The sequence below is a fragment of the Phyllobacterium sophorae genome (assembly GCF_003010965.1).
GTDB classification, from domain to species: Bacteria; Pseudomonadota; Alphaproteobacteria; order Rhizobiales; family Rhizobiaceae; genus Phyllobacterium; species Phyllobacterium sophorae.
Window position 1 is genome coordinate 286,655 of sequence record NZ_PGGM01000004.1, and the last position, 57,671, is coordinate 344,325.

A 57,671-nucleotide genomic window follows, 5' to 3' on the forward strand; every position below is an offset into this window, starting at 1 on the left:
GACCTTACCCATAAATCTGCTCCCTCGCCTCTCGGAGGACCACCCATTCCCGCACGGGGCTTTGGGCAGCATTGGACCCCATGCCGAGCATCATGACGACGCTCGAAGCATGGAGCGCGTTGACCTTATTCGGCTGCGACTCCCATCCGCATACGCTCCATATCCTCGAGCGCGCGGCGATATTCGACCGGCATGACTTTCACGAATTTGGGGCGGAAACTTTCCCAATTGTCGAGAATTTCCTTGGCCCGGCCCGAACCCGTATAATGCATGTGGTTCGAAATGAGCTGCACAAGACGCTCTTCGTCATGCCGCGTCATATTGGCGGACACGTCGACACGTCCCTTGTGCGCCAGGTCGCCACCGTGATGGTGCAGCTTTTCAAGGATGTCGTCCTCTTCGGGCACTGGTTCGAGCTCGACCATCGCCATGTTGCAACGCTGGGCGAAATCGCCAGCCTCATCAAGCACATAGGCGACACCACCGGACATGCCGGCCGCGAAATTGCGGCCGGTCTGGCCGATGACGACAACAACACCGCCGGTCATGTACTCGCAACCATGGTCACCCGTGCCTTCAACCACCGCGATGGCACCAGAGTTGCGAACGGCAAAACGTTCACCGGCCACACCACGGAAATAGGCTTCGCCCTCGATCGCCCCGTAAAGTACCGTATTGCCGACGATGATCGAATCTTCCGGCACGATCTTCGTCTCTTCCGGCGGGCGAATCACGATGCGACCGCCACAAAGGCCCTTGCCGACATAGTCGTTACCATCCCCGATCAGTTCGAACGAGATACCGCGCGCCAGGAAGGCACCGAAGGACTGCCCGGCCGTTCCATTGAACTTGACCGAGATCGTATCCTCTTTCAGGCCCTTATGCCGATAGCGCTTGGCAACTTCACCCGATAGCATTGCACCGGCGGAGCGGTCGACATTCTTGATATCCATCTCGATCTTGACCGGAATCTTGCTTTCAAGCGCAGTCTTGGCCTGCTCGATCAGCTTGCGGTCGAGAATATCGATGATCGGATGGTTCTGCCTTTCAGTCCAGCGGGTCTTTTCCTCGGGCGCTTCCGGCTTATGGAAGATGCGGGTGAAGTCGAGACCCTTGGCCTTCCAATGGTCGATCATCTCACGCTTCTCGAGCAGTTCCGTCTTGCCGACGATCTGTTCGAGCTTTGTGTAACCCATTTCGGCCAGGAATTGCCGCACCTCTTCCGCCATATAGAAGAAGAAGTTGATGACGTGTTCCGGCGTGCCCTTGAAGCGCTTGCGCAGGACAGGATCCTGTGTTGCGACGCCGACGGGGCAGGTGTTGAGATGACACTTGCGCATCATGATGCAACCGGCGGCAATCAGCGGTGCGGTGGAGAAACCGAACTCGTCGGCCCCAAGCAGCGCGCCGATGATGACATCGCGGCCAGTCCGCAAGCCGCCATCGACCTGTAGCGCGACGCGCGAACGCAGTCCGTTGAGCACAAGCGTTTGCTGCGTTTCCGCAAGGCCCATTTCCCACGGGCTGCCGGCATGCTTGAGCGACGTCAGCGGCGACGCGCCTGTTCCGCCATCATATCCGGAGATAGTGATGTGATCGGCGCGCGCCTTGGCAACGCCGGCGGCAACGGTACCGACACCGACTTCCGAGACAAGCTTCACCGAGACATCGGCCTCAGGATTGACGTTCTTCAGATCGTAGATGAGCTGCGCCAGGTCCTCGATGGAGTAGATATCGTGGTGCGGCGGCGGCGAGATGAGGCCGACGCCGGGCGTCGAGTGACGGGTCTTGGCGACCGTTGCATCCACCTTGTGACCGGGCAGCTGACCGCCTTCGCCGGGCTTGGCACCCTGCGCAACCTTGATCTGCATCATGTCGGAGTTGACAAGATATTCCGTCGTCACGCCGAAACGGCCGGACGCTACCTGCTTGATCGCCGACCGCTCAGGATTCGGCTTGCCATCCGGCAGCGGATAGAAGCGATCCGGCTCCTCGCCACCTTCGCCTGTGTTCGACTTGCCGCCGATCCGGTTCATGGCGACGGCCAGCGTTGTATGCGCCTCGCGGCTGATGGAGCCGAACGACATCGCGCCTGTCGAGAACCGCTTGACGATTTCCTTGGCAGGCTCGACCTCATCGATCGAAACCGGCTTGCGCCCCATATCCGGGGCCAACTTGATGTTGAACAGACCTCGAATGGTCTTGGCGCGGGCCGACTGGCTATTCACCATGTCGGAATATTCCTTGAACGTGCTTGGAGAATCCGTCCGCACCGCATGCTGCAGTTTCGCAACGGCATCCGGCGACCAGAGATGCGCTTCGCCGCGCATGCGGTAAGCATATTCACCGCCAACTTCGAGTGTCGTGGCAAGGACCGGATCATTGCTGAAGGCGTCCCGGTGCCGGCGAACCGTCTCTTCCGCGACTTCCTCAAGACCAACGCCTTCGATCGTCGTCGCAGTACCGAAGAAGAACCGGTCAACGAACGCCGACTTCAAGCCGACTGCATCGAAAATCTGCGCGCCGCAATAGGACTGATAAGTGGAAATGCCCATTTTGGACATGACCTTCAGGATTCCCTTGCCGATCGACTTCATGTAGCGCGACACGACTTCTTTCGAGTCTACTTCCGGTGGAAATTCACCGCGCTTGTGCATGTCGAGCAGGGTATCGAAGGCGAGATAGGGGTTGATCGCTTCGGCGCCATAACCGGCGAGGCAGCAGAAATGATGCACTTCACGCGGCTCACCCGATTCGACCACGAGTCCCACCGACGTACGCAGACCCTTGCGGATCAAATGATGGTGGACCGCAGCCGTCGCGAGAAGAGCCGGGATCGGAATCCGATCCGGACCGACCTGACGATCCGAAAGGATGATAATGTTGTAGCCGCCGTGCACCGCCGCTTCCGCACGGTCGCACAGTCGTTCGACCGCACCGGCCATGCCCGCCGCGCCTTCGTCGACGTTATAGGCCGTATCCAGCGTCTTTGTATCGAACCGGTCTTCCGTGTGGCCAATGGACCTGATCTTTTCCAGATCGCCATTGGTGAGGATCGGCTGGCGCACTTCCAGCCGCTTGCGACGGGACGAGCCCACCAGGTCGAAAATGTTCGGGCGCGGACCGATGAACGACACAAGGCTCATCACCAGTTCCTCGCGGATCGGATCGATCGGCGGGTTGGTGACCTGCGCGAAGTTCTGCTTGAAATAGGTGTAAAGCAGCTTCGACTTGTCCGACATCGCCGAGATCGGCGTATCGGTGCCCATCGAACCAATGGCTTCCTGACCCGTCGTTGCCATCGGCGACATCAGCAGGCGCGTGTCTTCCTGCGTGTAACCAAACGCCTGCTGGCGGTCGAGAAGGCTCACATCCTTACGCAGAGCACGCGGCTCCACCGGATTCAATTCTTCCAGGATCAGCTGCGTGTTCTTCAGCCACTGCTTGTAGGGGTGACGGTTGGCAATCTCGGACTTGATCGTGTCATCAGAAACAATCTCGCCCTTTTCCATGTCGATCAACAGCATTCGGCCGGGCTGGAGCCGCCACTTCTTGACGATCTTCGCTTCGGGTACGGGCAGCACGCCAGCTTCCGATGCCATAATGACGAAATCGTCGTCGGTGACAATGTAACGTGCCGGGCGCAGACCGTTGCGGTCAAGGGTCGCGCCGATCTGGCGGCCGTCAGTAAATGCAACCGCTGCCGGACCATCCCACGGCTCCATGAGCGCGGCGTGATATTCATAGAACGCCTTGCGATCATCGGCCATGAGCTTGTTGCCGGACCATGCTTCCGGGATAAGCATCATCATCGAATGGGCGAGCGAATATCCACCCTGAAACAGGAATTCCAACGCATTGTCGAAACATGCGGTATCCGATTGGCCTTCATAGGAAATCGGCCAGAGCTTCGAGATGTCGTTGCCGAAATATTCGCTATCGACCGAAGCCTGACGCGCGGCCATCCAGTTGACGTTGCCCCGCAGCGTGTTGATTTCACCGTTATGTGCGACCATACGATAAGGATGCGCGAGCTTCCATGACGGGAAGGTGTTGGTCGAGAAGCGCTGATGCACGAGCGCGACTGCGCTCTCGAAACGCGGATCCTTCAGATCTTTGTAATAGGCGCCGACCTGGTAGGCGAGAAACATGCCCTTGTAGACAATTGTCCGCGCAGACATGGAAACGACGTAGAAGTCGCTCTCCTTGCCGCCGTTCTCCTGGTAGATGCGGTTCGAGATCACCTTGCGCAAGACAAAGAGCCTGCCTTCGAAATCCTCGTTTGTTTCAATGTTGGGATTGCGCCCGATGAACACCTGCCGGTGCACCGGTTCCGTTGCCGCGATATGCGGCGCCTTTGACAGTGATGAGTTGTCGACGGGAACATCCCGGAAACCAATCAGCGACTGACCTTCCGAAGCGATCACTTCGGAAATAACCGTTTCGATATGAGCCCGTTCGTCGGCGTCCTGCGGCATGAAAAGGTAGCCAACGGCATAATGGTTGACGGGGGGAAGCTCGACACCCTTTTCAGCCCATTCCGCACGGAAAAAGCTGTCGGGAATCTGCACGAGCATACCCGCACCATCGCCCATCAGCGGATCGGCGCCGACAGCACCGCGATGCGTCAGGTTTTCGAGCATGAACAGCCCGTCTTCGATGATCTTGTGCGACTTGACGCCCTTCATATGCGCGACAAAACCGACACCGCAGGCGTCATGCTCGTTGCGCGGGTCATACAGGCCTTGTCGAACTGGAATGCCAGACGATTTATTGGTTTTGACCGCACGAGTCTGCACGGCCTGAGCGAGTTCAGTCGTTACAGATGGCGTCAAATCCGACATCGTCAATTCCTCCAGTAGAGCCCGTCGCGGGCGGTCAGTTTCATGGGACGGAATAGCATAATTCCAGTCCGGCTTTGGTGCGGCATATCTTCCGATTGCAGATTGCGGTCACCATTATAAGGACGGAAGCAGCTTTGCTCACCATCCTTGTTTTAAGTTCGCGCAAATTAGGACAGCATTGCTGTCTTATTGTCGTATGCCAGAATAATTCCAAACAAACAAGATGGAAAAGCAAAAAATATCCGCATCAGGCGAAATATCATTGCGCAAAACGTACCAAAAGTATCCCTTAAGTTTCGAAACAGGAGGTTTCCGCTAAAAATACAAAGAAAAACAGACGGTTCCACATGAGAAGGTTTTCGAGTTCCCTTTTCACCTCCAGGCTAAAGGCGTATGGCTTTCGACGTCAATTCGAACCTCGAGGTCATTCCGTGCATTTTGCGTCCGATAATTGGGCCGGAGCCCACCCGAAGATTGCAGAGAATCTGAGCAGACACGCGAGTGGCTTTGCTAGCGCCTATGGCACGAGCACTCTCGATAAAGCTTTGGAGCAGACGTTTAACGAGATTTTCGAACGGGAAGTCGCGGTTTTCTTCGTGGGGACCGGCACTGCCGCCAATTCACTGGCGCAAGCAAGCATCGCCAGGCCCGGTGGTGTAACGCTCGCCCATCGCGGCGCCCATATCATTGAAGACGAGGGCGGTGCACCCGAATTCCTCACCGGCGCGCGTCTCCAAGCGGTCGACGGCCCGATCGGCCGCATGAACATCGACAATCTCGAGGCCGCCGTCAAAGGCTTCAGGTCTGGCGATGTGCATGCAGGACGGCCGATGGGGGTTTCGATAACCCAATCGACTGAAATAGGCACGCTCTACGAACTCGGCGAAATCGCCGCTGTTGCAGCGCTGTGCCGAAAAAACGGACTGCCGCTTCACATGGATGGCGCACGTTTTGCCAATGCTCTCGTGTCTCTTGGATGCTCACCAGCGGACATGACATGGCGCCAGGGTGTCGACATTCTCTCTTTTGGCGGAACCAAGAATGGCTGCTGGTGTGCTGAGGCTCTGGTGTTCATGGATCCGGCCAAGGCACAAGATATGCCGTTCATTCGCAAACGCTCTGCTCAGCTCTTTTCGAAATCCAGATTCATCGCCGCCCAGTTCGAAGCTTACTTTGCCGGTGGATTGTGGCTTGATCTGGCCAGGCATGCCAATGCAATGGCGGCGCGCCTTGCCAACCATATCACCGCATCAAGCTCGTTACGGCTGGCGTGGCAGCCACGCGCTAATGAGGTTTTCGCCATTCTGGCAGAAGAAACGGCCGCGGCACTCCATGCGAACAACGCCATCTTCTACGATTGGAAGCCACCGCATTCGGAACGGCACCTCGTCGGCACAAATGAAACGCTCATTCGTCTTGTCACGAGCTATGCCACCTCGGCTGAAGAAATCGATCGCTTTGGCAGACTGATCGCATGAAAAAAGCGGCGCTTTCGCGCCGCCCTTTTCTGACTACCGTGCCAATCGCTTAGTTGGCAGCTTTCGCTTCGATCTGCTTGGCTTCCTTGTCAGACAGGGAAGTGACTGCAATCTTGCGCGGCTTCATTTCTTCCGGAATTTCGCGCTTGAGATCGATATGGAGCAAGCCGTTTTTCAGGCTGGCACCACTGACCTCGACGAAATCGGCAAGATGGAAGCGGCGTTCGAAAGCGCGTGAAGCAATACCGCGGTAAAGCGTTTCGGCATTTTCGTCGGTCTTCTCATTGCTCTTTTCACCAGTCACCTTGAGCTGGTTGCGATGGGCCTCGATCTGGATTTCATCCTCCGAGAACCCGGCAACAGCCATGGTGATCCGGTAGGTGTTCTCGCCGGTCCGCTCGATGTTGTATGGCGGATAGGTCTGCGCACCTTCTGGCTGAGCCAGCGAATCAAGAATGGTAAAAAGCCGATCAAAACCGACGGTTGAACGGTAGAGCGGGGAAAAATCAACGTGACGCATGGTTAAGCCCTCCTTTAGAGCGACAATGTTTGCGTGTTTTGGTTCTGGAAGGACTCCCTTAACTGGCAAGTCCTAGTGAACCAGTGACCCCGGTATGGCGGTCACGGAATTTATTTGGTTAGACAGAACACGTATTTCAAGGGTGTTTTGACGCTAGAAATTTCGCGGGGGGGGTGAGGGCGTCTCAACGCTGTGGATGAACGCAAAATGAACATGATCTTCGGAATACGTTCACCTCGGCGCATCTATAACTGCACTCAAGGTTGGCAACGATCCGACATCACAAAGGACCAAATAAAATGAAGAAAATCGTTCTCGCACTTACCGCCTCGGCGCTTCTCGTCACCGGCTTTGCCTCTTCGGCAATGGCTGACGGTCGCTACTACCGGGAAGGTTCGCCTGCGATTTATATGGAGGACGGCGTTGGTGCTGACGGCTATCTGGTCCAGGACCGTCGCTACTATGAGGATGGTTACCGCGAGGACCGCCGTTATGACCGCCGCGACCGGTTTGGCCCGCGCGACGTGGCCCGCATGCTCGAGCGCCGCGGCTACCGCGTCCGGGATGTCAATTTCGAACGCGGCCGCTATTTCGTAAGAACCTCGCGCCGCGGTGCACCGGTACTGGTCGTTGTATCGCGTCGCGGCGAAATCCTCGAAACCCGCCGCATGGGTGGTGATCGTTACGGCGACAGGCGTCAGAACGGTTTCAGCATCGAAATAAACCCGGCTTACTGAGTACTGCGTTAAAAGGCCGAAATCGTTCCGGGTGTAACGTCCCTTCCGCCCGGAACGTACTGACCGGAGGCTCCCGACAGAGTTTCCGGTCATTCTTTTTGTCAAGAGCTGGTTTGACCTTTGCAGCGGCGCATTTTATCAGAGAGGGACTGATTTCCGGCAAGCGCAAGATGAGGACCAGTCAACTCAAATGATCCGACCGCTTGCTGAAACGGTGTCCAACCCCATTCCTCCCGGTACACGCGTCGATTCGTTGATTCTCACGGACGGCAATGAACTGCGCTTTGCGATTACACCGGCGAGCACCCATCCTGCCCGGGGTACGGTTATCATCCTGCATGGCCGCAATGAGTGCATCGAAAAGTATTTCGAAACAATTTGTGACATCGCGGCTCGCGGCTTTACCGTCGCGACGTTCGACTGGCGTGGCCAAGGTGCCTCCAGCCGCCTCCTGCGCAATCCGGCCAAGGACTTTGTGAAGAGCTTCGATGATTACGCAGCAGATCTTGAGCAACTGTTCGAAGCCGTTCTCCTGCCCGATTGCCGCGCCCCCTATTACATCCTTGCTCATTCCGCGGGTGCGTTGACCGCTCTTCTGGCCGCGCCAGCCCTCTCCAACCGCATCCGCCGCATGGTATTGCTCGCGCCGCTGCTCGACATCACCGGCACCCGTGCCAGAAAGATGGCCGCGAGATTTGCCGCCAACACATTGCGCTCAACCGGTCTCGGCAAGACCTACATGCTCGGCGGGCCTTTCGCGATAAAGCCCTTTGCCGCCAATGAAGTCACCTCGGATGCTCCGCGCTATTCGCGAAATTGCGAAATTCTCCAACAAGCTCCCGAACTTGCCATTGGCGGACCGACAGCAAGCTGGATCGTTGCGGCCGCAGCGGCCATCAAGAAAGTCAGCCGGCCGGACTTCATTGAAACGATCCGAATCCCGATGCTCATTATCGCAGCGGGCATGGATAGCGTGGTGTCCACTCCGGCAATCGAGCGCTATGCGCTGCAACTGCGGAACGCCACATTGCTCACTGTCGATGGTGCCAAACACGAAATCCTGCAGGAAAAGAATTTCTACCGCGAGCAATTCTTCGCCGCCTTCGACGCTTTCATTCCGGGCACTGGAGGTGAAGCTCTGGAAATGGAGCTCAGCGATTGAGCAGATCAAGGGCTTTGGCATGCAGCTCGGGCGTCGCAGCGGCAAGGATACTGCCCGCCCTTTCGGCCGGCCCGCCATCCCACGTCGTGATCATGCCGCCTGCCTTCTCTATAATGGGAATGAGCGCGACGATGTCGTAGGGATGCAATCCGGTTTCAATGACCAGATCGACAAACCCGGCTGCCAGCATGGCATAGGCATAACAATCGGTGCCGTAGCGGGCAAGGCGCACACTTTGCTCGACACGGTCATAGGACGCCCGTTTTTCATCCTTGAACATCGCCGGCGTGGTGGTGAACAGCGTCGCCTCGGAAAGCTGGATGGTCTTGCGCGTTTCAAGACGGCGCACACCACCCGGACCTTCATACCAGGAGGCTTCGCCGTCACACATGAAGAGCTCGTTGGTGAATGGCTGCGCCATCAGCCCCGCCGCCGCATCGCCATTGATGGTCAGGCCGGCCAGCGTGCCCCAGACCGGAATGCCGGAAATGAACGCCCGTGTCCCGTCGATCGGATCGATCACCCACACATGCGAATGATCGAGGTTCTCGCCGCCAAACTCTTCGCCGAGAATACCATGCTCGGGACAAGCAGTGTTAATCAGGCTGCGAATCGCTATTTCAGCCGCCCTGTCAGCTTCGGTGACAGGATCAAACCCCATCTGGTATTTGTTGTCGACCAGGGAAATATTACGGAATCGCGGCAACGTTTGCTCGGCGGCCACACCGGCAATCTGCCTCAAAAAGGAAAGTTCTACGACCAAAATAGCTCCTTGCGATTAAAACGTTCTCATTTGGGTGCCTTGTCGGCTAATTTTTTGCATGATTTTTAGGCATCTTACAAGTATGCACAAAAAATCATACAACTCTCTTGACTTTTGTGCGACGCAGCATAGATTGATACATGGACAGGGCGACCTGTCTATGCCCTCCTTGGGCGTTTCCTCCCTAGACTTGGGCCGCGCTTATGCGCGGTCTTTTTTTGTTCGAAGACGAATGCCCCACCTGTAAGCGTTATTCCGCGGCCAGCGGTGTATCGATGAAATAGAAATCCGGCAGCGAAACGAGATCGGCCAGGAACAACCCGATATCGCGCTGCAGCTGATCAAAGCCCGGCTTCGGCTCATAGCTATGTTCGTTGAGGTAAAGGCCGCGATTCACCTCGATCTGCAGCGCGTGAACGCGTTTTAGCGGCCGGCCGTAATGTTCGGTGATATAGCCGCCGGCATAGGGTTTGTTATGCGCCACAAGGTATCCCATCTCCCGCAGCAGGTGGATCGCTGCATTCGCAAGTTCCGGTGCGCAGCTTGTCCCAAACCGGTCACCAATGATGAAATCGGGCCGCATGCCGCTCTCAGGAAAACGAATACCCGTAGGCATCGAATGGCAATCCACAAGTACGCAGTAGCCAAAGCGCGTACGGGTGGCTGCAAGCACATCCCCGAGCAACGCATGATAGGGCTTGTAGATCGTGTTGATTCGCTCCAGCGCCTCGGCGAGCGGCAGCTTATGCGCGTAGATTTCCTGACCCTCACCGACAAGACGCGGGACGGTGCCAAGTCCACCGGCAACACGCGCCGAGCTGCCATTGGCGTACGACGGTAACGGCTCAAGGAACATCTTGGCGTCAAGCTCGTAAGGTTCCCGGTTCACGTCGAGATAGGCCCGCGGGAAATGCGCAGCCATCAAGGGTGCACCAAGCATGACGGCCGAAGCAAACAATTGGTCAACGAAACAGTCCTCCGAGCGGCGTATCGTTTGCGCATCGAGTTGAGATTGCTGGAGGAACGCCTCTGGATAAGATCGTCCGCTGTGGGGCGAATTGAAAACAAATGGAATGCGCTGATCGGACGGTTGCCGCAATTCGTAGGGCAGATCATCAGGAAAGTCGCGCTCGACGGTCATTATTCACTTCAAAGTTTGCTGCGGGACAGGCGGACGATATATCCTTCACTCTAGTGCAAGTTTACCGCAGATGGAATTGACCAAGAGTGATATGCAACTATCTTTCTGATGTACGTCAGCTACTTCCACCGCAGGTACCATATCACCTGCGGAGCACCTCGACTTTTACGCTGTTCGCCCTTATTTCTACCAAATCATTCACGCGATCTTTACCAAAAAAGCGTTCTCTGAATATTGATGGGACGCTGGCATGGGGATGATCCGGCGCTAGATAATTCGGACGGACTGATGAAGAGAATCCTTCTTGCAGAAGATGACAATGATATGCGGCGCTTTCTGGTCAAGGCGCTCGAGAAGGCGGGGTATCATGTCACGCATTTCGACAATGGCGCCAGCGCCTATGACCGCTTGCGCGAAGAACCGTTTTCGCTGCTGCTGACTGACATCGTCATGCCGGAAATGGACGGCATCGAGCTTGCTCGCCGTGCATCGGAAATCGATCCGGATCTCAAGATCATGTTCATCACCGGCTTTGCCGCAGTGGCATTGAACTCCGACTCGAAGGCTCCGAAGGACGCAAAGGTGCTTTCCAAGCCATTCCATCTGCGGGATCTCGTCAACGAAATCGAAAAAATGCTGGTCGCGGCGTAAGACAGCTGCGAGTTTCTTTCGTCCTTGCAAAGAAAGCCTGATAACTTCTTCGCAATGCTATTGACGGAGCGGATTCAATATGGTGTATGCGCCCGGTCAGATGGGCGTGTAGCTCAGCGGGAGAGCACTACGTTGACATCGTAGGGGTCACAGGTTCAATCCCTGTCACGCCCACCATCTGTTTATTTGCTTCAGGCTCCCGAATCTTCAAGGGAAACGCCTCAGAAGTCAATCCAAAATTTGGACAACAAAAAAGGCCAACTGACCAAAGGAAGAATTTCCCTTAAGTCAGGTTGACCCTGTAGCTTTGTTTCTTGCTGTTTATTTTATCAGACCGGCTAGCTTGTCCCAAAAGCTCCAGACCGTCAGGATACCCCCAATGACTGCCCACAACCAAAACGATTTTAGATAGGCTGTAATGTAGGTGTAGGATTGTTCCCTCTCTATCATGTCTCGTAGAGTCTCGTAGTCTTTGCGAGGTATCTTAACCTCAATAATTTCGTCTTGCTTGTTGTCGTCTCCAGGCACTCTAATTATTCCTATTACTAAAATTTACTTTTTTGTGAATCGCCCTACTATGGTGTCTAAGAAGTATCCCCTAGGACAATCATGTAGATTTGGGTAAGTTCTGGGCCTAGCGGGTCTGTGATTCCCCACGATAAGATTTTATCCCAGATTATAAGTTTCGCGTTATAGAGAACGAAAGGGAAAGCAAAGCCGAAGCGAATCCATCGTTCAACAGGACTGGACTGAGCCGCCAATATACTCGACTTGCGAGATTCGAGTAGAGTGATACGCTCATCAGCGGCAATACGTTCTTTATCATTAGCTGCATCTAACTTACTTTGATATGCCTCTTTGAGGTCGTTGGAGATAGCTGTAAGTGAACCGGTGAATAAGACACCAATGAGCTTACTTATTGCCGTCAACATCGACAGGCACCTTCTTGTTAGGAATCAACCACGTGAGGAATGAGGTTACTAAAGTGACAACCACAGCAGCCTCAGTTTCTCCAATTGGAAGCTGCACCCCATACTTTGCATTGATTAAATAAATTACGCCCATTACTAAGGGCACAAAGGCTTTGTTATACTTCGTCATGTCGTTACACTTTTTCCTAGAAATATATTTATGAGCTTGGCAAGGAAGGTTATGAACCCACTTGCATCCAGCTTGCTAATCTCTTCTTCGAAGGCAGAGTCAGAAACGATATCCTCTTTAGGGAGTATCTTCGCGATAGGGCTTTCAATAAGCTCCCCTACTGGCTTTCCATCATAACCAGCCGCCTTCAGTGCAGCTTCGAAACGAAGAGCATAGTTGGAAATACCCTTGGCTTTATCCGTACCGTTGATGATACGACGACCACCCTCAAACTCACGTCCGTCCTCAACGTCAGACTCATCAATTGTGTCAATGAAGTCGTCGAGCTTCTTCCCCGTGAACCAACCGAACTCCATTCCAGCAAAGAGGATTTGAGAGGCGTATTCCGGCTCCATAACCTTTTCAGGATGGGTAACGAAATCGATACCGAGGAGCTTGGAAGCCTTTGCGTAGTTCGATTTCCCAGTAAGCTGAACGTAGCCACGACCACAGTATTTAGCACCGTCACCGGGGGCCAGGTTACCGAGTTCCTTAGCCTTCTCAGGACGAGAACCATTGATGTCGTACATCTTAGTGAAGTATTTGGTATCTCCGTACTCACGGATTGGCTGCATAGTGAACGCAGTCTCGTGCCATGTCGTAGCGAGAATATAGGCTAGATGGTTACGAGGAACCTCACTGTTCAATCCATACGAAATAAGAAAATCAAATCCACGGACGTTAGCATTGGTGAGTTTCAATTTACTACGGATTGCATCATAAAACCTGCTTAGGTCCATAATAGCTCCTTAAAATATTCTTTTAAATATATCTGGCACTTTAATAGCGTGACGCCATGCGTTGAAAAACCAACAGCATTAGAGGTTGTCGCCCACCTTTATATTAGTGCCCTTGCTGCCTGTGCCGCATCAATCATAGCCTGTGTCCAGATTAGAGAAGCAAGTGATTTAATTTTCTGTGTTTCGTTAGTGATATCATCACCGGGAGTAATAACTCTACGATGATAATTCTTTGCAATCTCTACACCATCTTCATAGACTATGTTGGCCATACGAATTTCGAAATGTCCTGTAGCACGAATGGTGATTGCATCGAATGTAGTCTGTTTTGTATAAGCCATTAGTTACTCGCCAAATAAGTTGCTGTGATAATCAAGTCTGTAGTATTGGTAAAGTCTGTGTTAGTACAAGTAGTAACAGTACCAGCAGCACGAATAACCAAACTCAATGAGGTAGAATTTTGTACCAAATATCCAGAAGGATTAAGGGTAGCAGCACCACCAGCCCAGTAAGTAACATTGGCAGCATAAAGAGTAGCAGCCGGGCTGTTAGACACTGTAAATGGTAGTCCTGAGATACTTGTTGCACCGGTAGAACTTCCTTTATTACTCAAAGTTACACGCAGTCCAACAGTAACTAATCTGCCAATCTTGATATAACTTCCTGTTCTTGAGTTATAGGTTATGCCTACAGAGGCACCACCGAAAGCAAGAGTTGGTGTCCAAGTTCCCTCTTCATAATCATCAAGAGTATTGACGTCTGTCGAAGGAATTTGAGTAGCAGGAAAAGCTATCTGACCACCATCAACCGACAGTAGTGATGTTACACCAACTGTTCCGGTATTACGGAGAATGTAGAATGGAGCATCAATGAATGTCCCTGCATCATTTGAACGAGTGATAACATAGTTGGAACCAGCGTTTGAACCACTCTCTGCAATACTGTTCGCAAGAACACTCCAACGGTCTACGCCCCCAGTCTGGAAAATTAACTGGCGATTTGTACCAGCGGCACCTGACCTCTTCAGGTCACCAGATAATGTACCACCAGCAAGTGGTAGGTATGTTGAAGCTGCTGTAGCAGCGGTAATAAGGTCAGAACCCCCCACTGACGGAGCAGTCTCAAAGGCGACCTTACCGGTTGAACGGGTGATGTAGAACGGAGTACCTAGGAACGAACCGGCATCAGAGTATCGCCAGATGGCGAAACCCGAACCAGCATTGGCACCAGACTCTGTTACGTTATCCGAGGCTACGAGCCAACGAGGAGAGGTAGCAGTAGCGTATGTAAGAAACTTACTGGTATTGACCGGACCATTAATAGTTGCAGTACCAGTCGTGATGTCGGTAGCTGTGAGGTTGGTAGTAGAGAAGTCTCCAACCGTCAGCGCACTCAGTGTATCAACAGCTACAGGGGTATTACCTTCTTCTACAACAACACGAGCACCGGAGGAGGCAGTAGGTTTATGTTGTATATCTTGAATTGGCATATTACTTCCTAATTAAAAAGTCCTCATCGTCAATATCTACGACAGGGGTAATATCAACCAGCGGCTTAGGTAGTGAGCCATGAGCATCTTCCTTTGCCATCTGCTGTAGTTGCATTATCTGTAGGTTCTGGTTGACTTCGTTAGCCTTAACCATCTCATTCCGGAAAGACTCGATAGCTGCACCCTGTTGTCGGCTCTGTTGAGCGTTCTCAATGAGCAACGTTGGGAGCCAAGCGACAGCACAGCCCCAATGGTCAACTGGCTCTCCAGTGTTGGGATTAGTACCCCGTATCTGAGTGAACCAATTGCACTTCAAACCAAGACAATCGCCTTTGATTAGAGGACAGAAATCACCGGGTTTTAATTCTTTCATTATAAATAGCCTTATAAATATTTTTAAAATGTATGGGGCATTCGCGCCCCACTGTGTTACTTACTTAGTTCTGCAATCTGTGCATCCACTTTGGCAATCTGGGCCTCATGGTAAGCCTTCTCACTAGCCTTAAGTTCAGCACTATCCCACTGACGAGACAGGCTTTCCTCCTTGAAGGCAATCATATGGGCTTTTTGTGCCTGTAGATTACTGATTTCAGCTTTAATTACTTCCGACATAACAACTCCTTGTTAGTTTTTCTGAGCCACAATAAAGTCCACATAGGCCACAGCGAAATCCATTGCCGTACCAGTGAAGGTATGACCGTGGGTATCCATAGTTAGAGAGTGGGTGTGGCTTCCACCCGTACCAGCAGCACCAGAAGTGACCGAGAACGAGTGAGTGTGGTTAGTACTAATACCACTCGTAGTACCAGAGTAGGTGTGGGCATGGTCGCCAGCAGCGTTTGTATTAAAGCCAGCAACGAAACCATCGTTCGTCTTATATTCGACACCGGTAGAGCCACTACCACCGGCAGTAACAAGGTTCTGAGTGTTTGAGTGAGCGTGACTACCATTAGTGGAAGTAGTACCAGAGTAGTTATGAGAATGGTCAGCACTGACTGTACCCGTTGTACCAGAGACAGCGTGAGTATGGCTCGGAATCTGAGCAGTCGTCAGGGTCGTTGCACCAACCGTACCAGTCACCACAACGTTATTGAGAGTACCAGCAGGTGTACGCGAGGCAAACACGGTCGTGAAGGCTGTTGAACCACCCGTGGACACGGAACCAGAAACAAGACGAAGAGCCTTATTGTTGTGCGTGGTGTCTTTCGTCCAACCTGGAGGGGCATTCGTCTGTTGGAAAAGCATCCGAGTACCAGCGGGCAAATAAGCCCACGCACCTACGAATTCCGTTGCTGTGATAGTTCCAGATGCCGTGATATCCGTAAACCCGGTATAAGCACCTGAGATAGACGCGTTAGGGACAATACCCGTCAAATCGCCAGCGGCAGCACGGTTATACCCAGTGACTATCCAACCACCAGTGCCAGAGGCAGCGGTACTCGAATATACGAGGGTATAAATCCCACCAGAGCAGATGTCGTTCGCAACTAGGGCGGTATCACCACTAGAAGTCAGGCGTCTGAGTGACTTAGCACCAAGAAGGTTGATGTTTATCGTGGCAGCTACGTCATTGTTGATGTGTGCCTTAAAGCTGACCACTCGACCATCAGTCAGTGTGGTGAACGAAGAGGAAGCGGTTAGGTTGTATGCCGATGCCGTACCAGTACTTGTGTTCGAACCGGAGATATCGTTGAGAAGTTGTTTTACACGAGTCATCATCTGGCGAGCAGAGTTATTGACTGTGCTAGGAAGCTGACCTTCCACCCAGTTGATGTCACCATCAGCAGTATCGTTGTTGGACGGAGTTAAGCTCCAGTCCCAAATGCTACCAGCCATATGTGGCTCCTAAATTAAATATTGAATGAAAATGGATTTGGTTGTTGTTTCTGACGACCTTGCTGAAATGCAGCAATTTGCTCTTGCAGACTCGGACCCTGTGCAGCACTTTGCATAGGAGCCATTTCAGGGGCTTCCATAGCAGCCTCACCTAGCGAGGAGAGTGCGTTTAGAATACCACCTTCAGTGCTCGTCTTTCCGTTATCGCCAGTTGTCTGCTTACCCTTAAGTAACCTCATCAAACCTTTCGGCTCTTCAGGCGCTTCAGGAGAAGCTTGTGCAACTTGTGCAGGAGCTTGTGGTGTATCACCCGTCGGATTAGGTGGTGGAGTGGCACCATTATAAGCAGCGGACAGCCAAGGGGCAGCGTTAGTACCCTTCCCTCCAGCACCCCATACTCCGGGGTTACCACCACCAATGTGCATACTCCCCGGCTGCATATAACCTTCACCAGCACCAAAACCAGTAATACCGGCTCGTTTGCCCTGGCGGACTATTTCTTCGAAGATGGGACGGTCTTCAGGATTGTTCCAATCAAGCTTCCGGTCACCTTTGTAAAAGAATGCGTCTGCTGCATTGCCATGGTCATGACGATGTGAACCAACACGGTTAGGCCCCTCACCCTCTTGACCTCCTGAGAAGACCTCCATAGTCAAGCCCAAGTCCTTGAGGTACTGCAACTGCTTTGCAAGGGATGGATTTATGGGTTGATTGCGTGTCGCACCTTGGTTTGCGTAACGGATGTAGTCATAGGCCATTATACAAAGCCCTTTTGTTTCTTTTTCGATTGGATGTATTGGTTGACGTATTGTGCCAAGGCAGGACTAGACTGATTAGCCGATTGCATAGGAGTTAATTGAGGAGCTTCCTGAGTAGGAGTAAGTTTTTGTAGGGCACTAAAGATACCACCTGTCGTACTCGTCTCTTCTTCTACTGGTTCTTCCTCTTTGTCCTTCCCGTAGGCAAGTGCCATAACAATACCGGGCACATTCAGCTTGCGGGGAGCAGGAGCATTTCCACCACTACCACCAGAACTAGAACTAGATGGATTGCCTAAAGCGGCATTGAACTTCTGTTCGTACTCTCCGACCGAGGTACCTAGAGAGTCTTTTCTGTTGAGTTTACCTACAGACCCATCACCACCTAGCCAAGCTTGAGCAGCCTTACCGGGGTCACCATACCTATTGACATAACCTCCGAACTGGTTGTCGAAGATGGCGTCTTGGATAGCAGGGTTGGTCAAAAACTCTTCGGTAGATACACGACGACCCAGAGCCTTTTCGCTCCAAGGGCCAATATTGGCTTCCATGATTTGATAGCGGCCTAAGGCTCTACCCATCTTGGGGTGCGTAGGCCCAATGGCCTTATAGTCGCCACTGCCAGCACTCTCTATAGAAGCGATAGCGTCTCTATATTGTTGCATTTATATCTTCTTCTCAAAATGTATAAAATAGAAATTTAGAAAATAAGGGGTCAGCAAGGTAAAGGAGCAAACCCCCTGACCCCTACCTCGACTATTAACTAGACGAGTATATTAATATGGATTAGCAATATCGACGGCAGCACCACCAACACGATGACCTAAGCCACCAACCAGTAGAGCACCTAGAAGTCCTGCCTCTAGAGCTTGTGGAGCTTTATCATTGGTACCTGCACCTTGCATAGCGGCTATAATCAGCCTACGCGCTTCATCATTAGGAAGCTTACCTTGCTTAACTGACTTGTGTATCTTATTTATGATTTCACCAGCAGTGAAGTTTTTGCCACCTGCCTTAGTCCCACCTTTGAGAAGTAGGTTAGCTAAGTGTTCATCGATATCAGTACGACGACCATCTTTGACAGTCTCTATTTTACGACGAAGTGCATTCCAAGTTCGGTTGGATAGACTCTGAGGTCCACCAATCTCAACAGGAGCTTTCTTCGTAATCTTTGAAGCAGCTTCTCTATTCAAACCAACCCCCAAAGACCTCTGCATACCTCTGTTAGCATCCGCTACGATAGCAGGACTCCACAGACGTTCCAGAAAGTCATCGGCTCGGTCACCGAAGAGGTCATTAAGCTTACGCTGATTTGCCTGTCTCTTGAAGAACTGATACGCCTTGTCGTGGTCACCACCAAAGTCAATCAGCTTGTCTTGAAAGAATTGCTTCTGGGCTTTGATACCCTTTGAATCTCCCGCTTGAGGTGTAAACCAATCAGCAAGGCCACCGACTTCACGCTTAGCCTGAGAGACACTGCTCCCATAAACATCTTCGATAACATCTCGACCCTTACCCGGACTTCTTGCAATCCTATTAAGTTCTGCAAGCGTACGGTCTTCATCAATGGGTAGGGGTATAGGATGGTGGTGAAGGTATTCCTGAATTTGATGACTGGATGGGGTATCTTCTATTCCGGGGATGTTCTCTTTGAGAATCTTAGGAATTTGGTTTCCACCAACCGTATCATTATATTCTTTAGCAGCGGTATAGAGTTCTTTACCACCGACACGGTTAGGCGCGAGACCTAGTTTTGAAAGACCCTTCTGAACAACATTACTAACTAAAGGGGCGGCAGCAGGACCGAGAGCACCAAAGGCACCACCGGTAAGCATTCCCTGTTCTACGTCTTCCCCTCTAACTGCTGCATCAGCACCACCTAGGGCAGTACCAGTAGCACCACCTAGTCCGACACGAGTAGCGAAGCCTAGTCCACCAGTAAGTCCAGGAATAGACCTCGCACCGGTAGCTATTGCCCCACCGGGGAGAGCCATAAGGGCACCAGTACCGGCAGCAGCACCAGTGAGTTCACCGGCAGTAGCAGCATAAGGATGATACTCCTTCGACTGCTTACCAGCTTCCTCACTGTACTTACGTGCCTCCTCCCAAGTCTGGCCTGTGGTATCACGACCAACCATAGAAGTAGGAAGGTGTGTATCTAGCCATGCGTCAGCATCCAAATAGCGTTCTTTGAGCCATGGGCCGACAATAGGTACTCCGTTAGCAAAGCCTTGGCCGAAGGCAGTGTATTCACCCTCTTCACCCCTAAGCCTTGATTGTTCGGCTGAGTCGCTAAAACTACGAATGTCATCAATAGTGACGCCCTCAGACGCAATGTACCCGTCGATATCTTGTTCGGGGGCATTCTGTTCCGCCATCTTTCTGACGTTACGTTTGATACGTGCGAGGTCTTTCGCCATTATTAATCCAATCCGTATTTGGTTTTATAGTTTGTTTTCCCATCAGCTTGAGGAGCCGTAGGTTGTCCCTGAGCAGCAGAAGTGCCGGGAGATACATGGATATTAGTTGGTGTAGGTCCACTCTCAGCAGCCTTGAGTGCATCTTGACGTGCCTGTTCAGGTGGCATTGATGCACGACGAGCAGCAATCTTATGCAGGCGAGAAACCTCCGCCTTGTACTCGTTTAGAGCCTGTAGCCAATCCTTAGGCGAAAGGGTGTAGTTCTGGAGTCTCTGAAGAGCACCCTGAGCTTTCTGACCTTCTGCCTCAGTAATCTGACCACCACCACGGAGAGAGTTAAACGCCGTGAGGAACGAACCATTGACAACCTTATCGACGCGCGAAAGGAAATCACGTCCTTCTGGGGTAACGGCAATATTGTTCATACTAGCCATACCGTCCAGCAGACCTGTGGAGTTATCGATACCCGGATGACTCTCTAGGATATTCAATTCACCTAGGGCTGCACCCGTGTCACTATTGACCTTATCGAAAGCGAGCAGAGATTCACCCTGTCCCTTACCATAGGCCCCACCCTCACGCTTAAGACGTTCTTCTTCCTCAGGAGTACGTACCGTTTGACCGGGGAGATTAACTTCTTCCCATTCACCAGTATCCTTACGTCTTTGCCAAGTGTGTACGGTACCATTCGCGTCGGTTGTCCGTTCGATACCTGCGAAATAACCACCAGCACCACCTGAGCCACCACCGTTCTTCTGGTCAATGAACTCCTTGAGTAGTTCTGGGTTTCGAGCCATAGCCTCAGCTTCAGCAGCACTCATACCCTGACCAGTGAGCCAATCGTAAGTAGCCCTTTGCTGACCGATAAGTTCTTTCTGACCCATCTGGAGCTTCCGTCTGGCGTCTATCCGTTGAAGGAGAGCATTACCTTGGTCCGGGAACCTAGGGTCCAGATTTGCAAGAGCAGCACCGATGACTGAGAAATCAAAGAAAGGTTGTTTTTCTTCCTTGAAGGGGTTTTCAGCACTAGCATTGGGAGCCGCCGGAAAACGTGGTGCGTTGTCCAGGTAATCCGACTGAGGAGTAAAACTCTCGTTACCCGTCACCTTTGGAGCATCTGGGAATCGACCATCTTGTTTCGTCAGAGCTTCCTGACGCAGACGTTGCTCTTCGGGCAATTGTGTACCGGAAGGAGCGAAGATACCACCAAGAATTAGGTTATTAATGTCATCATCGACAGCCCCAGTAGTAGCAGGAGCATCGTTAGCAGGAATATCCTGCATCTTATCGAACCTACGCTCGTGAGGGTTAGTAGGAACAGGGGAAGCAGGAGCCTGAGGGGCAGCGTTAGGAGCAGCAACATCAGGGATGTTCTGCATCTTATCGAACCTACCAGCATTAGGAGCGTCAGGAGTCCTCGTATATTCAGCCCCCGGTAAATTACCGAGAACCTTGTCCCAGATGTTAGGCTCTTCAGCTACAGGAGTCTGTGAACCGATTGCGGTACCAAACTGAGTAGCTAGGTCTTGAATGTTCTTTTCTTTACGAGCACGAGCAGCATCAACCTTTGCTTTAATTTCGTTAGCCTTGGGGTTAGCAGCCGTGTAGGGTTTAGCAGAACGAAGGAATTCCTCTTCCTCCATCTGTTCCGACAGAGCATCCTCTTCCATAATCCGCTTAGCTGCTTCAGCCTTAGGATTATTGCTATAAGCAAATCCTGAGTCACGAGCCGCACGAGATTCAGACTGACGGTAGTCATTCAGGAGGGGTATATCCGCCATGAAGCCACCACTAGGTGTATTCACGATAGGACGACCCTTCCCTGCCTGTTCCTGTACTAGGACTTCAGGGTCAATTACCGGAAGGGCTGTAGATTTCTTATCACGAAAGGCTTTCTGCTTCTCAGCTTCTTCCCTAGCGGCTTTGTTCTTAGCCCTTATAGCATTCTGAGACTCTAAGGTTTTCTTGACCTTAGCTTGTCTCGGAGTCTCTTCGGCAGAGCCAAAAAGGAAATCAAAAATACCAGCCATTATATTCTCCAATTAGCGAAGCTTGCTATAGTCCACAGACTTATAGGACTTACCCTTGTGTTTGAACTTACCAACCGCTTCAGGCTGTTTCCTCTCGACCTCCTGTGCCATAACACCAAGGATGCCGACTTTACCTTTAGGCTTCTCGTCATTCATTTCGTATTCGTAGACGTTATGTCCGCCCGGAGTCTTACCTACCTTCTTGACATCCTTTTTAAGACGTTCGTCAGAAGCAAAGTTAGTACCGGAGAACAAAGTACCTAGCGCACCTAAGATATTCATAGGCTGACTAGACTTACCCGACTGTGTACCGTAACTACCAGCCGACTGTGTACCAGCCGAAAGAAGTCCACCAAGTCTCGACCAATCTTGCATATCGTATTGTGAGAACTGGTTGATAAGGTCGTCAAGCTGACCCTGCGACATGTTGTCAATCTGACCACCAATCTGAGCCTGTTTGTCAGCGTCGTACGTCTTGTTCCCTTGGATAGTCGGAAGAGCCGAAATCATACCGAGGACGTTACTGAAGCCCGTGTTCTCTAGTCCACCAGCCCCCTGGAGAGCGGCCAACTTGTCACGGAATTGGTTCTGACCAATAGAAGCAGTGTTAGCACCAGCGTTTGCAATTCCACCGGCAGCATTAAGTGCGGTGTTCATGCCAGAAAGCTTGTTGTTAATGTCTTGCGACTTGTAACCAGTCAAACTATTAGCAACATTAATATTGTTACCAATGTTCGTACCTTCCACACCAGCTACACCAGCGGCAGCATTACCTTGGATACCAAGACGCCCTTGCTGTTCACCAGAGATAGCGTTAGCAGCCTGAAGCTGACGGTCACGTTCTTGATTGTAGTTAGTGTATCGGAGGTCGTTGCTCGTCTTAGCTAAGCTATCTGCGAGAACACCCTGATTGGCCCCACTACCGTAACGTCCACCAGCAGCGAACATACGCGATGTGTCATCGAACACAGATTCCTGAGCATCAGAAACCATCTTGTCTATGTAGGGATTATTCTGGAGCATATCACCAGCAGCCGTACCAGAGAGGTATTGCTGTGCAGCACCCGGAGTACCTGCCTTGTCGTAGACGTTCTGCCAATTTGCAGCAGAGACATCACCGAAGTCCTGTTCCAGTGCAGACGTATCAATCGGACCTACGTTCTGTGCATTGTCAGCTATATTCTGGTACAGAGGGATGGTGCTATTGATGTTATTAACACCTTGGTCAACCGTAGGGTTAGAACCAGACTGACCCATAGCCAACATAGCGTCAGCAGCAGTCTTAGCACCCGGAGTCATACCATTGTTCTGGAACGTCTGGGCAGCAGCATTAATAGGAGCAGTCTGCAACTGTTGGTTCATGTTATTGTATTGAGTAGAACCGGGAGTGGCCCAAGCCGGATTGCCTGTGTTGTAGTTCTGGGCAGCAGTCTTGTTTTGACCGGAAGTATTTGCCATATTTATTTTCCTTTCGGACCACCAAAACTATGCTTGGACTTGTCCCACATATTAGGCGATAGGTCTGGTTTGGAATGGATGTGCTTAAGAAGACCGACAGACGGAGAACTAGGCCCTAACTTAGGGGCCTTTGCCTTAGCGACCTTCTTTATTGTGACCCTCTTGAGCTTTGCCATTAGTGATTTCCCGCAGTGCGCCTCGTAGACTTCTCTTTTGCCAGACGGTCTTCGAGAGCTTGGAGTCGCGATGCATACTCAGGGTCTACCCTAGGTGCACGTTGCTGTGCTGTGGCCCTTTTGGCTTTCAACTGTTCAATCACCTGCCTAGCCTGAGCTATAGCGGGATTGTTCTGCCAAGTTTGATTAGTGACAGAAGGACCAGTATAACCGGTAGCAGCTAGAGCGTTGTTCATCCCACCAAGGGATGCATCCGAGAAGCCAGCACGAGTTGGTCCTGTATATGGATTATAACCATTACCACTCTTATAGAGGTCCATACCCTCAGCAGCAGCCTCCTTGAGAAGGGGTTCAGCCCACTTCGGTGGTTTATTCTCTTGTGTTGTCTTACTAGTTTTTGACATCTAAATATCTTTCTTAAATACCACGATTGACTCGTTAAAGCCGTAATCGCCTAAGAGCTTTCTATAACCTTTTCGGCCCCACCAATGAGCTTGTGTTACTCCATGTTCCTGCTTAGCCCATTCTTCTATTTCGGACATAAGAGGAAGAGCGTCTTCTATTCGAGAGCCACCAGCCTGTGCGTACATGAGAATCTTTTTCCCATTGCTAGCTAGCGTGATAATCTCTGTAATAGGAGTGAGTACAACTTTGCTTTCCTCATCTAAGATAAGCCATAGTTGCCTTTCACCTCTGAAGCATTGACCTAAAGCGTGCTCTACAGTCTCTTCGTCTGGGAACTTATCGCAATACTTAGTAATGCAAGCGATTATTTCCGGCCAATGTGGTTCCATTTCTTCGGTAGTCATATGTTGTGTGTTCTTGAGTGTCAGAGTCATTAACCGCTCCGTCCCGGCCACTCAACAACAGTCAATGTGACATCAATAGCATTGGACGTACCGGCCTGTACCTTGATTGTATCACCCTCAGCTAAAACCAACCCCTCTAGAGGGAAGTAGGTATAGAGATTTCCGGGTATTGATTGTTGGTGGACCAATTTATAGGAATCGGCTGCCGCAGTAGAATTCCAAGTGATACTCACTGTAGCAGCGGTACCAGTAATGTTTACACAGCGGATACCGATACAGTAGGTGTACTGACCAGCCGTAAATATGGTCGTGTTTGAAGTAGTCGTTAAGTGTGCACCTACACTTCTACACTGATTAGTAGCAAAATTACTCATTATCGATGTCCCTCTGGTTGTCCCTCAGGCTCAACTCCGTGGACGTGTGTCCAGTTCTGACCAGCAGGAATAGATAATTCGAACCTATGCATCTGACCTGAAGCTATAGTTGGGATAAGGCCAGTGACAGTTGAGTTGTTAGCGGACTGTTTCCAGTTTCTAGGTTGTCCGGGGAAGTCTTTGGTAGCTACTCGACCAGAAGTGGTTGTAGCGTCAGTCAGTGGCCTAAAGCCTTTGACGTAAGTTCTACGACCCTCACTCAATGCGATATCAGCAGTTTGAAGTCTTGCTGCTACAGGGTCGCCGGAGAAGAACCCTAGGCGATAGTCATCGTCAAACGCAGCAAAGACCGGTAGAGAACCAGACCAAGCACGAGAGTCTAATGAGAACGGAAGGTCGTCTAGGTTACCTACGTTATCGAGAAGTTCCAATGTGTAGCCGGGGGTAACCGAGTCACAGATGGCCGTCAGGATGGTATCGGGCTTGATAAGGCTCCAACGGTCGATACCGTAGTTGTAAGCGAGTAGACGGTCGAACGTCTGGTCATTCTGGTTTTCGACAGACCTATAAGCCCAATAGACGCAAGCACGTGCCGGGTCTTCAAACCCATAGATGTAATACGTCTCGTTGAAGTCACAGTCATCGAAGAAGAAGCGGTCTACCCGCTCCACACCAATCTTAATCGGATTAGGGGTAGCGTACTTATAGAAGCCATCCTGAGACAGATAGAAGGTACCACCACCCGTTGAGATAATGGAGTTTCTAGCGTGGGTACCGTGTTGCTCAACAGTCTTCTGGAACCGGAAAATTAGGGGTGTCGCCAGGTCCAAAGTACCCTCACGGATACAGTGTTCGTGGAAGACAACAATACCGTCCTCAAAAGAGGCCGTACCCATAATCTCACCATCGTCTGGAAAGACTTGGAAGTCAGCGGAACGCTTACGTGGCTCCCAGTGTTGAGGGGCATTCAAGCCTGACCACTGAGCAGCTTTGTCACCGAGGGTGTCCAGAAAGGACGTGAAGATGAAGTCACCGACTGTATCGATGTTCCTTGCCCGTGGGGCATCAGGAGACAACTGTACGAAGACTGCCGTGGGGTCAGCGAGGTCGAAATAGACAATAGGGTCAACGCCATTCGTAGCGACAACCCAGTCACCAAACTGAGTAAAGCTCCAACGGTTTGCAGCAGGAGTGCCGTACTGAGCCAGAGGCTCTACTTTCACATCATCAATATTGAGTGTCGTAGGGCCAGAGGAAGCTATGAACTTAAAGGCAGTGTTACCAGTCGCAGCGATGATGTGCATCGCATACGTACCGTTTGCGTTAACTGTCGTCCCGGCTACAGGAGTACCACCGGTTAGCGTAGGAGTAATTGCTCCAGCCGAATAGCTAGATACTGTAAAAGATACTTTGTAGGTAACACCAGCGGTCAATGCTAAAGTCTGCGAAAGTCCGTTAGTATTGGCAACAGCCGTGAAATGTGCCTTACCGGCTGAGATAGTGACAAGAGCGTCTTTAGTCCAATTAACGTCTGCTGCAAAATCACCAGTTAGAATAATATCTGCTTCAAGTTCAGAGATGTTATCCCAACCGAGTGTAGTAAAGTTCAACTTGTAGAGTGCGTTTCCAGTAGCGGCGATAGGTAACCAAACACCATTACCCTGCACAGCAAGGAAGGTACCTTGAGGTCTACCGGGAAGTGCGTTAGTCAGTGGAGTGAAGCCGGGGAACGGTAGGAAGCTATCAGCAGCCGGAAGGACGTTCTCTAGAGTGCTTGTATAATTTGGGTCAAAGTCACTTCTATCCGGCCCAAATTGAGCGAATTGAATAAGGCTCATCAATTACTTCCTTAAATAACATAAATTATGGATTTGGTCCTGAGACTTTAGCTATGGTTCTTTGTCCGTAGACGGCCTTACGGTCGTCCTGAACTAGTGTCTTAACTGCGTCAGAAAACTGTGCACCAAAGATAGGCAGACGTTCTACGTCACCAATAAAGATGGCTGCATGCTTCAGAGTACCGTACAGATATACCGTCGGTGCCTTAGAAAGCAGCCAGTTCGTAGGTGCGGACTCAGACAGAGCAGGAATCTTGGCGAAATATTGAAGTTCAATATCACTTGAATTCAGCGGGAGTACCTGTGCCGTATCGTCATCGTTAATAACAAAGACTTCTGGGTATCCAGCGTACCGAATGGGGTACATTGCCTCAGCCGTACCTGGCACAACCGCATCGAGGCGTCTCCGAGGGTTAGTCAGAGCCGTGATGCTACGGAACTCTTGGTAGTCAGTAGGAAGTGTTACCCTACCGTCGATATCAGGAGTTAGGGAGACAATTTTAAGCTGTTCACGACAGCGAAGTACCCGATTTACCTCAGCCTCACAGAGGTCAATAAAGTCCGGTGCATAGGTAATGAGGTCTTGTCTGTCGTAGGAGAACTGCCCTACAGCGGACAGAATATCTGTGTAAGTTGATAATGCCATAGGTGTTTCCTAGAAATTAAATGGTGCCCTCTTTCGTTCTGAAGGGGGCGAAATCAGCAGAGTTCAAAAGCTTCTTGAGAGATTCTTGGTTTCCGTCTTTCTGACGTGGGGCGATTTCTCGTGCCCAGATGTGCATAGGAATAGAAGCAACCTTCGTCCCTACAGCGTTATCTTCACCGTCATTAAACTTATTACCAATGTTGTTGTTACGCAGTTCCGTTATCCCGTCGATAAACTTCTGTGCACCATACCATTGTGTCTTGCGAACCGTACCAAGCTCAAATTCATATTCGATAATACGAGTACCGGTGAATGCGTCGTCGTAAATAACCTCTGTTCTAAGTAGAGCGCCGAGGTCCATGCTTTTAATAATATCTTTTGAAATATTTAAATGAGACTCTTTAGCCATAAAACCTCTTAACCACTTCCTCAAAATCTACTTCAGCCACTCCATTCTGCACAAGGAGCCTAGCTTCACTTATAGGGATAATAATAGTCGTGTCTTTGGTGTGTTTTCCATCGTTGGTGAAGTAGTTTCTTTTCAACCTAACCGGGAAAGGCATTTCGACAGCTTCAGTAGTAACAACATCAACAGGCTTTAGTTTTGGAGTATCGGGAATGATTTCCTTAACCCCTTTGTTATTCGTAGGACGTGCCATATTTATTTTCCTTTGGTCAGAACTTTAGCCTGAGACTCAAACCCATAATCGCTAGCAGGGTCAGCCCTGTATCGAGTAAGGTAATCGTTGAAATTTGCAGAGTAATCTTTAGTGCCCATGTGGGTCAGATTACATGTCGTATCTAGATGGATTTTCCCACCAAGGGACCTCCAACGGAGACAGAACGCGTTGTCTTCAGAGTAGTAGTGGTCACGTGGTTTATCGTAGTAGGTATCGAAGATTTCACTCTTACCCATACCTGCTTCAAACATCCTTTCGAATACGGGACGTTTGATGGCCATAAATCCGGTAGGTGCGAATAGCGTTTCCGCGTAGCCGTTTTCGTCAACTTTACCCACATGACTAGCGTGTACCGGGAAACCAGCACCTTCTTTACGCTTAGCGTAGACACCAGCACAGACGTCGAAATCAGTGTTAGTCACTCGATTGAATTCGTCAGGGGAGAAACCAACATCCGAGTCAACGAACATTAGAGTTTCCCAATCACCTTTCATGAAGGTGGAGACGATACCGTTACGGCCAATCGTGACGAGAGAACAAGCCAAGGTGATAATATCAGGCATAGGCTTAAGACGTGTGACCGAGGTAAAATAGTTAGTACAAACCTTCTCGTCACCCGTTGGGGTAGCAAGCAAAATAGACATAAAATATTCCTTTGAAAAATAGCCTAAACAAAAGGGTGCCTAGGGGGAGAGATGGGCTATCACCCTCCCCTCAGGACTTGGCTTCAGTTAATTAGACTGAAGTTTAGCTAGGATTAGCTGTTGGTCGAAGTACCGAAGATATCAGCAACAACACCGTGAGCAGCTTCGTTCTTCATAATGAGCGTGTACTCGACGTTCAGAACGCGATTCTCAGCATCACCGACCTTTGCAGCTTCGTGCATCTGGATATCATCGAAGATACCTACAGCAGCCTTGTCCGGGTCAATGACAAGGACGTTAGAAGCAACAGTAGTGCTGTAAGACATTACACGGTTCGGGATGACATCAAGAACGCCAAAGTCCGAAACATACATGTCAGCACCAGCGAAGATAGTAAGCTGTGATTTACTACCCTGACCCTGATTAGAGCGGAGTTCCGCAATACCAGAGAAGCCAGAGAATACAGTCTTAGCATACGGTGCAAGCATAACAGTGGTAGGGTTACCACCAGCAACGAACACATCCTTCAACACAGTATCAAGCTGCGTCTTAGCAAAAGCACGTTGCGTACCAGCACCAGCAGCATCAACGATACCCGTACCGGAGTTGAATCCACCATCGGTGCCTGTAGCACCACGGTCAGTGTTCGTCTCAAGCCAAGCAGCAAAGCCACCAAGCTTACGAGCCGTACCAGCAGCACCAGCAACCGAGGCGACGTTCGACAGGAGAGCAAACTCCATATCGCGCTTCAGTTCCTTACCCTTCTTCTGGAGTTCACGCTTCAGTTCCGACTTGCGGCCAGCCTTGAGCGTCTTGTCCTGGGTACGGGTAACCGAGATAACCTTCTCAGAAATCTGAGTGTAGTTACCAACGCGAGCCGTTGCAGAGAACTCGGTGAATGCCCAAGCATTGCCTTCAAGAACAGCGTTTGAACCCGGAGTTGCAAGAACATCCGTCTGCCATTCAGGGTGAACCGACTTGACCGGCTCACGACCAAGCAAGGTCGCCAGAGGGGTTTCTTCAGGGGTAATGAGGTAGATAGCTTCAGCAAGCTCTTCGCGATTGCCTACAGCTTCATAGGTGTCAAATGCACCAGTAACCTGTGCCATAATTAATTCCTTCTAATATAAATATTTTTGAAAATTTGGTTAGTAGTATCTCAGGGGATACAAATTAAGGTGTTTGAGTCTTAGAGAAATTTATCCAAAACTCTATCGAGGGCATCAGTGTCTTTACCCTGCGATTTGCGCAGACGGTCTAGGTCAGAACGCATAGAAGGCTTATTAGTGCTTCCCTTAGACGTTGGACTAAGCGGAGGCTTACCCTTCATCTTCTGTACTGCTTTGGGCTTGTTAGCCATTATCTTCTGGTATTCAATTACGTCTCTAGCGAGGAGTAGAAAGCGATGGTCGAAAATCCCGGCCACGTCTTCCTCGTTAAAACCATATTTTGATACTGCTCCAATAATGTCGTTATTAAACCGCTGTACGACCTCTTTATTCCTCAGTTCAGGCATCAACTCGACTGCTCGGTCACGTTCTACCTCTGCCCACTGGCTAAAGGCTTGCGTCTGCTGAGCTTCCTGAGCTTCCGACATCTGCTGCTTAGTCTGGATAAGTCCTGCGACTTCCTGCATCCGCTGGTCGAATATGGCTTTATGCTGCCAATACGCCATAGGATTAGTCATAAGCAGTTGGTTGGAAGGTTCTTCAGGAATTGACGCCAGAGTAATCTCTAGTGCCAAGTCTAGTACCTGTTCCTGCTGCGCTAGTGCCGCATGACGGGTTTCGAGCTCCTTACGGTTTGCTGCGATTTCCTGCGTCTTGCGGGTATAGTCTTTCTCCCTGAGGTTACCACGGACCAATTCTCCGACGGTAGTAACAGAACCATCCGGTAGAGTTACCTTACTGTCATTGCCAGCAAAATGCTCTTCCTCATCGTCCTGAGACTCGTCTTCGGAATCATCCTCAGTGTCACCATCTTCTTCCGAATCTTCATCATCGGGAGAAACTTCCTCGTCTTCCTCCTCTTCGTCATCTTCGACAGAGTTAAGGATTTCCTCTTCCTCCATATCGTGTTTCTCCGCTACTTTAGTAAGCGAATCAATACCTAGGAAGGAATCAAGGAGGGTGTCAGACGTAGGGGTAGAACCTACAGTCCCTTGCGGGGTGCTGTTATCGGTTGTCATAAAATATCCTTTGAAAAGTTTTAGCTAAAGCAATTATGGGTGTGCTCTAAATCGAGTCCCTAGTTTTGCTGCGCAATTAATTTGAGTAAGTTTTATCTACGAGCATAATCTGCATCGTAACTTATTTAAGCGACGGTACGCTTTGTATTCTTGCCGTTTAATACGACAGAACGGAGATAGCCTTTAACACCCTTAATAGTGTTAATCCTGTCTATCAGCATCCGTCTCTTTTTATCTGAAGCCCAAAATGGGAGCCTCAGTAATTCGTTATAAGAATCATCTTCCGCCTTCTTAAAGGCTTCATCCAATATAGGGTCGTTCAAAAGTTGGTCTGCTCTATACGCCCTATTCTCTTTATCTGTCGTCATTTTGCTCCTTTTGACAGTTGAGTTGCGAGTTACAATACGTCTGCTGTCAGGGACATACAATGACGCCCAGTGGTAGATGTTTGTGCGGCTGCCCACCTTAGACCGGTTGACCCCTTTAGAGTGATATTCGCATCTGTCTCTGTAATCCTAACTACACCATCGATTGATACTTTAATCGTTGCACCTTCCATCGTGAGCCGGACATTCCGAGAACCAGAAGTGAATGTATCTGCGTAAAGTGATGAACCTACCTGGGTGACTGTACCAGCCAGACATTTTAGAAGTCTCCAGCCACCAGCCGTTGAGGACCAGTGTGCGAGATAGTAAGTCTGTGCATCGGCTTGAAAGCGACCACAGATACCAAAATTATCGGAGATTGTTGTATAGTGCTGGAATACCCCTTCAGCGTAATAGTCCGCAGACGGTGGTACCCAAGCTGACCTATACTCTCTTGTCGTCGACGCTGGAGAATATACACCGTTGTCTATGATTAGAGCAGGGGCAGTCTGGAGTGACCCAAAACCGAAGGCCCATACTTCACTAGTATCAGCAGTATGTGCTGTCAGTGCAGTACCATTAGCGGCTGTGAAGGTGTCAGTAAATGTGAAAGGTGTTTGAAAGAACTTACCGGAGAAGTCTTTGACACCTAAGGCTTTATTCCCCAATCCCTTGAAGCTTAAGATATCCATATAAGTTCCTTCGTCAGGTTAGTTATTAGACGAGTGTCAGGGAAAAGTTATCGTCTATCTCGACGTATTGACCAGCCGCACCGGATATCCCGACAATGCCAATGAACATCGCTGTTCCCGACATGACGAAGGTCTGTTCGGTGAAAAGGTGGTCAACACTGTCAATCAACTCATAAATGCTGCCATTGGGTAAACCAGTGTCTGGTGTGATACGCAGCCTCACCGTGGAACAGGTTCCAACGTACATACGACCATTCAGCTTGTATGTGGCCCCATTAGTAAGTCCTGCGACCTGCTTCCAGATGCGTGGATTACTACCAGCACCGATTGTCGCTCTTGCGCGTCCACCAGCAATAGATAGCGTCGTATCCGCACCTGCTACCCAAGAAAGTGGAGCCATCAGGTTGGGGTCTATAGGAGCATCCGACTGAAAGAATTCACCCGAGAACTCCTTGACACCCAAAGCCATGTTCCCCAGACCCTTGTAGCTTAGAACGTGCATAGAAGGCTCCTTGGTATTAGAGGAAGTGTACGGTCAAGCTTGGGGTCGTTGCACCCGCGAGAGTGGCACGATAAAATACTCCATAAGGAAGTTTGAAGAAGCCTGTACCAGCAGCAGTGAATACGAGTTCGGTGTCTGAAATCCACGTACTACCGTCTACAGAGTATTGAATAGTCAGCGTACCGCTACCGAAGGTTCCTGAGACTACAACCCCTACTTCAGGGAGAGCACCAGCGTCCCGGTAGCCCGTGTAGCTCTGAGCGGCAGTAGAGCCTGACGCACTGAGTGTAAAACTAGCCATATATGTTAGTCCTTGTGAAAGAAGAAGGAAGTGACCCCTCTGGGTGCGCATGAGTCAGAGGCGTGAGGGGCACTATTAGTTAGGCGTCAGCTACCGTGAGGGTGAAACTAGCAAGCTGTGTGACGTTACCGTTTGCATCGGTAGCTTTGACAGAAAGGCCTGTGTAAACACCAGATACAGCAGCACCGAACGTACCGGAGACTGCACCTGTTTCAGTGTTAATTGTGATAGCAGCCGGCCAAGTACCTACGAGAGCGTAGACCTTAGTACCAACACCACCAGTGGCGGTAGCTGTGAAGCCAGTGTAAGCCGCACTCTCGGTACCCGTAGTAATGGGAGTGCCAGAGATGGTTAGAGTACGGCCACCATTCTGCTTGATGTAATCGGAAGCCGCACCGGGACCATAATTGGCAAGCTGGGCGTTAGAAAGGGAGCCAGCAACATCACCACCTTGTTTGATAAGGTCGCTGATGGAACCACCCACATTCTTTAGTACTGTATTAGACTGAGGCATTAATTATCTCCAAAAAATTAGTTATTCACTCAGGTCAGCTTTGACGATATTTGTGTCAAATCCGCCTTGTGCCCCTTGTGCGATTTTCATTGCATTAGCTTCACGAGTAATCTGGGCTTCTATCTGCATCTCTTCACGACGAAGTTGAGCTTCTAGGAGTGCGACTTCCCGTTTATGCTGGATTTCAAACTCAGCCTTTTCACGAGCCATCTGCATATCAAGTTCGTGCTTTTCGCGAGTGACCTGGAGGGTCATAGCGTTCTTTTCACGCTCTGCTTGAAGCTCAGCGGCCATCTTCTGTTGCTCCAGGGCGAAGTCAGCTTGAGCCTTCTGTTGAGCCTGTTGAGCATCGAACTGGGCCTTCTGCTGCTTAACTTGCATCTCAGCTTGTGCCTTGGCCACTTCTGGGTCCGGCTGCTGTTGCTGAGGCTGTGACAACTGCTGTAGAGCCTCTGGCGTAATCTCATTGAAGAACTGTTCGGTATTCTTGATACCGGAGACCTCAACCATTTTACGCAAAGTCGTGACGTACTTATCGACACCAGAGATGGGGTTTGTAGGTCCACTTTGGGCGATAATCTGTTCTTGCTTGGCAGCAATCTGCTGGAGCATCATAAGGTCTTTGTCCCTAGAGCCAGAACCAAGGCCAACCGAGACAGAAGTGTCCATAGATGCATTCCAACCACGAGGGTCATACTCAACCCATTTGTTACGGAGACGCACGGTACGTGGCATGTCTTGGTTTTGGACAACGAGTTTCAAAAGGCACTTGAAGAACCGTTTGAAGCCCATTTCAGCGAAGTTACGAGCGATAAGCTCAATCTTCGAATAGGAAGCCGTCTGAGCAGCGTTTACGGCCGTGGCGGTCTGGTGCTGCAACGCATCCAAATCAAGCGCCATAGTGGCCTTAGAGGCTCCTGTGCGACGTTCTACGACCTCATCCATGTACTGGAGACCCTTGAGGGCTTCACCAGCGATAAAGGGAACTGAAGTTGTGAATACAGCCGATGCAGGGTCACCGTTTACACGGATGACGTTACCAATCTGCCGGTCATAGAGTGAATCGGGATTGATAATCCGCTCTTCGTCTACGATACGGTCAGGAATATTCGACTGATAGAGGTTGTTGAGCATCTGACGGATAAGAACCGTCTTAACTCGCTGTACATCTTCGACTTCATTGAAGACAGAACGACCAAGCCAACGATGAGGAACAGGTTCAGCAATGAAATCCGAGAACGGATAGTCACCTTCCCACTCCTGCCAATCTAGAACAACACTGGTACCGGAACCACCCATGAAAACTTGTAGGGTTTCAGCAATACCATCACCATTGTAGTCACACTTGACATACGCTTCGATAATTTCAATTTCGTCTGTGGAACTATCGATACCGGAAGAAGTCCAAAGAGAACCAATCTGTTCCCGACGAGATACTTGAACCCGGTCAAACGACAAATCCCCGCCAAAGGCCGGGAGCTTGTATACGAGGTCTTCATCAAAACCCTTTTCGATTAGTTCCGAACGGGTAAGGAAAGTCCTCTGAGCGACAAACTTTGCATCTTCGATACAAGTAGCAACCGCATCGATGAGAAACTCTTCTGGGGGAACTACAACGACCTTCAGACAGCCGGTAGATTCAACCTTCTTAACCTTGAGGTTGTAGAGGTTAGTTACCATTGGAGGCAACTGAGGGAGATTACCAACTGGTAGAGGAGTTTGTGGAACCTCTGGTTGGACAACTTCCTCGAAAACATCTTGCTCTAGAACTTCAACACCCTCTTCAGAGAGGATGAGTGCAGCTTGAGCTTCCGTAAGGTTGTGGAAGATGTGGACGGTAGCCTTCTCGTACGGCTCCCACCAATGCTTAACCACACCGTTTCCATGTAGAAGGGAATCATAGAAAACACCGTTGAATATACGGTAGCCGTCTAGCTCTTTCGTAAGGATGTAATTGACGTAATCAGTAGCCTGAGCAGCAGACTCTTCGTCTTCTGGACCATGAGGTTCATAGGTGACGAGATTGTCCCCTGCGAAGAAAACTCGCATTAGACCTGGAAGAATCCAGCCTATTACGTCTCCAACATCCGACGAGGTAATCTGACTCGTACCTTCATCAGCAGGAACGTCACGAAGCTCACCCCGGACGTATTCAATAGCCTTAACTCGGTTAGAGCGGTACTCCTGTCGGTCGTAATCGATAGAGCGGCTAACATACTGTTGGACCAGACCTCCAATCTCGTCCTCTGTAAGTTTCTTTCTTTCAGCCATTAAAAATTCCTTAAAACTAAATGTTTGTTCAGCCTCTAGGAAGGGCTGGAATATTGTTTGGTAATTCTATTTTTTATTGAGATGTGAAGGGTAGTACAGCAAACCAACTAAGCGATGGTTGAGCTTAAATCTATTCACCACCAACGCTTCCACTAGCTCAACTAGCACAAATAGCACTAGTAACGTCCGAACCAGTTTTCCAAGCATTTAAACAAGACCAGAAACATACTTACTCTTAGTCTTACCAAGGGTATCCCAAAACGACTGACGTTTAGCTCTGTTCTCTGCACCTGAAACAATTGAATAGCGGAAAGAGTCCGCACCGTTAGAAGCCCAGTTGTGCAATGGCTTATTCGACAGGACTTGCATCCTTTCGTTGTATTGCGACTGGTACATCTTTAGGCACTCAATGCCACGCTTACATAGTTCCTTATCGAACCAACAACGATTCAATATGGAGCGTACTAGTTCGATATCGCCAATAACAGATTTGGTCTTGTCGAGAGAATCACACGTTAATCCACGTCCTCTAAGGAACTGGATACGAGATTTCCCAGACTGAAGCTCTCTAGCTTCTGCGTCATGCGGTAGGTAGTTCATCTCGATTGAGTACGGGAGAGCTTTAATCCAATCCACATAATGAGAAAGCTCTTGGTTGGCGTTCTCATAGTAGTTTATGTAGTGCCTCTCGTTACCGACAATTTGGAACACCCAGATAGCCGTAGTATCGTTGATACCCAAGTCCCAAGACGTATAGACCGGAGCGGCCTTGTCATAGGCAACCTTCGTAATCCTGCCTTCAACATCAGCAGCTTCGATTAGGGAACCGTAATAGGAACCTTTGATAGCCGCAGTGAAGGAGCACTCGAATTCCTGCTCGTACTGTTCAGGGGTCATCATGTGCTTGGCGTCGTGTAGTTCGCCAGCCGTCAGAATGCCTGTCTCAGAAGCCTTGAGGGTCAATGAGAACCACTTATCGGGTTCGTTCTTGGCCTGTTGGTAGATGTCGTAGAAGAAGTTCATCCCCTTGGGGGTACCGATGAACGTAGCCCAACCTTGACGGTCAGCTAGAGCAGGACGAATGACTTCAGGCCATGCCCTAGGGTCAATGTCACCAGCTTCATCGATGATTACCCCGTCGAAATAGATTCCACGGAGTCGGTCGTAGTTGTCGGAACCATAGAGGCGAACAACAGATTTGTTAGGGAAGATACAGGAAAGGTCGCTCTCACGGATTTCAGTACCCGGTATTTTGGAAGCGAACTCTTTGAGGTAGCCCCATGCAGTATCCTTCGCCTGAGCAAAGGTAGGAGCGATATAGGCGTACCTGGGGGCCGGATATTCTCTGGCGTTGGCTAGGGCGTGGTCTACGAGGTCAATGACACAAGCAACGGTCTTCCCGGCACGACGATGTGCAAGGATACAACCCCAACGCTTTGTGCGAGAATGGAATAGACGGAACTGAGAACGAGCTTCGTAACCGAGGTCAATTTCCTCTACGTTACCCTCTTCCTCTTCTTCGTTTTCGTAGACCTCCCCCTCTTCAAGGGAGGTAAGCATTGATTATTCAGACTCCTCAGAAGGAGTGTCTCGCTGAATCCCAGTGATAATTCTTAGGGTCGTCTTGGTGTCACCAGTGACTTCCTGTGGGATAAGCTTAGCAACCAACTGAACAAAGGTCTTAGGGTCTTTCTTAGCAACCTCTAGGAGATACTCGTGTCCACCAGCTTCATCAAAGGCAAGTTTGACAGCTTCTTTGATAGTTTTCGTAATCTTGTTCTTAGAGCCTTTGACACGACCGGGACCACCAGTTTTGAGATAGTCACCAAGGTTGTTGGTCTTAACTTCTTCGCTCATTGTAAATTTCCTTAAGCTAATGACCTCTAGCGACCTAAGAACCTAGGGAGAGGTTGAAAAATGTAATAAAATCTATTCTGTGCCTATTGGCTGGATGTCCCTGAACAAGACACCCTCAATGCAGTCCAGCCATGAAATCTTGTTGTTTTCGTCAATGACGGCATACTGACAGCCCTTGAACTTATTGTTCTCGTCACATACATCACGTATGACGTACAAACCGCCATCCCATAGTCTGGCTCGTATCTCAGGGTCATAAACTAGGAGTGACTTCAAATCTTTTTGTGATATCAATTTGTATATATCCTTTAAGGAGTTGAAAAATTACACCTTGTAAATACGAGGGTAGGCGCAAATATTTAAAGTAAAAATTCTGGGGGTACCCACCCCTTAGAAGTAAACCTGGAGTAAACCTCTAGTACTGGTTGATGGAATTACTAATCAGTAGTTGTCAATCCACATTCTTTTACTGTGACATTAGTTGTCAAGTACTTTGTTATACTTGTTATGTAGTAACAGGATGAGGGACAAAGGGGAAAGATAAGTCCGAGGATTACGAATGGACCTCACGACCGACGACTTACGTAAAGGTAAGAGGGTACGTTAGGCACAAAGAAACCCCCAGTGCGTGAACACTAGGGGTCCTATCTGATATCAGTTATGTATGGACCCGAAGGTCAAGCAGCCGGTGGTTCAATCCTCCAGCAACCGTAGGTCTCGTCATCTATCTTGCGAATAGCAAATGACTTCTCTTTATCTTTCTTACGGTACGCACCGACAGCAGCAGTTACCCGTTTGAGTTCCTCAGGTGAGAACTTGAAAGCGTGACCTACCTGCATAACACCAAAGGGGTAGATGCTTTCCCGTGAACTGGTCCTGTCTGGCATTTCCAAACCGTTGATAATTTCAAAGGCCATGATGTTTAGTTCCTTTCTGATATGTGTGTATCGTTTAGATATGTTCGAAGGTGAAGAGCCAACCATTAACTTGGAGGTACTCTTGCTCATCACAATCCCAAGCCTTGAACCTATCGTCTAGGTCAGCGTCTGGCTTAATGAGAAGGTGAAGTTCTACCATGTCACTGAATGCCATCACTTCCTTAGTGAAACCATCCAATACAGCTACGTTGTCTGTCATGGTGTATGTCCTGTCTGATTAGTACCCTAGCTCATACCTAAGCTGCTTACGAAAGTTGTTAGCGCTCAGGTCGTTGTCATTGGAGAGGTCTTCATAAAACCGTTGAGTTCGTTTCATCCGGCTTTCCCGCTTGAGACGTTCCATTCGGTTCAACTGCTCTTCTAACATCTTGCACTGCTGATATTCGTACCGTTGCTGAGGGTCGAAGACATCTTGTGGCAACCAGCAATGGGCATTAGCAGAGGTCGCAAGAAAGAGGGTAATCCCAAGGGTAGTGATAAGCTTTTTCATTTCCACATTCTCTTTCTGTTAGAACCCACAAGCTGTCATGAAGCGTTCACGGTTAAAGCGTGGGTTGTCTTTCTTGAAGAAAATAGCGAGTTGCACAGCGACATTTTCCAAGTGGTCTTTCGCTATGTCATTACCGTTTCGGTCTAAGAATGTTCGAAGGTATTTCATCTCATCCCTGAACACGTCAGAGACGGCTATATAGTGTTTCTTGGTCATCACTATCTCTGTCCTTTCTGATATGTATGTCGGTAGACTCGTTAGTCGTGGAGTAGTGCAACAAACAGCAGTATCAGCACGCCCATCACCATTGGTGACAACCTAGCCTCAACTAGATGTAACAACATGTCCGTTCCTTTCTGATATGGTTAGAAGGGAGAGAGTAGAACGGGTGGCACAATCGCCTAGAAAATTTCTACAAGCACTCCCCTCTATATATTACCGCTAATATTATTTGACCCTTACACCCAGGTAGTCCAGGTAGAGAGAAGGTCAATCCCCACAGAAGCCCAAGGAGAGGTTTTAGGGGCTTTTAGGCTACATCGTACCGGACAACCCCCAGAACGCTCTGTACGGGGCGCTATGAGGCAGAGAGAACTCAAGCAGTACAGAATAAGAACAAGTATAGAACTGCTGGTCTGAGGGTAGAATTCTAGTAATAATCCACTAGACACGTAAAGTTTGGCATTCCGTTTGGTTGCAATCGGCCAGACACGTACTTTTAGCAATTCCGTTTGGTTTGAATCGGCACGTAAATTTCGGAGTTCCGATTTGTTATACTTGGCGTATACTTTAAAACATTATATCTATAATATGTTTCTCAAGGTGTGTGTCTTAGGGAGCCGACACCTTAAGCACCCCCTTGGGGGAGAACAAAATATTGGACTAAGATTGGATACCTTCTAGAAATTATTATAACTTCATAACCTATTCAGCTACCCCTTACCCTTAGTGATACCCTTAGTTTCTAAGAGATACATTTAGTAAAGGTATTTTCTTATAACCTAGGTACATTCGTTAAGTATTTTACTCTTCGTAAGATACCCTCCGAATCATCCCTCCGTATCTCTCTCCTTATCCCCCTCCTTATAGGTTCCCCCTTTTCCTCTCTCTTCTCCTCCCTTCTTTACCTCCCTTAGCCAATCGGGGAGCCACCATATGGGTTCTGCCAATACGGCTTCATGGGAGATGGGGCGGGAGGTATTTGCGGAGGTATGGAACCAATGGGTGGGAGGTATAGGAGGAATGTCTTAATCGACTTCAGCTTCTCTCGGATTACCTGAAGATGTTCCTTCGTTAGGTTATCCTCTCCGATGGCATCCAAGAATCCTGTAAGCCAATTATCAAATTCATGGGGTGTCATTCGTTTTCCTTTGTGTATTGGGTAATTGGAGCCTCGACTCTTTTCACAATTCTGCGTGTAATCCCCAGAACTTTGGCATTCTCAGGAGAAAGATACTCATGACCGATGAAGTCGTTGTTGGTAGCGGTAAGACCCTCAAGGTAGGTGATGAGACGTTCAAGATTAAGGACCATGGTGTTCCCATTAGCTTTGTTGACTTCTTCACGGAGTACCGAGCCAATAACGGTATGGTTTCCTTCGCCACGGCTCATATTGTGCATGACGCTGGTAACGAGCCAGAGGTTGTTATCAACACGAGGATGCGAATGAGCTTGGTCACCGCTCAGGCAATGCACGGACTGCTTGGGGATATCCTCGAACAGGCGCTTAAGCCACCAGTTGATAAGGATAAGGCGCACTGAGGTATGTGAGTTAATCTAGTTGGTCATCTAGTAGTGAATCAACCCTACGTTCCAATGACCAAACATCATCTCGTGACTTGAACCACTTCTGTTTCATTTCTTTGAATGCCTTCCTAAGAGCTTCAATCTCTTCGATAGCATCCTTGAGCATTCGTTGTTCATCAGGCAATAGGTGTGACCAATCGTTCTCCTTGAGAGGTTTAATAACATCACGTCTAGCCATTGGTTCCATTCCCTTCTTTTTGAGGGTTTCTTAGTTCTGAGGTATGATTCCCTAGGCCCTACCCTTCTCGCTAATTTCTTCTGGGGATGACCACCCAAATGGACGGTATTTAATACACTTCGCTGACTTGGTTTGTTCGTCTACGAAGTCTAGTCCTGCCCAGAAGGATAAATCTAAGTCATTCTTGAAAACTGGAGTACCATCACGAGTGATACGAACTAATCCCTCATAACCATGCTCTTGGAGAAGACGACACAGAGGTCCGATGGGGTCTTTGATACGAGTCTTACCGTTCATATCGATGAAGAGTCCTGACGGGGTGTGTTGTGCCCCGTAGGAACCAAAGAGTTTTACCTCTATCATTTGTTTGTCAGTCTCGCTTTGACCCATTCCTTGCGTTCAGCAAAGGGAACGTTCTTCAGCATGTATTCGATGTCCTGTGGGGATAACTGTTTCACTAGGTCACGTACGCTAGGGTCAAGCTTAGCCTCACCCGTATCGACAACCTTCTTCCCGAACATCTTGGCTGCTTGGTCACGGAGCCTTTTAACCTCAGCCTCATCCCTGGCAGTAGTCAACCTACGGCCAAAACCACCAATAACTGTCTCGTCAGGTAGGTAGTCAGGTTGCTTGAGGTAACGAGAGGTAACAACATCACCCTCTACCTTTCCGGGACCTTGGAAACCTTTAACCCTACCCTCACCCTGAGTGAAGGAAGTACCTTCAGGAGTACGGGAACGAATAGCCTCTTCGTAAACCTCATCAAGGCCTGTAGGCATATCGTCTAAGTCCTCAAAGCCGTTCCGCTTGATGTCCTCTAGAACCCTATCAATCCAATCCCCGTCTATCTGGGGACCACGCTTCAGACGAGCGTTCGTATGAATATTGTCGCCTTGGAGGTCGTAACGCTTATGAGGGTCTGGAGAAGGGTCTACATAATCTTGGTCGTAGAGTTTCCTCGTACCGTCTGGGTTCTCGATTATCTGTGTATTGAACCTGTCGCGATAAAGCGGAGGTTTTCCAGCACCGGGATTTTCACCTACTCGACGCTTAGCGTGGTAAGTTACCGACTTGTCCAAAGACTGCGTTTTCTGTCTCTCGGTAAAGAGGTCCGCTGCTGCCTTCCTACGGTCCTTCTCGGTGAGGGGCTTCTCTACCTGACCACGGAGGTAAAGCTCTTCGTTCAGGATACGGTCTGGTTCTGGTGTGTAATCTGTCGCACCATAGGAGAGCTCGTCTACCAGGTCGTGTTGGACTTCTGCATTCGGGTCAATCTCATCGACGTACTCACCAGCCGAACTACCAAGCTTGGGGTCATTGACCTTTCCTGAACCTACCGGACGACCACGGCCTTTGACCTCGACACCAGCAGCAATCTCAGCCTCACGCTTCTTAGCACGTGCCTCAGCTTGCTTAGCTGCCTTGTATGCCCTGAGTTCATCAGGGGCCATATCCTTGATTTTCTTCTTGACGACTGTCTCTACGACATTGCCACCCTCTTTGATGGCCTTACCGGCTAAGTCCCCGACACCCGGAATAACACCAGCCAAGGTACCAGCAGCACTGATACCAGCACCAAGGTAGTCACCCTCGTCATATGCACGTTTGGTATCGTCTATCCCTACGGCTTCTCCAACACCGGGAATGAAATCTGCAACAGTACCTACTGCTTCAGCGACATCCTGCTGACCGTACTTATCTAGTCCGAGCTTCTCTAGTAGCCCAGCAATAGTCCAACCTAGTTTGTTTCGAAGAGGAGGGTTATAGGGCTTCAACTCCCCCGTAGGTTTAAATTTATCCATTCAAAATCACTCTCTAAAATATTTCCGATATCTAAAATTATTGGTCTACTTCAATCTGAATTTGCTTCTCAGCTTTCAACCTCTGATAACGCTTAGCCATATACGTGCGCATATACTCCCTACCCTTCTTTTCGTACCAAGCTTTTTGAGACTCTCGTTGCTTGGCATGGAACTCAGGGTCTTCACTACGGCGTTTCTTCATGTACTTCGCCATAGACTTATTTCGCGCAGCTTTCTGTTCCTCTTCGGTAAAATACTTACGCGGTCTACCGGGGGACTTGAATTTTAGCTTACTGGGGTGCCACTGTTCCTCATATGCATCTGAAAACGTATCCTCAAGGGTATGTGTTTTATAGACATCACGTGGGTGCGTTTCAGTTGTCTCGTCGTCCTTAGGCTCTGGTGTATTCATAGGAATCTTTAATTGAAAAGTTGAAGAAGCGACCCTTAGATGAGGCTGCTAGAAAAGCTGCAAACACTTCCTGAGAGATACCGTAGTATGTGTACCTACCGCGCTTCCTGAAGGTGATAGTCAAAGTCTGGAGTTTGTTGTTAAATGCTACATAACCGATAGCCGTTGAGCTTACTGGAGGCATGAGGAAATATCCGTAATCTCAAGGTACATATCGAGTAGTTCATGATAACCCTTTTTGATTTCCGCATTAGAAGCATCGAGGTCTAGGGACAACGAAAGGGTCCAACCTCCTTGCGTGTAAACCAACCAAGTTGCATCGTCGTCTGTGTGAGCGCTAAATCCATCTGTCATTATTATTTTCTTTCTATGAAATATAACTAGGGGGAGAAACCCTTTCGAGTAACTCAACCCCTAGCCGACAACACCCAACGGGTGTGCCTATTGGTTGAAATATAATTATGTAATATCGTCTACCCCAGACAGTACGCTAGATGTGCTCCTTGACCCATTAGCGAGCCACTGGCACGTTTCTAGGTACTGCCGGGTAGGAAGAGCCCTGAGCGGTTAATCGCCTCTCCTAGGCCCTTGTATGGAATCCTTTTGTTCAATCTCGTTTTTCACCTTCTTCTTGAAAAGAGGCGGTCCATAGATGAACAGGAATACGTGCCTTGAAAAAACTTCAGCGGCCCCTAATGCAACCATAAGGATACCGATAATGAAAAGTGCATAATCCATCTTAGTGCACTCCCTTACTGGTCTTGTAGGTTGCGTTGTATACGTAGTCACACCATGAGGCGAGCATCTCGTTAAACGAGTCTATTCCTTCTTCGCACTCAATCCATTCTTTCCACTTACCTTCCTTACAGACGCGATAAGCGATAACTTCCATCTTATCCGTGAAACCGTAGACTTGGACGAAATATGCTTTGGGGGAGAGTTTGGTGAAGTTCTCAGCGAGAATCTTCTGGCCTATCGGGAGGTCACGAGTACCTTTCCATTCCTGCATGAGGAAGTAGCCTTTGTACTCGGTTAGGCCGTCTACATCTGTGCAACCTAGTTGCTTGTAGCCTTTAGCTTGGGTGGAATCAGTAATCCTGAAACCCTCTTGGAGCTTTGTGAAATTAACTGGAGTATTATTATCTGCATTACGAAATGTTTCAATTTGCTTATATGTCACTGGATAATCCTATCTAAAAATATATTCTGTAAAATCTCCTTTCGGCTATCCAATGAACTAATGCTCAAATTCGTGTGGGAAAGAAATAAGTTGTGAAAATGAATTAATCAAATGTGGTGTTAAAACTAACTTAAGACTGCTCATCGACCCAGTTCTTAACCAACTGGACTAGCTTCTCTTTAGTGCATGGCTGCCATACAACTTTGGACCTATCATCGCTACGAAGGTTCAACAACCCATTACGAACAACGGTGAAGTGCTCTGGACTTTGTGTCTCTACATCCCCGGTTACGAGAAGGTAGGTGATGTAGGGGGAAAGATTGGTGAGCTTCTTAGCGTAGATAAGCTTACCTTCGTTCTTCCATGGTTCGTTGCGTGCCTCATCGTCAAGCCAATCGACAAACAAGAAGTTGTTTCCTAAATCGACAGCCATATCGACATTAGAACAGCCAAGGTGTTTTACGCGGCCATCTGGTCTCTTGACCTTCAAAACTTCTTCAAACAAGGAGAAATCGATGTGTTTCGAATTGTAGTTCATGTGGTTCCCTTTCTTGTTACGCTGCTCGTGGGATGGGTTGGAACGTGTGCAAGTTCACCTTAGCCGCGAGGTACGCTTCGTATGCAGGCTCTGGATGGTCGTGAAGACCTAAGCTTTTCTTTTTTCCCCCAACCTTAATTTGAGCATTCCATTTTCCAGTTGGTTTGTACCACGTAACACCGATGTAGCCTGATTTGTTGTCGACACGCTTCGTACGGTTCTGCTGATTCTCTGCACGAGTAGCGGGACGAAGGTTCGACCAACTGTTGTCGTCTCGAATACCGTTCTTATGGTCAATGTCATCTTCCGGCCATTCTCCTGTGACGAACAACCAAGCTAGGCGATGTGCACGGTAGGGTCTACCATTCACGGAGATGGAGATATAACCACCTGAGGAGATTGTACCCGCTACGTTACCGGCAAACCGCTTGTTCCAAATCTTGGAAGCTGCCTCGGTCGCGAAGTTCTCCGTAGGACGCTCCTTCCAAGTGAACTCACCAGTAGTGCCGTTGTAGTCGAGTTGCTGCTTCAGGTCCGCTTGAGTAAGGTGAGCTTCCTTAGCTTTCATTCTTTCAACTAGCGTAAATTTCTTGGTCATTTGAATAATTCCTTTCTGGATAAAATATCTTAAAAATTTTCAACAGTATTAATTCTGAAATGTCCTCCCATATATTACCTCTGTAATTATTCCCTAATCTCTGTGGAGAAGGGGGTAAGGGGGATGAGGTCAGCGAACAACAAAACAAAGAAGGGAGAACAAAGGATAGTTGTAAAAACCAAATGGTTATTTCGAAAACAAAAATATTTGTATGGAACCCTTGAAATTTTGACAAGGGTTCCTATATAAATAACTTAAGTTAATAACTATAGGTTCCAACTTAAGGTATCTTTAGTTAAAGATTTTAATTACGGTAGTACTAACGTTTAGAACCCTAGGAGTTCTATAGGTATCTTTAGGAGCTAAAGGATTTCCCTAAGGTATGGAACTTAAGGTAAGGAACCTAAGGTAAGGAACCTAAGGTAATAACCCTTGGTATCCCTATCCCCCTATAGTCCCCCTTTCCCTTGATTTAAGGCCCTCTCGCAATGACCCCATATTTTTAAAAATAAACGTACCTGGAGGAAAACCCCCTCCCCCCCCCATCGACCGTCCATCAATCGACCTGAGAACAAATCGCCATAGAAGCCCGTGGAGACTCTTTTCCGTGTTCCCCGGCCCAGTGACACCGGACACCCCCACAAAACCGCTCAGCGGCCTTCCTTGGGGCAAATAAAACCTATTCGGATAGTAACGGAAGGTTGGCTTTGTGGAATGGAGAGAAAATAAAGGTAGAAATGGAGTTATTGTTGTCGGAAAACCTATCTACATTTCCTTGCCCCAATACATCCGCTCCATTACTCGTCGAATGTAGGTAAGCTGGAGTAGAGAAGCTCGCGTACCACGACGTGAATAGATATATTAATTCTGTTGAAAAAAGTAATGCCGTAAAAATATCCATTCTACACTTACATTATAACATATTTTTATCGATTTGTCAAGCAAATAGTGCAAATGTCAAGAAAATAATTATGTAGAAAAAGAATAAGGCCCCAACTGAATGAACAGAAGGAGCCTTATTTCAAGTAACTGTCGCTAGATTAATTGTGTAGAAAACCTTTTACTACTCGATACGCCAGCAACCATATGTGTTTTCGTCAATCCGTCGCACAGTAAAGTTCTGACCCTCGTGGTTCCGCTTGTACGAGTTGACCGCAGCATTGACCCTCTTGAGTTCATCAGCACTGAACTTGAACCCTGCATTAACGTTCATAGTAGCGAAGGGGTACTTGGTTTCTCTCGAACCACGAATTCTTTCAGGTATCGGAAGGTCATTAATCACTTCGTATGCTGGTGCTTCAGCATTTGGAGCTTCTACTCGTGGTGCTTTAGCCATATTGCACTCCTATGTTTGGTGTTTTCGATAACTAAGAGATATAAATACCTCCTATTAGTCTGTCAATTCCAAGCTAGAAGACAGTTTCCGAAGATAGGCTGGACTAAAGCGAGCATAGACCCTTTCTGTGATTATTGTATTCGAGTGACCTAGGAACTGAGATATCTCGTGCATCGAATGTCCATCCTCAGCCAACCACACAGCAGCAGAGTGCCTCAACATATGGGCTGTAAACGATATACCCGTAGTTTCAGCTAAGAGATTCAAGGAACGCTTTAAAGTCCTTATGGGCTTACCACCCCACTCAATTACAAAACCCTCTGTGCGCCCCTCTTTTGCCGAAACAAAGGCGTTCGAAAGTGCCTCCTTGAGTGTCTTACTCATTGGCACTACAGCCCTACCCTTTCTTCGTCCCATTCCTGCAACTCGTAGGTCTACTTGCTCTCTATCGAAGTCTATCCTATCCCACTTCAACTGAAGAGCGGCTGACAGTCTGGCACCCGTGGAAATCATCAAGAGTACGGCTAACCGAAGGTGAGATAGATGTGCAGGACAGTCGCGAAGAAGCTTCTGAATTTGTTGTCGAGTAAGATAATCTTCTTTCGGTTCTGGCTTCATAGGCTTTTCGATATAGGGGGCTTCCGGTATGTATTTGTGCTTCTCAGCCCACCGGAGAACCATCCTTAGGTGACCTAATTCAGTCCAGATAGTTCCGTCCTTAAGGTCCCTTGCTCGTCTATCTGCTGTGTACTCCCGGCAATGAGCTACTGTTATCTCTGAAGGTAACTTGTTTCCGAACATGGGTCTAAGAGCCTTACTGGTGTACTTAAGGGTTACACAAATAGGCTTCTCAGCATTCTCAGTCATATATAGTTTGAATACGTCATTGACTGAAAGTATCGGCTTTTCAATAGGTTGTGCCAACTCAGCGAACTTTGCTGGTGCTAACCTTACAGCCTCTTGGTAGTCCATCGAAAGCTTATAACGACGACGATTACCTTCTTCCTCCCACGTCAGACACCACCAGTCGTGAAGGCGAGTAATCCGGTATGGTTCTGTACCCTGTGAATTAACGAAGTTCCCTTGGGTTTCCGAACCTGTGGAGGTGTTGACTTGCTGTATCTCGGACATATAAGAAGCTCCCTTGCTTACTTGGTTTGTGCCCGAAACAAACAACTTAGGAGATGGGCGTGTAGCTCAGCGGGAGAGCACTACGTTGACATCGTAGGGGTCACAGGTTCAATCCCTGTCACGCCCACCATCTGATCTTTCCCATAACCAAGCACAAATCGCCAGGTTCCCGGCGTCCAGGGCGCAACCTCTCATGCAAGGGATGACAACCGGGGCATAACCGGCTATCGACTGCGCAAGAGTTTGAAGAAGCCGGTGGAAAGCTGAACATCATGAAAGAAGCGATTACGCTCAAGCAATTGAAGCAAGCGGTTGGCACCGAGATCGGCTGTTCCGAATGGCGCGTCGTCAGCCAGGAGATGATCAACCAGTTTGCCGATGCCACCGATGACCATCAGTTCATCCACACCGATCCGGAACGCGCCGAGAAGGAAACGCCCTTCGGCGGCACCATCGCGCACGGGTTCCTGACGATCTCGCTCCTGTCGACGCTTGCCTACGAAGCCTTGCCGATGATCGAGGGCGCAACGATGGGCATTAATTACGGTTTTGACAAGGTGCGCTTCATGGCACCGGTCAAGTCCGGCAAGCAGGTACGGGCGCACTTCAAGCTGGTGGATGCTGATATCCGCCCCTCGGGCCGCGTGCTCAATAATTACGAAGTGACCCTTGAGATCGAAGGTTCGCTCAAGCCGGCGCTCGTTGCCAACTGGCTTACCATCGCCGTGCTCGAACATCCGCCCGAAATGGATTGAGCAGAGGCGTCAGGCCGGTTCCATGACCCTGCCCGCCTCGTCGAGCGGCGCTGCACTGTTCTGATATCTGATTACCAGATCCCCAAACGCAAAAGGACCTTGTACGAACATGCCTATGTCGTAGGGATTGCGAATTTGTGCCCCTTTGAGAAACAGCAAGTGCATCTTGAAAAAATTCTTCCTGGCACGCGCGTAGCGCTTGGCACTGTGAATATGTTTGAAACGAATCCGCCGGATTGTCAGCGCGCTTCGCGGTTTGATGCCAAGCGCCTTCGCGGGATCGGATTTATAGAAATGGATGATATCGGTGATCGTCTGGAACTCCGCCCATAGGACCGGTGTGTCCTGGCAGACAATCCGCACGTCCTCACGCAATCCAGCCGCTCGCGGATGAAAAGCGATCATCAACAGGCAGGAGCCCGCCGCCAGCAACGACACAGGCTTCCGCTTCAGCAGCTCCGGATCGCTGCGCCAGACGTCGGCGATAGCTTCCACCGCGGGAACGGTGCCAAGGCTGTGCCCGATGATAAGGACCTCATCCGCGTCGGTTGTCCGCAGCTTTTCCGCCAACTGATCTGCAAAAGCGTGCCGGCGTTGCAGGAGGCTAGGATTGCGGCCATGGATGCGGTCCGAGGCGGCCGCCCAGTCATCGAGCAGATAGGAAAAGAATAATTTTTCGCCTGGCCAGATGAGTAGAAGCCGGCCAGTTGCCAGCGCGAGCGGGATCGTCCACAGCAGATGAAGGGCGCTGTAACCGGCAAATAATGGCAACAGTCCGATGGCTACCGTGACCAGCGTGATGAAGCAGGCAAGCGCAAAAGGCCACATGAAAAAGACGCAGAAGCGCCAGCTGGTGCGCAGGTAACGCCAGAACGTACCCGTCAGCAGAATATCGAGAAACGCCATCAATCCCGTGGCAAAGCGCGTGGCAACGTTCCGCGCGGCATAGGCGTCGAAAATATCCGCTGCGCCATATTGGCAAAACTCGGTTTGGGTTTGCCAGTTGGCGCCGCTCGTTGCGATCTGCATGGATGCAATGTTCTGCCCCTGTGGCACCATTGGCCCTGCTCGGGTCTTCGCGTGCCAGAGACTGTTGAAATCGGCGGAACTGTTCAGATAACGCCCGCGAACCGCGTCAGGATGTAATCCCTCATAGCCCGTAAAATTGACAACCAGGCGTTTTTTGACAGCCATTTCGTTTCTCTGAGCAAAGAGACCACGCGAATCAGCGGTCACCGGCATCTCTTTAAGCCAGACGGCGGCGTAATTGCGACCGGCAGTTCAATTATCAGGACGTCTAACATAAAATTGATGCGGGTGGACCGCTGTGCTGCCTTTTCATTGGGAGAGATAGAAAATGCGAGGAGATACGCGAAGGGCGGGGTCTTCCCCGGTCAAGCAGCTCCATACCGCAGTTTGCCGCCGTCTCGGCATCCGCGGATATGGCCTTTTCGCCCGGCTACTGTGTCGCAAAGGCACGACAATGAATAAACATTGCCGTCGCCTCTTCTCCTCGTATCCGCACGAAAAGCTTCACACCATTTGGACCAGATCAACAGGTCCTGACCTTATGCCGGAGCCTGTCTTATACAGCGGCGTCGCGCGCTGATTCCTGCAGAAAACCGTAGGCGTAGGTCGAGAACGACCGCCAGCATTCGATACGAAAGCTGTTTTCGCTGGTGCGCAGCAGGACAATCTCGATCTTGCCGAAAACAGTCCGGGACGCGGCTCCCACTGGAAAGGCTTTGAGCGACAGGTCTTGCGGGCATCCGCCATTGACGACTCTGTCCGCGCCTTTGCCGGAAACGATAATACCGACATTGCGATGTGAAATATCGACTGCGGAGTGCAGCACTTGTCCTTTTGCCAGGTCAGCAACAAGGCTGCTATCTGCGCCGTCGATAATGAGCCATTCGTCGGGACCGATCCACATGGCGGTGCGGCTGCCGTTCGCGACAGTTGATTTCGGCTTGACCGGCAGATTCAGCCCCAATGCCTTGGAGAGCGCCGGGATCGCGTCTGATCTCGCGCGAAGCGAGACACGCGTCGCATTGTCAGCCAGGGCTACTGATACTGAGCCCGCCTGCAGGGGATGCAACCGTGTTGCCTGGATCATCTCAACCATTCAAACGCTCTCCTTTTTCGTCGAAGAACACTGTTCCGGTTACTTCCACTTCGATCACTCCGTTCGGCATAGGTACGTAGAGGGTTTCTCCAAGCCGTTTTGTCCCATCGATCACCAGCGCCATGGCGATGGAGCGGCCGCAATTTTCCGACCAGTAGGACGAGGTCACATGACCGATCATAGTCATCGGCACCGGCTGGTTCGGGTTGGCAACGATCTGTGCGCCCTCCTCCAGCACGATCTTCGGATCCACGGTTTTCAGCCCGACAAGCTGCTTGCGGCCATCCGCCACCAGATCACGGCGCAGAAGGCCACGAATGCCGACATAGTCTGTCTTGTTCTTGCCGATGGCCCAGGTGAGACCGGCGTCCTGCGGTGTTACTGTGCCATCCGTGTCCTGACCCACGATGATGTAACCCTTCTCCGCACGCAGGATATGCATCGCTTCCGTGCCATAGGGCGTCAGGCCAAGCGGCCTGCCGCTCGCGTAGACGGCCTCCCACACCGCCTGACCGTAATCAGCAGGCACGTTGATTTCGTAGCCGGCCTCCCCGGTAAACGACATCCGGAACAATCGTGTCGGCACGCCGCAGATCTTGCCTTCCCGCACACTCATATGCGGCATGGCTTCGTTGGACATGTCGATGCCTTCGACCAGCGGCGCAATGATTTCGCGGGCCTTCGGACCCTGTACGGCAATCACCGCCCATTGCTCGGTCGTCGAGGTCAGCCAGACATTGAGATGCGGGAATTCAGTCTGGAGATAGTCTTCCATGTGATGCATGACGCGCGGCGCGCCGCCGGTCGTCGTTGTCACATGGAAACGATCCTCAGCGAGGCGGCCGACGACACCGTCATCATAGATGAACCCGTCTTCGCGCAGCATGATACCGTAACGGCAGCGGCCGACGCCGAGCTTTTCCCAAGGGTTGGTATAGAGGAGTTCCAGAAATTTTGCGGCGTCCGGCCCGACCACCTCAATTTTGCCAAGCGTCGACGCATCGAAGATGCCGGCCTGATTGCGCACGGCAACGCATTCGCGGTTGACCGCCGCATGCATGTCTTCGCCAGCCTGGGGATAATACCAGGCACGCTTCCACTGGCCGACATCCTCGAAGGCCGCGCCATGTGCCGCATGCCAGGCATGCATGGGGGTACACCGCGTCGGATCGAAAAGATCATGCCGCGCGTGATTGACGATCGCGCCGAATGTAACCGGCGTGAAGGGCGCGCGAAATGTCGTCAACCCGACGGCCGGAATTGGCCGGTTCAGCGCTTCGGCGGCAATCGCAAGGCCATGCAGATTGGACGTCTTGCCCTGGTCGGTCGCCATGCCGTTGGTGGTGAAACGCTTGACGTGTTCGATCGAGTGCATGCCTTCGCGCACGGCGAGCCGCACATCCTTCGCCGTCACATCGTTCTGGAAATCGACAAAGGCCTTGACGGTTGTGTCCGCACCAGCGCCAGGTGCCGAGCCGATCATACCACCGACCCAGTCCGTACCGCCGGTCGCAGAAATAGATTTGGCGTTGCCGCCGCCAACTGCGAAAGCCTCATCCAGTGTAGCTTGCAGGCCGTCTGTCCCGTTGCAGGCGCCGACAGAAACGCAGTCCTGCGCATATGTGCCAGGCAGGAAACGCTCGTTTTCAGCATCCCACGCGACCTTGCCGCGTGATTGGGAAAACAGATGCACCGACGGTGTCCAGCCACCGGACATGATCAGCGCGTCAATGGCGACCTTGCGCTCATTGCCTCCCCGGTTTGGCTGGATCGACATCGACGATACGCGGCGTTTGCCGCCGGCACTATAGACGGCATGCCCAGTCAAGACCTCGATACCAAGCGAGCGGGCTTCGTTGACAACCGCAGATGATGGATCGTCGCGCGTATCGACAATCACAGGCACATCGACCCCGGCGCGCTTCAGATCGATCGCCGCGGCATAGGCCGAATCATTGGAAGTGTAGACCCCAACCTTCCGGCCAATCGCAACCCCGTACTGGTTGAGGAACATTCGAGCAGCCGAAGCCAGCATGACCCCCGGGCGATCATTATTGGCAAACACCATATGCCGTTCGATAGCACCAGTGGCGAGGATCACCTTTTTCGCCCGAACCTGCCAAAGCCGTTCGCGCGGCATATCTGAGCCGGGATTACTGAGATGGTCGCTGATACGCTCGACCAGACCAACGAAGTTTTGCGCGTAATAGCCAAAAGCCGTGGTTCGGCTGAGGACGGTGACATTGTCCATCGCCCTTAATTTCGCAACCGTCGCAGCTGCCCATTCATGGCCCGAAACGCCGTCGATGGTGACGTCGCTTTCATAGCGCAATGCGCCGCCGGCTTCGGGTTGCTCGTCGCAAAGAATGACCTTGGCACCGGTCGATGCCGCGCTCAGCGCTGCGGCAAGACCAGCGGCGCCCGCGCCGACAATGAGCACATCGCAATGGGCGAAGCGGTTGGTATAGCGATCCGTGTCTGGCTCGCCAGGGACGACACCGAGACCTGCGGCGGCTCGGATCTTGGGCTCGTAGATGGTCTTCCAGGCAAATTTCGGCCACATGAAAGTCTTGTAGTAGAAGCCCGCGGGGAGCATCGGCGAGAAGACATCATTAACGGCGCCGACATCGAAAGTCAGCGATGGCCAGCGGTTCTGTGACTTGACCTTCAGCCCGTCATAGATTTCCTGCACGGTCGCACGCACATTGGGCTGCTTGCGCGACTTGTCGCGCTCGATATCAACCAATGCGTTCGGCTCTTCGCTGCCTGCAGAGAGAATACCGCGCGGACGGTGATATTTGAACGAGCGGCCAACCAGGTGAATACCGTTGGCAAGCAGCGCGGAGGCCAGCGTGTCGCCTTCGAGGCCAGTCAGGTTCTGGCCGTCGAACGTAAAGCGTACGGTTTTCGCCGGGGTCAATCGGCCCGCGCCGGCAATACGGTTGCTTCCTGAATGAATAGACGTGCTCACGGCTTACACCTCTGCTTTCTTGGCGCGGGGCGCGCGTGTCGATGCTGGCTGCTCAACCGGGTCTGGCGATGCGGCTGGCCGGGAGAGGAGCAACTCCACGTTCGGGCGCGGCTCACCGGCCTTGTAGACGGTCAGGAACTTGTCCGAAACGGAATCGCGCACGGCATTGAAGAACCGCCCGCAGCCATGAATATGCCGCCAGCGTTCGAACTGCAGCCCTTTAGGGTTCTGCCGGAAGTACAGATAGGCGGCAAAATCGTCGTCAGACTGCTCGACGATCGGGGCAGCACGCACGAGATGCGCTTCACCCGCATTGCGGAATTCCAGTTCCGGGCGCTCTTCTTCGCAGTAAGGGCATTTGATGAGAAGCATCGTCTTCGTCTCGTTTCTTGAATTCAGTGCGCGACAGCAGCGGCGGCCGCTTCGTCGATCAGGCGGCCGGTGGTAAAGCGCTCGATCGTAAACGGCGCGTTGATCCGGTGCGGCTCATCACGGGCGATCGTGTGGGCAAACACATTGCCTGACCCCGGCGTCGCCTTGAAACCGCCTGTTCCCCAGCCGCAATTGACATAGAGACCAGGCACTGGCGTCTTTGCGAGGATGGGCGAGCGATCCGGTGTCACGTCGACGATACCGCCCCAGGAGCGGAGCATCTTCAACCGCGTCAGTACGGGGAACATCTCGCAGATCGCATCGAGCGTGTGATTGATGATGTGAAGGCCACCCGTTTGCGAGTAGGACGTGTACTGGTCCGTTCCGGCTCCGATGACCATTTCGCCCTTGTCGGACTGGGAAATATAGGCGTGAACGGTATTGGACATGATCACGCAGGGAATCAGCGGCTTGACCGGTTCTGAGACGAGCGCCTGCAGGGGATAGCTTTCGAGCGGCATGCGTACGCCGGCCATGTTCATGATCACCGATGTATGGCCGGCGGCGACGACACCGACTTTCTTCGCATTGATCGGACCGCGATTGGTATCGACACCGATGACCGCGCCATTGGCAGCACGGCGAATGCCGGTAACTTCGCAATTCTGGATAATGTGCACGCCACGATCGGCTGCTGCGCGGGCATAGCCCCAGGCCACGGCGTCGTGCCGGGCGGTACCGCCGCGCCGTTGCAGGGCCGCACCGATGATCGGATAGCGGGCGTCGGCCGAGAGATTGATCGGCGGGCAGAATTCCTTCACCTGTTCCGGCGTGAGCCACTCATTGTCGATGCCGTTCAGCCGGTTGGCGTGGATGTGGCGCTTGAACACCTGAACGTCGTGAATATTATGCGCGAGCATCATCACGCCGCGCGCCGAATACATCACGTTGTAGTTGAGATCCTGGCTCAAGCCCTCCCAGAGCTTCACCGCATGTTCGTAGATGCCAGCGGATTCGTCATAGAGGTAGTTGGAACGGATGATAGTCGTATTGCGGCCGGTATTGCCGCCCCCGAGCCAGCCCTTTTCGAGCACCGCGACATTGGTGATGCCGTGTTCCTTGGCAAGGTAATAAGCGGTCGCCAGGCCATGCCCGCCTGCACCGACAATGATGACATCATATTCCGATTTGGGTTCTGGTGATGTCCATTGCTGCTCCCAGCCTTTGTGAGCACGCAGGGCTTCGCGGGCCAGAGCAAACACCGAATATTTCCGCATTAACTATTCCTTTGCGAACCAGTTGGCCTTCGCAGAGCGATTGTTCAGAGATTTTCACAAGACCCTGTCCAGAAATCGACATCGATTTTATGGCGTGGAAGCTTGCTTTAACGCATCAGTATCGCATCCGTCCAAAGGTCTTTTGCCATTTTGCGACGGAGATTGGCGCTCCACGCCGCTTAATTTAAGATTCCGGACAAGCTGCCCGCAGACCGCGAGAATATCCGGCGATTTGCCCATCGAAAGCATGGACATCCCACCAACTTTCTGATAATGCCCACGGCAGTTTGCGATGGATGACCGTCGCGAAGTCTGGTTTGTTGTCCCATCAATAAGGATTGGGTACGGCGAGCCGGGCTCAACGAAATTCTAAGCTATACAGGATAAAACGTGCAGGTACTCGTACGCGAAAACAATGTTGATCAGGCTCTCCGCGTTCTCAAGAAGAAGATGCAGCGCGAAGGCATGTTCCGCGAAATGAAGATGCATGATCATTACGAAAAGCCTTCGATCAAGCGCGCCCGCCAGAAGGCAGAAGCAATCAGCCGTGCCCGTAAGCTTGCCCGCAAGCAGGCACAGCGCGAAGGCCTTCTGCCAATGCCGGCACGCAAGGCTCCGGTCCGCGCTTCTGCGGCTCGTTGATCAGCATTTTATCGACGCCTTGACCCGAATACGGGGTGGAGTGGCACGTGCCACACCGCCCTTTTTTCGTTTGGTGCCATCGGAACAATAGAGCTTGCAAAGCTCTTGGTAGTACGGGACACATAAAGCATGACCAATTCAGTTGAAATGACTTCGTATCGTGGAACTCGATCAACCTTCAAGTCGGCGCGCTTTTCCGGTTTGGTAATTGCTTCGGTCCTTACCTTGGCAATCGCTGGATGTCAGAGCACCTCCACAGCTGATATGACTGGAATTGACAAGGCACAGGGCTCCACCGAGAACATAAGCTCGCTGAACGACGTCATTCGCAACAATCCGAAAGACCCGGAAGCATACAATGTTCGCGGTTCCGCTTTTGGCCGTGCCGGCCGCAACAATGATGCGATCAAGGATTTCAACACTGCGCTTCAGTTGAACCCCAATTTCTATCAGGCCTATGCCAACCGGGCACTTGTTTACCGCAATATGGGCAATACAGCTCAGGCAGCGGCAGATTACAGCAAGGCTATACAGATCAATCCTCAGTACGATGCTGCCTATATCGGGCGCGGCAACCTTTATCGTCAGTCCGGACAATTGGATCAGGCCCTGAATGATTTCCAGCAGGCGATCCAGCTAAGCACGACTGATGCGCGCGCCTATCACAACCGCGGACTGATCTATCAGGCGCGTAATCAGCACAAGCAGGCAATTGAGGATTTCTCGACGGCCATCTCGCTGCAGCCGGATGCTGCTGAACCCTATAACGGCCGCGGCATCTCCTATGTCGCTCTCGGCGATGACGACAATGCCTTCGACGACTTCAATACAGCAATCAAGCTGGACGGAACGATTGCCGAAGGCTGGGCCAACCAGGCGCTGATCTATGAGCACCGTGGCGACAAAGCCCGTGCGGCGAAATCCTACGCCAAGGCCGTACAGCTTGATCCAAAATACAAACCGGCCCTCGATGGGCTCGCCCGTACACGCAAAACTTCTTGATGCACCGTGGGCAAGCGCTTTGTCGTTGTGCTCGCCCATCCGCTTCAGAATAGTCTTTGCGGACATCTGACAAAGCTCGCTGCTTCCTTGATCGCCGAGGCCGGTCACGATCTGCATATCGTTGACCTCTACGAACGGGATTTCGATCCGCGCCTTACATCAAGCGAGCGGCAAAGCTACTATGCTTCAGAGTATGATTGCCGTGCCGTCGCCGAGGACGCAGAAAGCCTTCAGACCGCGGATGTGCTTGTCCTTATATTCCCCACGTGGTGGTTCGGACTGCCCGCCATATTGAAGGGCTGGATCGACCGGGTCTTCGTACCCGGCATAGCCTACCATCACGCGCCAGATTTCGGACGCATGGTCCCAAAGCTTACACAGCTGCAAGCCTGCCTTGCCATAACAACGCTCGGATCGCCCTGGTGGATTGATTGGTTCATTATGTTTCGGCCTGTTCGCCGTGTCCTGTCGCGAGCCATTATTGGCCCCTGTGCGCCAGGGGCAAGATTTTCCATGCTGTCGTTTTATGATACCGAGAAGATTACTGCGGGCAGATTGGCGGCTTTTGAGACAACGCTCAAGCAGAAAATGCAAGAACTGATTTGAATAAAAAGCCCGCCACTTCTGGCGGGCTTTTTCAGTATCGCCATCAATTTACGCTTAGTGATCGAGTGCCTTGACAATATTTTCGACCATTTTTTTGGCGTCGGCAAAGAGCATCATGGTGTTGTCGCGGAAGAACAGTTCGTTCTCGACCCCGGCGTAACCCGAGCCCATGCCACGCTTGATGAAGAGGACAGTGCCAGCCTTGTCGACATCGAGAATGGGCATGCCGAAGATCGGCGATTTCGGATCGGTTTTGGCGGCCGGGTTGGTCACGTCATTTGCGCCGATGACGAATGCAACGTCCGCCTGAGCGAATTCCGAGTTAATGTCTTCAAGCTCGAACACTTCGTCGTAGGGGACGTTGGCCTCGGCGAGAAGCACGTTCATGTGCCCGGGCATGCGTCCGGCCACCGGATGGATGGCGTATTTGATCTCGACGCCTTCCGCTTTCAGCTTGTCGGCCATCTCGCGCAACGCGTGCTGCGCTT

General features: G+C 50.7%; 58 protein-coding genes and 2 tRNA genes (2 of these 60 running past the window's edge). 11 read left to right on the plus strand and 49 right to left on the minus strand.

Features of this window, described 5'->3' with window-relative positions; all coding sequences use genetic code 11:
• Positions 1-12: the beginning of a glutamate synthase subunit beta gene (locus CU103_RS12175; protein WP_106664183.1), read on the minus strand. Its footprint begins 1,443 nt before the window's first position; 12 of the gene's 1,455 nt are visible here — the first part of the coding sequence; the start codon lies at positions 10-12; its stop codon lies off the left edge, out of view.
• A 113-nt stretch (positions 13-125) separates the two neighbouring features.
• Positions 126-4,844 (minus strand): glutamate synthase large subunit, encoded by a 4,719-nt coding sequence (gene gltB, locus CU103_RS12180; protein ID WP_106664184.1) that lies wholly within the window; start codon positions 4,842-4,844, stop codon positions 126-128.
• A gap of 431 nt (positions 4,845-5,275) precedes the next feature.
• On the opposite strand from gltB, the gene CU103_RS12185 reads away from it, so the two are divergent.
• Complete coding sequence (locus CU103_RS12185; RefSeq protein ID WP_106664185.1) at positions 5,276-6,322, plus strand: threonine aldolase family protein; 1,047 nt, start codon at positions 5,276-5,278, stop codon at positions 6,320-6,322.
• A 49-nt stretch (positions 6,323-6,371) separates the two neighbouring features.
• Here the strand turns inward: CU103_RS12185 and CU103_RS12190 are convergent, their stop codons facing one another.
• A complete protein-coding gene (locus CU103_RS12190; RefSeq protein WP_106664186.1) occupies positions 6,372-6,842 on the minus strand; it encodes an Hsp20 family protein in 471 nt (156 codons plus the stop codon).
• 299 nt (positions 6,843-7,141) lie between these two features.
• Here CU103_RS12190 and CU103_RS12195 point away from each other — a divergent pair, with 299 nt between their 5' ends.
• Both CU103_RS12195 and CU103_RS12200 read left to right on the plus strand, forming a co-directional pair.
• Positions 7,142-7,579, plus strand: coding sequence for an antifreeze protein (locus CU103_RS12195; RefSeq protein WP_106664187.1), 438 nt, complete (start codon positions 7,142-7,144; stop codon positions 7,577-7,579).
• Positions 7,580-7,769: 190 nt separating this feature from the next.
• Positions 7,770-8,741: an alpha/beta fold hydrolase gene (locus CU103_RS12200; protein WP_106664188.1), complete on the plus strand. Its 972-nt coding sequence runs from the start codon at positions 7,770-7,772 to the stop codon at positions 8,739-8,741.
• Here CU103_RS12200 and hisN read toward each other — a convergent pair.
• Both hisN and CU103_RS12210 read right to left on the minus strand, forming a co-directional pair.
• Positions 8,731-9,504, minus strand: a complete 774-nt coding sequence (gene hisN / locus CU103_RS12205; protein ID WP_106664189.1) for a histidinol-phosphatase — start codon at positions 9,502-9,504, stop codon at positions 8,731-8,733. The genes CU103_RS12200 and hisN overlap by 11 nt on opposite strands.
• Before the next feature lie 250 nt (positions 9,505-9,754).
• A complete protein-coding gene (locus CU103_RS12210; RefSeq protein ID WP_106664190.1) occupies positions 9,755-10,645 on the minus strand; it encodes an N-formylglutamate amidohydrolase in 891 nt (296 codons plus the stop codon).
• A 288-nt stretch (positions 10,646-10,933) separates the two neighbouring features.
• Here CU103_RS12210 and cpdR point away from each other — a divergent pair, with 288 nt between their 5' ends.
• Together cpdR and CU103_RS12220 are read left to right on the plus strand one after the other, a co-directional pair.
• Positions 10,934-11,296: a cell cycle two-component system response regulator CpdR gene (cpdR, locus tag CU103_RS12215; protein ID WP_027229490.1), complete on the plus strand. Its 363-nt coding sequence runs from the start codon at positions 10,934-10,936 to the stop codon at positions 11,294-11,296.
• Between the two features lie 102 nt (positions 11,297-11,398).
• Positions 11,399-11,473 (plus strand) — tRNA-Val (locus CU103_RS12220).
• A 407-nt stretch (positions 11,474-11,880) separates the two neighbouring features.
• On the opposite strand, the gene CU103_RS12230 is transcribed toward CU103_RS12220, so the two are convergent.
• The 29 genes from CU103_RS12230 to CU103_RS12375 form a co-directional block, all read right to left on the minus strand.
• Entirely contained in the window at positions 11,881-12,228 is a 348-nt protein-coding gene (locus tag CU103_RS12230) for a hypothetical protein (protein ID WP_106664192.1), read from the minus strand.
• Positions 12,229-12,393: 165 nt separating this feature from the next.
• Positions 12,394-13,176, minus strand: coding sequence for a glycoside hydrolase family 19 protein (locus tag CU103_RS12240; RefSeq protein ID WP_106664194.1), 783 nt, complete (start codon positions 13,174-13,176; stop codon positions 12,394-12,396).
• 98 nt (positions 13,177-13,274) lie between these two features.
• The gene (locus tag CU103_RS12245; protein ID WP_106664195.1) at positions 13,275-13,517 is read right to left on the minus strand and encodes a hypothetical protein; all 243 of its coding nucleotides are present in this window, start codon (positions 13,515-13,517) and stop codon (positions 13,275-13,277) included.
• A complete protein-coding gene (locus CU103_RS31060) occupies positions 13,517-14,665 on the minus strand; it encodes a hypothetical protein (protein ID WP_146147785.1) in 1,149 nt (382 codons plus the stop codon). The genes CU103_RS12245 and CU103_RS31060 overlap by 1 nt, the downstream gene beginning before the upstream one ends.
• 1 nt (position 14,666) lies before the next feature.
• On the minus strand, positions 14,667-15,038 hold the full coding sequence (locus tag CU103_RS12250; RefSeq protein WP_210203753.1) for a hypothetical protein: 372 nt from the start codon (positions 15,036-15,038) through the stop codon (positions 14,667-14,669).
• A gap of 56 nt (positions 15,039-15,094) precedes the next feature.
• On the minus strand, positions 15,095-15,277 hold the full coding sequence (locus CU103_RS12255) for a hypothetical protein (protein WP_106664196.1): 183 nt from the start codon (positions 15,275-15,277) through the stop codon (positions 15,095-15,097).
• A gap of 12 nt (positions 15,278-15,289) precedes the next feature.
• Positions 15,290-16,501: a hypothetical protein gene (locus tag CU103_RS31065; RefSeq protein WP_146147786.1), complete on the minus strand. Its 1,212-nt coding sequence runs from the start codon at positions 16,499-16,501 to the stop codon at positions 15,290-15,292.
• Positions 16,502-16,515: 14 nt separating this feature from the next.
• Positions 16,516-17,259, minus strand: coding sequence for a hypothetical protein (locus CU103_RS12260; RefSeq protein ID WP_106664197.1), 744 nt, complete (start codon positions 17,257-17,259; stop codon positions 16,516-16,518).
• Complete coding sequence (locus CU103_RS32030; protein WP_245448744.1) at positions 17,259-17,924, minus strand: hypothetical protein; 666 nt, start codon at positions 17,922-17,924, stop codon at positions 17,259-17,261. The genes CU103_RS12260 and CU103_RS32030 overlap by 1 nt, the downstream gene beginning before the upstream one ends.
• Positions 17,925-18,035: 111 nt before the next feature.
• Entirely contained in the window at positions 18,036-19,679 is a 1,644-nt protein-coding gene (locus CU103_RS12270; protein WP_106664198.1) for a hypothetical protein, read from the minus strand.
• A gap of 2 nt (positions 19,680-19,681) precedes the next feature.
• On the minus strand, positions 19,682-21,709 hold the full coding sequence (locus tag CU103_RS12275) for a hypothetical protein (protein ID WP_106664199.1): 2,028 nt from the start codon (positions 21,707-21,709) through the stop codon (positions 19,682-19,684).
• 12 nt (positions 21,710-21,721) lie between these two features.
• Positions 21,722-23,167 (minus strand): tail fiber domain-containing protein, encoded by a 1,446-nt coding sequence (locus tag CU103_RS12280; RefSeq protein ID WP_106664200.1) that lies wholly within the window; start codon positions 23,165-23,167, stop codon positions 21,722-21,724.
• A gap of 580 nt (positions 23,168-23,747) precedes the next feature.
• Entirely contained in the window at positions 23,748-24,182 is a 435-nt protein-coding gene (locus CU103_RS12290) for a hypothetical protein (protein WP_106664202.1), read from the minus strand.
• 343 nt (positions 24,183-24,525) lie between these two features.
• Positions 24,526-26,364: a hypothetical protein gene (locus tag CU103_RS12295; RefSeq protein WP_106664203.1), complete on the minus strand. Its 1,839-nt coding sequence runs from the start codon at positions 26,362-26,364 to the stop codon at positions 24,526-24,528.
• Positions 26,365-26,389: 25 nt separating this feature from the next.
• The gene (locus tag CU103_RS12300; RefSeq protein ID WP_106664204.1) at positions 26,390-27,010 is read right to left on the minus strand and encodes a phage adaptor protein; all 621 of its coding nucleotides are present in this window, start codon (positions 27,008-27,010) and stop codon (positions 26,390-26,392) included.
• A 16-nt stretch (positions 27,011-27,026) separates the two neighbouring features.
• A complete protein-coding gene (locus CU103_RS12305; RefSeq protein WP_106664205.1) occupies positions 27,027-27,419 on the minus strand; it encodes a hypothetical protein in 393 nt (130 codons plus the stop codon).
• Complete coding sequence (locus CU103_RS12310) at positions 27,412-27,669, minus strand: hypothetical protein (protein WP_106664206.1); 258 nt, start codon at positions 27,667-27,669, stop codon at positions 27,412-27,414. The genes CU103_RS12305 and CU103_RS12310 overlap by 8 nt, the downstream gene beginning before the upstream one ends.
• A 2-nt stretch (positions 27,670-27,671) precedes the next feature.
• The gene (locus CU103_RS12315) at positions 27,672-28,334 is read right to left on the minus strand and encodes a glycosyltransferase family 2 protein (protein ID WP_106664207.1); all 663 of its coding nucleotides are present in this window, start codon (positions 28,332-28,334) and stop codon (positions 27,672-27,674) included.
• A gap of 113 nt (positions 28,335-28,447) precedes the next feature.
• The gene (locus CU103_RS12320) at positions 28,448-29,443 is read right to left on the minus strand and encodes a DUF5309 domain-containing protein (protein WP_106664208.1); all 996 of its coding nucleotides are present in this window, start codon (positions 29,441-29,443) and stop codon (positions 28,448-28,450) included.
• A gap of 80 nt (positions 29,444-29,523) precedes the next feature.
• Complete coding sequence (locus CU103_RS12325; RefSeq protein WP_146147787.1) at positions 29,524-30,522, minus strand: hypothetical protein; 999 nt, start codon at positions 30,520-30,522, stop codon at positions 29,524-29,526.
• 125 nt (positions 30,523-30,647) lie between these two features.
• The gene (locus CU103_RS12330; RefSeq protein ID WP_106664210.1) at positions 30,648-30,890 is read right to left on the minus strand and encodes a hypothetical protein; all 243 of its coding nucleotides are present in this window, start codon (positions 30,888-30,890) and stop codon (positions 30,648-30,650) included.
• Between the two features lie 714 nt (positions 30,891-31,604).
• Entirely contained in the window at positions 31,605-32,081 is a 477-nt protein-coding gene (locus CU103_RS12335; protein ID WP_106664211.1) for a hypothetical protein, read from the minus strand.
• Between the two features lie 380 nt (positions 32,082-32,461).
• Entirely contained in the window at positions 32,462-32,896 is a 435-nt protein-coding gene (locus tag CU103_RS12340; RefSeq protein WP_106664212.1) for a hypothetical protein, read from the minus strand.
• A 21-nt stretch (positions 32,897-32,917) separates the two neighbouring features.
• Positions 32,918-35,167, minus strand: a complete 2,250-nt coding sequence (locus CU103_RS12345; protein ID WP_106664213.1) for a portal protein — start codon at positions 35,165-35,167, stop codon at positions 32,918-32,920.
• Positions 35,168-35,374: 207 nt separating this feature from the next.
• Positions 35,375-36,727 carry a terminase large subunit domain-containing protein gene (locus tag CU103_RS12350; protein ID WP_106664214.1) on the minus strand — a complete coding sequence of 451 codons (1,353 nt, stop codon included), beginning with the start codon at positions 36,725-36,727 and terminating at the stop codon, positions 35,375-35,377.
• Positions 36,728-36,730: 3 nt separating this feature from the next.
• A complete protein-coding gene (locus tag CU103_RS12355) occupies positions 36,731-37,024 on the minus strand; it encodes a hypothetical protein (RefSeq protein ID WP_106664215.1) in 294 nt (97 codons plus the stop codon).
• A 677-nt stretch (positions 37,025-37,701) separates the two neighbouring features.
• Positions 37,702-37,941: a hypothetical protein gene (locus CU103_RS12365; protein ID WP_106664217.1), complete on the minus strand. Its 240-nt coding sequence runs from the start codon at positions 37,939-37,941 to the stop codon at positions 37,702-37,704.
• A gap of 34 nt (positions 37,942-37,975) precedes the next feature.
• On the minus strand, positions 37,976-38,161 hold the full coding sequence (locus CU103_RS12370) for a hypothetical protein (protein ID WP_106664218.1): 186 nt from the start codon (positions 38,159-38,161) through the stop codon (positions 37,976-37,978).
• A gap of 18 nt (positions 38,162-38,179) precedes the next feature.
• Positions 38,180-38,452, minus strand: a complete 273-nt coding sequence (locus CU103_RS12375; protein WP_106664219.1) for a hypothetical protein — start codon at positions 38,450-38,452, stop codon at positions 38,180-38,182.
• A gap of 1,458 nt (positions 38,453-39,910) precedes the next feature.
• Between CU103_RS12375 and CU103_RS12390 the strand changes: the two genes are divergently transcribed.
• On the plus strand, positions 39,911-40,213 hold the full coding sequence (locus CU103_RS12390) for a hypothetical protein (protein WP_106664222.1): 303 nt from the start codon (positions 39,911-39,913) through the stop codon (positions 40,211-40,213).
• 10 nt (positions 40,214-40,223) lie between these two features.
• Here the strand turns inward: CU103_RS12390 and CU103_RS12395 are convergent, their stop codons facing one another.
• From CU103_RS12395 to CU103_RS12440, 9 genes are all read right to left on the minus strand, one after another.
• Positions 40,224-40,436: a hypothetical protein gene (locus CU103_RS12395; RefSeq protein ID WP_146147788.1), complete on the minus strand. Its 213-nt coding sequence runs from the start codon at positions 40,434-40,436 to the stop codon at positions 40,224-40,226.
• 359 nt (positions 40,437-40,795) lie between these two features.
• The gene (locus tag CU103_RS12405; protein WP_106664225.1) at positions 40,796-42,238 is read right to left on the minus strand and encodes a hypothetical protein; all 1,443 of its coding nucleotides are present in this window, start codon (positions 42,236-42,238) and stop codon (positions 40,796-40,798) included.
• A 37-nt stretch (positions 42,239-42,275) separates the two neighbouring features.
• Entirely contained in the window at positions 42,276-42,650 is a 375-nt protein-coding gene (locus CU103_RS12410; protein WP_106664226.1) for a hypothetical protein, read from the minus strand.
• Positions 42,631-42,834, minus strand: coding sequence for a KTSC domain-containing protein (locus CU103_RS32765; RefSeq protein ID WP_106664227.1), 204 nt, complete (start codon positions 42,832-42,834; stop codon positions 42,631-42,633). The genes CU103_RS12410 and CU103_RS32765 overlap by 20 nt, the downstream gene beginning before the upstream one ends.
• 555 nt (positions 42,835-43,389) lie before the next feature.
• Complete coding sequence (locus CU103_RS12420) at positions 43,390-43,830, minus strand: hypothetical protein (protein ID WP_106664228.1); 441 nt, start codon at positions 43,828-43,830, stop codon at positions 43,390-43,392.
• A gap of 130 nt (positions 43,831-43,960) precedes the next feature.
• Positions 43,961-44,368, minus strand: coding sequence for a hypothetical protein (locus tag CU103_RS12425; protein WP_106664229.1), 408 nt, complete (start codon positions 44,366-44,368; stop codon positions 43,961-43,963).
• 16 nt (positions 44,369-44,384) lie between these two features.
• On the minus strand, positions 44,385-44,966 hold the full coding sequence (locus tag CU103_RS12430) for an HNH endonuclease (protein WP_210203754.1): 582 nt from the start codon (positions 44,964-44,966) through the stop codon (positions 44,385-44,387).
• 1,063 nt (positions 44,967-46,029) lie between these two features.
• Positions 46,030-46,302, minus strand: a complete 273-nt coding sequence (locus CU103_RS12435; RefSeq protein ID WP_106664230.1) for a hypothetical protein — start codon at positions 46,300-46,302, stop codon at positions 46,030-46,032.
• 54 nt (positions 46,303-46,356) lie between these two features.
• On the minus strand, positions 46,357-47,433 hold the full coding sequence (locus tag CU103_RS12440) for a tyrosine-type recombinase/integrase (protein ID WP_106664231.1): 1,077 nt from the start codon (positions 47,431-47,433) through the stop codon (positions 46,357-46,359).
• 55 nt (positions 47,434-47,488) lie between these two features.
• On the opposite strand from CU103_RS12440, the gene CU103_RS12445 reads away from it, so the two are divergent.
• Positions 47,489-47,563 (plus strand) — tRNA-Val (locus CU103_RS12445).
• Between the two features lie 142 nt (positions 47,564-47,705).
• The gene (locus CU103_RS12450) at positions 47,706-48,188 is read left to right on the plus strand and encodes a MaoC family dehydratase (RefSeq protein WP_106664232.1); all 483 of its coding nucleotides are present in this window, start codon (positions 47,706-47,708) and stop codon (positions 48,186-48,188) included.
• A gap of 9 nt (positions 48,189-48,197) precedes the next feature.
• On the opposite strand, the gene CU103_RS12455 is transcribed toward CU103_RS12450, so the two are convergent.
• From CU103_RS12455 to CU103_RS12475, 5 genes are all read right to left on the minus strand, one after another.
• Entirely contained in the window at positions 48,198-49,382 is a 1,185-nt protein-coding gene (locus CU103_RS12455; protein ID WP_106664290.1) for an alpha/beta hydrolase, read from the minus strand.
• A 391-nt stretch (positions 49,383-49,773) separates the two neighbouring features.
• Positions 49,774-50,313 carry a sarcosine oxidase subunit gamma gene (locus CU103_RS12460; protein ID WP_106664233.1) on the minus strand — a complete coding sequence of 180 codons (540 nt, stop codon included), beginning with the start codon at positions 50,311-50,313 and terminating at the stop codon, positions 49,774-49,776.
• Positions 50,306-53,284: a sarcosine oxidase subunit alpha gene (locus tag CU103_RS12465; RefSeq protein ID WP_245448746.1), complete on the minus strand. Its 2,979-nt coding sequence runs from the start codon at positions 53,282-53,284 to the stop codon at positions 50,306-50,308. Before CU103_RS12465 ends, CU103_RS12460 begins: the two co-directional genes overlap by 8 nt.
• Positions 53,285-53,287: 3 nt before the next feature.
• On the minus strand, positions 53,288-53,656 hold the full coding sequence (locus CU103_RS12470; protein ID WP_106664234.1) for a sarcosine oxidase subunit delta: 369 nt from the start codon (positions 53,654-53,656) through the stop codon (positions 53,288-53,290).
• Between the two features lie 23 nt (positions 53,657-53,679).
• A complete protein-coding gene (locus CU103_RS12475; protein WP_106664235.1) occupies positions 53,680-54,933 on the minus strand; it encodes a sarcosine oxidase subunit beta in 1,254 nt (417 codons plus the stop codon).
• Between the two features lie 390 nt (positions 54,934-55,323).
• Between CU103_RS12475 and rpsU the strand changes: the two genes are divergently transcribed.
• From rpsU to CU103_RS12490, 3 genes are all read left to right on the plus strand, one after another.
• Positions 55,324-55,575: a 30S ribosomal protein S21 gene (gene rpsU / locus CU103_RS12480; protein WP_099997993.1), complete on the plus strand. Its 252-nt coding sequence runs from the start codon at positions 55,324-55,326 to the stop codon at positions 55,573-55,575.
• A gap of 147 nt (positions 55,576-55,722) precedes the next feature.
• On the plus strand, positions 55,723-56,577 hold the full coding sequence (locus CU103_RS12485) for a tetratricopeptide repeat protein (protein WP_245448761.1): 855 nt from the start codon (positions 55,723-55,725) through the stop codon (positions 56,575-56,577).
• A 6-nt stretch (positions 56,578-56,583) separates the two neighbouring features.
• On the plus strand, positions 56,584-57,183 hold the full coding sequence (locus tag CU103_RS12490; RefSeq protein WP_106664237.1) for an NAD(P)H-dependent oxidoreductase: 600 nt from the start codon (positions 56,584-56,586) through the stop codon (positions 57,181-57,183).
• A 54-nt stretch (positions 57,184-57,237) separates the two neighbouring features.
• Here the strand turns inward: CU103_RS12490 and CU103_RS12495 are convergent, their stop codons facing one another.
• Positions 57,238-57,671, minus strand: partial view of an NAD(P)(+) transhydrogenase (Re/Si-specific) subunit beta gene (locus tag CU103_RS12495; protein ID WP_106664292.1) — the 3' end only. 967 nt of this gene lie beyond the right edge of the window; 434 of the gene's 1,401 nt are visible here — the last part of the coding sequence; its start codon lies off the right edge, out of view; the stop codon is at positions 57,238-57,240.

Bases quoted from the DNA above. Each gene is read 5' to 3' on its own strand.
- CU103_RS12395 (WP_146147788.1), bottom strand. From the start codon at position 40,436: ATGGCTAGACGTGATGTTATTAAACCTCTCAAGGAGAACGATTGGTCA.
- CU103_RS12190 (WP_106664186.1), bottom strand. From the start codon at position 6,842: ATGCGTCACGTTGATTTTTCCCCGCTCTACCGTTCAACCGTCGGTTTT.
- CU103_RS12325 (WP_146147787.1), bottom strand. From the start codon at position 30,522: ATGACAACCGATAACAGCACCCCGCAAGGGACTGTAGGTTCTACCCCT.
- CU103_RS12405 (WP_106664225.1), bottom strand. From the start codon at position 42,238: ATGGATAAATTTAAACCTACGGGGGAGTTGAAGCCCTATAACCCTCCT.
- cpdR (WP_027229490.1), top strand. From the start codon at position 10,934: ATGAAGAGAATCCTTCTTGCAGAAGATGACAATGATATGCGGCGCTTT.
- CU103_RS12470 (WP_106664234.1), bottom strand. From the start codon at position 53,656: ATGCTTCTCATCAAATGCCCTTACTGCGAAGAAGAGCGCCCGGAACTG.
- gltB (WP_106664184.1), bottom strand. From the start codon at position 4,844: ATGTCGGATTTGACGCCATCTGTAACGACTGAACTCGCTCAGGCCGTG.
- CU103_RS12280 (WP_106664200.1), bottom strand. From the start codon at position 23,167: ATGGCAAATACTTCCGGTCAAAACAAGACTGCTGCCCAGAACTACAAC.
- CU103_RS12330 (WP_106664210.1), bottom strand. From the start codon at position 30,890: ATGACGACAGATAAAGAGAATAGGGCGTATAGAGCAGACCAACTTTTG.
- CU103_RS12425 (WP_106664229.1), bottom strand. From the start codon at position 44,368: ATGAACTACAATTCGAAACACATCGATTTCTCCTTGTTTGAAGAAGTT.
- CU103_RS12200 (WP_106664188.1), top strand. From the start codon at position 7,770: ATGATCCGACCGCTTGCTGAAACGGTGTCCAACCCCATTCCTCCCGGT.
- CU103_RS12290 (WP_106664202.1), bottom strand. From the start codon at position 24,182: ATGACTCTGACACTCAAGAACACACAACATATGACTACCGAAGAAATG.
- CU103_RS12455 (WP_106664290.1), bottom strand. From the start codon at position 49,382: ATGGCTGTCAAAAAACGCCTGGTTGTCAATTTTACGGGCTATGAGGGA.
- CU103_RS12350 (WP_106664214.1), bottom strand. From the start codon at position 36,727: ATGCTTACCTCCCTTGAAGAGGGGGAGGTCTACGAAAACGAAGAAGAG.
- CU103_RS12345 (WP_106664213.1), bottom strand. From the start codon at position 35,167: ATGGCTGAAAGAAAGAAACTTACAGAGGACGAGATTGGAGGTCTGGTC.
- CU103_RS12390 (WP_106664222.1), top strand. From the start codon at position 39,911: ATGACCGATGAAGTCGTTGTTGGTAGCGGTAAGACCCTCAAGGTAGGT.
- CU103_RS31060 (WP_146147785.1), bottom strand. From the start codon at position 14,665: ATGCCAATTCAAGATATACAACATAAACCTACTGCCTCCTCCGGTGCT.
- CU103_RS12460 (WP_106664233.1), bottom strand. From the start codon at position 50,313: ATGGTTGAGATGATCCAGGCAACACGGTTGCATCCCCTGCAGGCGGGC.
- CU103_RS12435 (WP_106664230.1), bottom strand. From the start codon at position 46,302: ATGGCTAAAGCACCACGAGTAGAAGCTCCAAATGCTGAAGCACCAGCA.
- CU103_RS12410 (WP_106664226.1), bottom strand. From the start codon at position 42,650: ATGAATACACCAGAGCCTAAGGACGACGAGACAACTGAAACGCACCCA.
- CU103_RS12485 (WP_245448761.1), top strand. From the start codon at position 55,723: ATGACTTCGTATCGTGGAACTCGATCAACCTTCAAGTCGGCGCGCTTT.
- CU103_RS12430 (WP_210203754.1), bottom strand. From the start codon at position 44,966: ATGACCAAGAAATTTACGCTAGTTGAAAGAATGAAAGCTAAGGAAGCT.
- CU103_RS12230 (WP_106664192.1), bottom strand. From the start codon at position 12,228: ATGTTGACGGCAATAAGTAAGCTCATTGGTGTCTTATTCACCGGTTCA.
- CU103_RS32765 (WP_106664227.1), bottom strand. From the start codon at position 42,834: ATGCCTCCAGTAAGCTCAACGGCTATCGGTTATGTAGCATTTAACAAC.
- CU103_RS12365 (WP_106664217.1), bottom strand. From the start codon at position 37,941: ATGGCCTTTGAAATTATCAACGGTTTGGAAATGCCAGACAGGACCAGT.
- CU103_RS12270 (WP_106664198.1), bottom strand. From the start codon at position 19,679: ATGGCGAAAGACCTCGCACGTATCAAACGTAACGTCAGAAAGATGGCG.
- CU103_RS12245 (WP_106664195.1), bottom strand. From the start codon at position 13,517: ATGGCTTATACAAAACAGACTACATTCGATGCAATCACCATTCGTGCT.
- CU103_RS12475 (WP_106664235.1), bottom strand. From the start codon at position 54,933: ATGCGGAAATATTCGGTGTTTGCTCTGGCCCGCGAAGCCCTGCGTGCT.
- CU103_RS12440 (WP_106664231.1), bottom strand. From the start codon at position 47,433: ATGTCCGAGATACAGCAAGTCAACACCTCCACAGGTTCGGAAACCCAA.
- CU103_RS12275 (WP_106664199.1), bottom strand. From the start codon at position 21,709: ATGGCTGGTATTTTTGATTTCCTTTTTGGCTCTGCCGAAGAGACTCCG.
- CU103_RS12375 (WP_106664219.1), bottom strand. From the start codon at position 38,452: ATGAAAAAGCTTATCACTACCCTTGGGATTACCCTCTTTCTTGCGACC.
- CU103_RS12300 (WP_106664204.1), bottom strand. From the start codon at position 27,010: ATGGCATTATCAACTTACACAGATATTCTGTCCGCTGTAGGGCAGTTC.
- CU103_RS12310 (WP_106664206.1), bottom strand. From the start codon at position 27,669: ATGGCACGTCCTACGAATAACAAAGGGGTTAAGGAAATCATTCCCGAT.
- CU103_RS12340 (WP_106664212.1), bottom strand. From the start codon at position 32,896: ATGCCTCAGTCTAATACAGTACTAAAGAATGTGGGTGGTTCCATCAGC.
- CU103_RS12355 (WP_106664215.1), bottom strand. From the start codon at position 37,024: ATGAGCGAAGAAGTTAAGACCAACAACCTTGGTGACTATCTCAAAACT.
- CU103_RS12295 (WP_106664203.1), bottom strand. From the start codon at position 26,364: ATGAGCCTTATTCAATTCGCTCAATTTGGGCCGGATAGAAGTGACTTT.
- CU103_RS31065 (WP_146147786.1), bottom strand. From the start codon at position 16,501: ATGGCTGGTAGCATTTGGGACTGGAGCTTAACTCCGTCCAACAACGAT.
- CU103_RS12250 (WP_210203753.1), bottom strand. From the start codon at position 15,038: ATGAAAGAATTAAAACCCGGTGATTTCTGTCCTCTAATCAAAGGCGAT.
- CU103_RS12195 (WP_106664187.1), top strand. From the start codon at position 7,142: ATGAAGAAAATCGTTCTCGCACTTACCGCCTCGGCGCTTCTCGTCACC.
- CU103_RS12255 (WP_106664196.1), bottom strand. From the start codon at position 15,277: ATGTCGGAAGTAATTAAAGCTGAAATCAGTAATCTACAGGCACAAAAA.
- CU103_RS12210 (WP_106664190.1), bottom strand. From the start codon at position 10,645: ATGACCGTCGAGCGCGACTTTCCTGATGATCTGCCCTACGAATTGCGG.
- CU103_RS12335 (WP_106664211.1), bottom strand. From the start codon at position 32,081: ATGCACGTTCTAAGCTACAAGGGTCTGGGGAACATGGCTTTGGGTGTC.
- CU103_RS32030 (WP_245448744.1), bottom strand. From the start codon at position 17,924: ATGCAACAATATAGAGACGCTATCGCTTCTATAGAGAGTGCTGGCAGT.
- CU103_RS12240 (WP_106664194.1), bottom strand. From the start codon at position 13,176: ATGGACCTAAGCAGGTTTTATGATGCAATCCGTAGTAAATTGAAACTC.
- CU103_RS12260 (WP_106664197.1), bottom strand. From the start codon at position 17,259: ATGGCCTATGACTACATCCGTTACGCAAACCAAGGTGCGACACGCAAT.
- CU103_RS12315 (WP_106664207.1), bottom strand. From the start codon at position 28,334: ATGTCTATTTTGCTTGCTACCCCAACGGGTGACGAGAAGGTTTGTACT.
- CU103_RS12305 (WP_106664205.1), bottom strand. From the start codon at position 27,419: ATGGCTAAAGAGTCTCATTTAAATATTTCAAAAGATATTATTAAAAGC.
- CU103_RS12450 (WP_106664232.1), top strand. From the start codon at position 47,706: ATGAAAGAAGCGATTACGCTCAAGCAATTGAAGCAAGCGGTTGGCACC.
- CU103_RS12370 (WP_106664218.1), bottom strand. From the start codon at position 38,161: ATGACAGACAACGTAGCTGTATTGGATGGTTTCACTAAGGAAGTGATG.
- CU103_RS12320 (WP_106664208.1), bottom strand. From the start codon at position 29,443: ATGGCACAGGTTACTGGTGCATTTGACACCTATGAAGCTGTAGGCAAT.